This window comes from Imperialibacter sp. EC-SDR9 (assembly GCF_902498805.1).
In the GTDB taxonomy this organism is placed as follows: domain Bacteria; phylum Bacteroidota; class Bacteroidia; order Cytophagales; family Cyclobacteriaceae; genus Imperialibacter.
Genome location: NZ_LR701597.1, coordinates 1 through 57,671 on the forward strand (window position 1 = coordinate 1; position 57,671 = coordinate 57,671).

The following is a 57,671-nucleotide window of genomic DNA, read 5'->3' on the forward strand; positions in this document are numbered from 1 at the left end:
CTAAAGTGGCACTGGCTCTTATTGAAAGAACACCTCACAAAAAGTCTAAGAGACAGAGAAGGTTTAAAGCAGGATTTGATCCAGTGTTCAGAGAAAAAGTCCTCAATCTTTAAATGCGTTTGCCCTGGGTAGGTGAGGATAGAGGCAATAATTTTTGGCAACACCAGATAGGAGGTGGCGTTGATGCCCATCACTTCAAGGGCGTCAATTTGTTCCGTGATCCTCATAGTGCCCAGCTCACCGGCAATATTGGAACCAACTTTCCCGGCAAATACAATGGCCATGATGGTAGGGGCCAGTTCGAGGAGAGTCATGTCACGCACTACCATTGATACAATGTAAAGGGGAACAAGCGGACTCACCAGGTTGTAGGCTGTTTGCAGGGTGGTAACAGCCCCCATAAAAGTGGCAATAATAGCAAATAGGGGAAGGGAGTTATAGCCGATCAGAATGGCCTCATCCACAACCCTCTTGGCGTAAGTCTTAAACGACTCCATGCGGGTAAACTGCTGCCCCAAAAAGATCATGAATTTGCCTATGCTTTCCATTTGCTCAAATTTGTTCCAAGAAAAAACATCCCCACCGTTAAAGAAAGTTTCGGACAGGAAAAAAGAAGATTAAACTAACTTTCGGGGATATTGGTTACCCTTCGGGTAGCGCAATTCCACAATTTTAAATAGAATCTGGCACTTAGTTGCTTGAAAGTCAGGTTAAACGATAGTAAAATGAATAAATTAATTGTTGTCACCGGGGGTACGAAAGGCATAGGCAGGGGTATTGTTGAGGCGTTTGTTCAGCATGGGTTTGATGTAGTCACCTGTGCAAGGTCAGAAGACCAGCTTGCGTCGTTGAAAACGGCGGTAGGCGAGATGGCGCCTAAAGCTGTAGTGCACACTTTTAAAGCAGACCTAAGCAAAAGAGCTGAAGTTGATGCCTTTCTACAATTTGTTAAAAAAACAGGCAGGCCAGTAGACGTGCTCGTCAACAACACGGGTGTGTTTATCCCCGGGCAGGTGCATACTGAAGAGGAGGGCGCATTGGAAACAATGATTGATACCAATTTGTACAGTGCCTATCATCTTTCGAGAGGAATTATTCCCGGAATGAAAGAGGCTGGCAAAGGCCATATCTTCAATATTTGTTCGATTGCCAGCATTGTTGCTTATGCCAATGGGGGCAGTTATGCCATCAGTAAGTTTGCCATGTACGGCATGAGCAAGGTGCTGCGGGAAGAAATGAAGCCTTTTGGGATCAGGGTGAGCTCAGTGCTGCCCGGAGCGACTTTCACCGCCAGCTGGGAAAAAGCCAACATACCTGAAGAACGTTTTATTCCGTTAGAAGACGTAGCTACTATGGTTTGGGCAGCGTATAGTCTGTCACCCAGATCCGTGGTGGAGGATATTTTGATAAGACCTCAGCTGGGAGATATTTAAGGCTTTTTCAGGATGGGGTTATAGGTGTCGGCACGGCACCTAGCCACAATGCAAGAGCCGTCAGACACCGGTTGTTTTTCGGAGCGCTCTTTCCCAATCTCCACACGCACACAGGGCGTCTGACAGCCCCATCGCTTAAGCCCGCTAGCCGTACCGACGCCTTGCTTCAGTCTCCCGTCTTCGAACTTCCTTCAAACCCTTCCTGCTCTCCTTCAAGCACTCCCCGGCGTCTGACAGCCCCGACGCTACTGGCCGCTAGCTGTACCGACGCCTCTCCCGACTCCGGTCTTCCGTCTTCAAACCTCCCGGGCCACTCTTTCCTCGTCCACTTCCAAACACTTAAACACTTTATTAGTTAACTTTGCGGAATCTATTATACCATTAGTTTATGCACACTGCGGACGCAGCCCTTCTGTCTAAAATCAACTTCTGCAACAGTCTCACTTCTTATTCGAGACGGAAAACCATTGAGGTAACCATTGGAGATACCCCCATGGGCGCCCATCACCCGATCAGGGTGCAGTCGATGACTACTATCGATACCATGGATACAATGGGGTCGGTTGAGCAGTCTATCAGAATGATTGAGGCAGGATGTGAATACGTCCGCATCACGGCTCCCAGCGTGAAGGAAGCTCAGAACCTGGAGGCCATCAAAAAAGAGCTAGTCAAAAGAGGGTATAACACACCGTTGGTAGCTGATATTCACTTTACCCCCAATGCAGCTGAGCTTGCCGCAAGAATCGTGGAAAAGGTGAGGGTGAATCCAGGCAACTATGCCGATAAAAAGAAATTTGAGGTTTTTGAGTACACTGATGATGCCTACCAGCAGGAATTAGAACGCATCAGGGAGAAGTTTATTCCGCTGGTAAAGATCTGCAAGGAGTATGGCACTGCCATGCGCATTGGCACCAATCATGGTTCACTTTCCGATCGCATCATGAGCCGCTATGGCGACACGCCGCTCGGCATGGTGGAGTCGGCCCTGGAGTTTCTGCGGATTGCTGAAGAGCTGAACTACTACAACATTGTGCTGTCCATGAAGTCGAGCAATACACAGGTGATGGTGCAAGCCTACCGCCTTTTGGTGAAGATGCTGGACGACGAGGGATTCAAGCCCTATCCGCTACATTTGGGTGTGACTGAGGCTGGTGAGGCCGAGGATGGTAGAATCAAATCGGCTGTGGGCATCGGCACATTGCTGGAGGACGGTTTGGGTGATACAGTCAGGGTTTCGTTAACCGAAGAGCCGGAGCTGGAGCTGCCAGTGGCGAGCGCTTTGGTTGAAAGATATGATCACCGGGCTGGGCACAAGACCATTGTTCCGGTTGAAAATCCGCCTTACAGCCCCTTTGAATACACGAAACGCCATTCTCAGGAAGTCTCCAATATTGGCGGCGACAACGTGCCAAGGGTAATTACGGACATCAGCAGACTGCAAAACCCGGAGTATCCTGACTTAAAGGTAGCAGGTCATTTCTACCTACCCGAGCCCGACAAATGGAGAATGAACGACTACGGCACTGACTATGTCTATTCAGGAAGTACGCCAGTGCCGTTTATGTTGCCCAATGGCCTGAGAGAGATCATGGACTACGCCGTTTGGGTCAATCATACCGATCAGAAAAACACTTATCCGCTGATTGATATCAGCGATTTAAACATTGCCAAATTACACCCAGAGCTCAATTTTGTTCAGGTCTCGGATGAGGAAGCTCTTGATATCGACTGGAAAACGCTGGCCGCTAGAAAGGACATTGTACTCATTATCAAGACAAATAATGCACATGCCTACCCGGCTCTGCGTCGGATGTTCTTTGTGCTGGAAGACGCAGCAGTGAAGCTGCCAGTCATCATCAGGAGAGATTTTGAGCCCATTTCTAACGACAAGCTGATGCTATTTGCCTCCACCGATGTGGGTGGGCTGCTTATCGATGGCTACGGCGACGGCATTATGTTGGGTTGGGCCAATCAAATGTTGGAAGGGAACGACGCTGTCAAGCCGCAGATTAAGTTGTACAACGACACCTCATTCGGCATTTTGCAGGCGGCTCGCACCAGAATGTCGAAGACGGAATACATTTCATGCCCTTCTTGTGGCAGAACGCTGTTTGACCTACAGGAAACCACCGCCATGATTCGCAAGCGCACCGATCACTTAAAAGGCGTGAAGATTGGTATCATGGGCTGCATTGTCAATGGCCCGGGTGAAATGGCCGATGCCGATTATGGCTATGTGGGCTCAGGTAAAGGTAAAATCACCCTGTATAAAGGCAAGGAGGTAGTGAAAAGGTCAGTCGCCTCAGCAAAGGCAGTTGACGAATTAATAGAAATCATCAGGGAAGACGGTAGATGGACGGAACCCGAAAAAGTGGAGGCATAACCAGTATGGCAAATTCAGAGAATCAGGAAAAGAAAGAAAGCACCAACTACTTCGACTTTAGCGAAGTGTTTAAATACTACTTCCGTAAAAAGGATCCCAATAACAAGCCAAACTTCAACCTAAGGATGATGCATGGGATCAACAAAATTTCGATCCTTTTGTTTTTGATGGCGCTAATTATCTGGACCATTCGCCGCTTGATGTAATGAATATAGAAGAGTACAGAGACTATTGTATTCGCAAACCGGGCGTCACCGAGGGCTTTCCTTTTGATAGCAATACGCTCGTGTTTAAAGTAATGGGCAAGATGTTTGCCCTCGCCGATGTGGAACTTTTCAGAAGTATCAATCTCAAATGCGATCCCGACAGGGCCATTCAGCTAAGAGAAAGTTACGAAGGAATTAAGCCCGGCTACCATATGAATAAGCAGCACTGGAACACCGTGGACACCGATGGGTCGGTAGGAGACAAACTCTTGTACGAATTGATCGATCACTCCTATACGTTGATTGTTGACAGCCTGCCAAAGAAATTGAAGGAGGAGCTTGCCAACTATGAGTAAATCGAAATACACTTTTCTAGCCATTTTCCTACTTTCGTATATAGCACTTTTGGGGTGCAACGAGGAAAATAAACAAAATACTGAAAGTATGGATCAGGTCGGCAATTTGAAGTTTTTGGCGCTTGGTGATTCCTACACCATAGGTGAAAGCGTTGCTGAGAGCGAGAGGTGGCCTGTTCAGCTGGCTGTAGCACTGAGCCAAAGTGGTGTCTCCGTGGCACCTCCGGAAATTATCGCCACAACAGGCTGGACTACCGATGAGCTGCAAAAAGGTATTGAAAATGCCTCCCCGACGCCCCCATATGACCTTGTGTCGCTGCTGATTGGCGTGAATAACCAATACAGAGGTCGCTCGCTCGATGAATACAAGACACAATTTGAAGCGCTTTTGGTACAAGCAATCCACTTCGCAGGAGGAAAGGCCGAAAAGGTGTTCGTTGTTAGTATTCCGGATTATGGAGTCACTCCTTTCGCTGCTGACCGAAACCCGGAAAAGATAGGGAAGGAGATAGATGCCTTTAATAAAGCAGCTGAGGCTATTTCCAAAAAGTTTGGCGTGGCATTTGTGAACATCACTCCGGGGTCGAAAGAAGCAGCCAACGACCCTGAATTGGTGGCAAGCGATGGTTTGCATCCTTCAGGAAAGATGTATACTCAATGGGTATCCGAAATCTTCCCCATAGTTGAAGAGATGATCAAATAGAAAGAACCTTTTTCGCCTCCAATAATATTTTTATATTTGGCGTTTACTAGTAAACCAAATATCGCCGGCTAGCTTTTTATAATACAATTTTCAGTCTGACTGACTATCAACCCATCGGCATTTAATGAGATATCGCTCTGGCCTTTATTTTTTAATTGTAGTTATAACAATTGCCGGACTGATCTCCTGTAAAAGCAATCAAATTTGCCCTGCTTTTCAAAGTACCTTTATCCTTGACGACTCCTTGCGGATGCTTGCGTTCTCTCCATTTGGGCCTGATTCTATGCCTAAATATGGGCCCTGGGTGAAGAAGAATAAGAATGGTATTATCACCCGTGATCCCTATCTCGTTAAGAATTATAACCTGAAGACGGTGAAAATGGAGAACCAGTTCGTTCCTATTTCTGCTGATTCGGTTACGTTCGATGAAGATTTGTACCAGGATGAAATGGCCGCTGCAGATTCACTGGCACCTGCGTCAACCGACTCATCAGGTGTAGACAAGCCTGCGACAGCGCCTCCAACAAAGCCTGCACCGAAGAAGTATATCAGAAACTACGACCCGAAAGACCAGTTTAACGAAGAGCAAATATTCTACAACAAGCTGTTTGGCGAGGTGTTCGTGGCTCCCAAGGAGGTGCCAGCGGCAGAAGATTCTCTTCAGACTGATGGCGCAGCTACCCCGCAACTGGATTCCCTGGGCTATGAATCTCCTGTAGAAAAGAAAGGGCTTTTCCGAAAAAGGAACAAAAAGCCAAAGGACGAAGCTTTGGAGCCTGAGCTACCTCTGGACGCAGCCGATACCACTGGCACAGGATTTTAATTTCCCCAAACTCTTTTTCATTGCCTGGTGTTGTAAAGTTCTGGTGAAGTACTTTACCATTATTCTATCAATTAAGTAGATTAATAAACATCAATTATGGCAACACTAAGACTTGGCGATATAGCGCCGGATTTCAAAGCAGAAACGACAGAAGGGCCTATCAGCTTTCACGAATGGCTGGGCAATGGCTGGGGTATATTGTTCTCACACCCTGCCGATTTTACGCCGGTTTGTACTACCGAACTGGGAACAACAGCCAAGCTCAAAGGCGAATTTGAAAAGCGGAATGTGAAAGTGGTGGCGCTCAGTGTTGACCCACTGGATAGCCACAATAGCTGGATCAAGGATATCAACGAGACTCAAAATACGAATGTGAACTTTCCCATTATCGCTGACGGCGACAGGAAAGTGGCTGAGTTGTACGACATGATTCACCCCAATGCGAACGAGAAGCTTACAGTAAGGTCTGTGTTTATTATTGGCCCCGATAAGAAGGTGAAGCTGATGATTACTTATCCGGCCTCTACCGGCAGAAACTTCAACGAGCTATTGAGAGTGATCGACAGCCTGCAGTTAACAGCTAACTATTCGGTAGCCACTCCGGCTAACTGGGAAAATGGCCAGGAAGTGGTGATCGCACCGGCTATCAGCGATGAAGATGCAGACAAGAAGTTCCCCAAAGGATATAAGAAGGTAAAGCCGTACCTGAGGCTTACTCCCCAGCCTAATTTGTAGGTAGAAGGGGTTAATTTCACCTCGTTAGAAAGACCACGGAGGTACTCACCCTGTGGTCTTTCTTTTTGTGACCAACCTGAAAGTTCTGCCACTACTCCGGCTATTTCACCACCCGATTAATTTTCCAAACCTTCCTAACTTTGAGGCGTTTAAGTTGCAAGTTAAACCACCTGTCTATGCGTTTGAAAAAGAGGTTCTTTACCCAACCTATTGTTTTATTCTTTGTTGCCACATTACTCTCCGTTTCTTTACAAGCACAAAAACCAGCACGATACAATGGTGCTGAGCTAAAGCAAATGCTAAAGAAACTCAATGTGCTTGGGTCAGTGATGTATATCGCAGCACATCCTGATGACGAGAACACGCAGATGATCGCCTATATGGCCAATGAGAGATTGTATCAGACTGCTTATATGGCTTGCACACGAGGCGATGGAGGACAGAACTTAATCGGCCCGGAGATCAGGGAGCTGCTTGGGTTGATAAGAACTCAGGAGCTGCTTGCGGCGAGAAGGACAGATGGTGGCCAGCAGTTTTTTTCACGAGCCAATGATTTTGGGTACTCAAAAAACCCGGAGGAGACATTTCAAATTTGGGACAGGGAGAAAGTGCTTTCAGACATGATCTGGAACATCAGGAAATTTCGCCCCGACGTTTTGATCACCAGGTTTCCACCCGATGGACAGAGCCATGGCCATCATACTGCGTCAGCTATTCTGGCAGTCGAGGCTTTTAAAGCCGCCGCTGACCCAAAGCGATTTCCTGAACAACTAAAATACGTAACTACCTGGCAGCCAAAACGCATCCTATGGAACACTTCCCGATGGTTTTATACCAACCCTGGAGACTACGATTCGAAGGATTGGATTGGGGTGGATGTTGGGGCCTACAGCACCTTGCTGGGGAAGTCGTATACAGAACTATCTGCTGAAAGCAGGAGTATGCATAAGAGCCAGGGATTTGGTGCCACTGGTTCAAGAGGAACAAACGTTGAATACCTTCAGCATCTTGGAGGAGAGGCGGCCAAAGAGGATGTGATGGAGGGTGTGGAAACCACATGGAGGCGGGTAAAAGGTGGTGATAAAGTGGCGTTCCATACCGAAAATGCATTTATCAACTTTGATCCTGAAAACCCCACACTTATACTTCCTGACTTGATGCAGGCTTATCAGGCGTTGAATAGCATAAGTGATGTGTATTGGAGAGAGGTGAAACAGGAAGAAATAAAAACGCTAATCAAAGGCATTACAGGCCTTTTCCTGGAGGCAAAAGCAAACGAATACGCAGTTACTCCTGGCGACTCTGTAAAAGTGAATTTTGAGGTAATCAATCGGTCTCCTGCCACGCTCGTGCTCAGGGCGCTTGTTGTCAATGCCTTGAATGACCGTATATCGCTGGATCAGAAATTGGAAAACAACCAGGGATTTCAACTTGAGAAGAGCTTCGTTATTCCTGCTGGGACGGCCTATTCGCAGCCTTATTGGTTGCAAAAAGAAGGTACTATAGGAATGTATGCTGTGGATGACCAACTATTGAGAGGACTTCCGGAAAACCCGCCTGCTGTAATGGTCAACTATGTGGTGGCTGTTGACGGGCTGGAGCTGGACTTGGAAATGCCTTTGATCTTTAAACGAAACGACAGGGTGGATGGTGAGGTTTACAGGCCTTTTGTGGTGACACCCCCTGTATTTGCTGACATCAATGAAAAGGTTTATGTGTTTGCCGACAGTGAGCCAAGAACAGTACAAGTCACCGTGAAGTCTGGCAAGGCAAATATAGATGGGGCTGTGGCCCTAAGTTTACCAAAAGGATGGGAATCAAAACCAGCCAGCCAGCCATTTAGCCTGGCAGTGAAAGGAGCAAGTCAGGTTTTTGAATTTTCGGTAACGCCCCCGAAAAAGCAGGGAGCCGGCACAGTGACGGCTGTTGCTACAGTTGGAGGTAAAACTTACAGCAAGGGCCTGATTGAAATTAACTATGCACATATACCTGTACAAACGCTCTTCCCCGAATCATCGGCGCAGGTGGTGAGAATTGATCTTGAAAAGAAGGGGCAGCTTGTAGGCTATTTGATGGGCCCCGGCGATGAGATTCCGGCAAGCTTGAGGCAGATAGGGTACACTGTTGATGAGCTTACGGTAGAAGAAGTAGCATCGAAGGATTTACAAAAGTATGATGCCATCATATTGGGAGTAAGGGCCTTTAATACGATGGATAAGCTCAAGTATGAAAATGAGAAGCTATTCAAATACACAGAGAATGGTGGAACGGTGATTGTCCAATACCTGACTTCCGGTGGAATGGTGACTGATAAAATTGCCCCCTATCCGATTAAGATTGGCCGGGACAGGGTGACGGTGGAGGAAGCCCCGGTTAGATTTTTGGATGAAAAAAGTGAGGTGCTCAGCTATCCCAACAAGATCACAGAAAAAGACTTTGAGGGCTGGGTGCAGGAACGTGGTCTCTACTTCGCATCGGAGTGGGACGATCACTTTAAGCCAGTTTTGAGCAGCAACGACCCCGGAGAAGACCCCCTTTCCGGTGGGCTGCTTGTGGCACAATATGGCAAAGGCTACTACGTATACACAGGCTATTCATGGTTTAGGGAGCTCCCGGCAGGAGTTCCGGGTGCCTATCGCCTCTTTACCAACTTGATTTCATTAGGAAAAAAATAATCTACAACTACCGTGATTGAAAAAAGAGAACTTCGGGAGGATGAAATGGATGACGCACCCTTTTTGGGCTCATGGAAGGCCATTTACCTTTTTGTAATGGCATTTTTTGTGGTACTGATAGGGCTGTTTTACTGGTTCACTGTTAGCTATCAATCCTGACCCTAATTCCTACGCATGAGCAACATTGACCTGATTGTATTATTAAGTACCCTTGCGTTCATAGTAGGGTACGGCACGCTGAAATATAAGAGCCACACCAATATTGACGGCTATTTACTTGGAGACAAAAGTTTTAAATGGGGAACCATAGGGCTTTCCGTGATGGCCACGCAAGCCTCAGCCATCACCTTTATTTCAACACCCGGCCAGGCTTACGAAAGTGGTATGGGGTTCGTTCAAAACTACTTTGGACTCCCTCTCGCCCTCATCATCGTTTCGGCAGTATTCATTCCCATCTACTATAAGCTTAAGGTATTCACTGCTTATGAATTTTTAGAAAAGAGGTTTGATCTTAAAACGAGACTCCTCGGAGCCTTTCTTTTTCTATTGCAAAGAGGGCTGGCTGCGGGTATTACCATCTATGCGCCGGCTATTATCATCTCCACAGTGCTCCACTGGGATCTTTCCTATACCATTATGCTGGTTGGAGGACTCGTGGTCATATACACTGTGAGTGGTGGAAGTAAGGCAGTAAGCATCACACAAAAACAGCAAATGGCTGTGATCATGATCGGCATGTTTGTCGCCTTTGGCATACTCATCTATCTCATCACTGAGCATGTTAGCTTCAGTGACGCCTTAAGTCTCGCCGGTAGTCTAGGCAAGCTGGAGGTGGTGAACTTCTCTTTTGACAGTGAGGTTAGATACACCTTCTGGACGGGAATCACGGGAGGCTTGTTTTTGCAGATGTCTTATTTTGGCACTGACCAATCGCAGGTATCCCGCTACTTATCGGGCAAAAATGTGGCAGAAAGCCGGATGGGTCTGATGTTCAATGCCATCCTGAAAATTCCCATGCAGTTCTTTATCCTTTTTGTGGGAGTAATGGTGTTTGTGTTTTACCAGTATAATTTGCCTCCGGTTCATTTTAAGGTGTCGAATGTAGAAATGATCGAAGGGTCGGCAAAGGCTGATGAATATCTGGCGCTGGAGGCCAAACACAGGGAGGTATTTGATCAAAAGCTAGAGGCGATCACTGACCTGCAGACCGCAAGGATTGCAAACAATGAAACCGCAATAAAAAGTAATGAAGCTTTAGTTATTCAATATCAGGCAGAAACGGAGAAGACCAGGCAAGAGGTAAAGAACCTGCTTACGTCGGTAGATGCTTCGACGGAAACAAAAGACTCCGATTATATCTTTCTGTCGTTTATTCTCGAATATCTTCCTGTGGGCGTTATTGGGCTTCTACTTGCTGTTATATTTTCTGCAGCAATGTCGTCGACAGCTTCGGAACTCAATGCGCTTGCTTCCACCACCACCGTTGATTTCTATATGAGGCTGGTGAAAAAGGATGGAGCCGAAAAACATTTTGTCCATGCATCGAAGTTTTTCACCGCCTTCTGGGGACTGGTGGCCATTGGCTTTGCCCTTTTTGCCAATTTGGTGGAGAACCTCATTGAAGCTGTGAACATCCTTGGCTCTATATTCTACGGGAGCATCCTTGGCATATTCCTGGTTGCATTCTTCATCAAGGTCATCAAGGGGCCAGCCGTTTTTTGGGCAGCCGTCATTTCTCAGCTTGTCGTTATAGTGCTCTTTAAAACCACCGACATTGCATATTTGTGGTACAATGTCATCGGCTGTGTTGGTGTGATCGCTCTGGCCTTTGTCATCAATACAGCTATTAAGAAGGACTGATCGCATCAATAAAAAGCCCGTCAATCGATTGATTTATCGATTGACGGGCTTTTCAAACCGCTGAGAATTATTGGCTAGTCTTCTTTTTTAGCTTCCGATAGCGAGCCTTTTCTTGTCTTCACGTTGTCGAGCACCCAACTACCCACTTGCCTGCCCTGGGTAATGCCCTCTGTGATGGCTGGCATGTAGTGAATGCCTCCGTATAAACGGCTGATAGCAGCCTCCTCACTAGCGCCAAAGAACGAAGCGAAACTTCTTGGCTCCAGGCCGTATTCCATTTCGGTGGTATCCTGATAACTAAAATTTTCACCGTAGAGGTCAGTCAGCACTGAGGCTGCTGCGTTTGAAATAACGCTGTGGCCACTGGTGTATTCGGGGAATGGTGGGGTCTGTAGCAAAGGCACCCAGTCTTCATCCACAAATTGATTGATAACGGTTTCCGGTCGGATCAGGATGCTCCGCCATTTTTCATCCCAGCAGGCAATGAAGCCATCAAAGAGCCCAATGGTTACCATGGTATACGCCTCGCTCGTTTGCATGAAGTTGGAGTTGGCTTGCTTGGTGGCAATCGCCGTAATGCCGACCCAGTGTCCGCCAGGAGTTATTTTCTTAGTGGCAAACATAGCATGGCCCTTGTGGTGAGAAACGTAGGGGTTACAGTCCCAGAACTTGGCAATATCAGTTTGCTCCTCGGTGAGATTAACACCTGTTTCGTAGACCTCCATCAGCTCCTTATAGAACTGACTGGTCTTTGCCATGTCGTAAGGGGTAGGTGGTTTCGGTACAAATTGATTACATGAGTCAAGCACCAGAGTTCTGATTTTCATCCAATGAGGCTCGATACCCTCCATGTAGTCTGGCGGCGTTGGTTTCCAGTAGTCTGGATTATCCATCACGGTGTATTTGGGAAAAGACCGAGACTGTTTGTAGTTGTCCAGCGCCACCCAATCCATGACGTGCTTGGCCATTGCTTCGCCATACTCAATGGAGTTGTCAAAAACATCTGAGGGAATATCGGTTTCCTGTATTTTGTTGTAAAGCTTGTTTCTGAAAACGTCCATTTTATCCTCAGAGAATATCAGCGCTTTGCCAACGGTAAGAAAAGCATGTATAGAAGCCAGGTGCAGATCCATTTCTTTGGCAGGGTCTGGCTTCGGAGCTTCGCCCAGGCCGTTTAGTTGGCCAGCCAGCGACTGATAGTCAGGATATTGGTTGACAAGCACCTCGTAGGCAGCAATATTTGGATACACATAAATTCGGCTGGCAACCGGCGGGGAAAAAATATCGTGAACGATTATGTCAGTAAGTTTTTTGACCGACGCATGGTAGAGTTGGGGATCTTTCAATACCTCCTTGTATTCGCCCTTTGATGTATTACAGCCATTTAGGGTTAGACCCACAATAGCCACACAGCATGTTCCTAGTAAAAAACGTTTTAACATCACTTTCTCCTTTGTTCTTCTGGGTGCAAAATTAAAAAATATTCTCGACTGTATTGTTTAACATGTAAATGACGGGCTTATCGTTGTTTCTTGCAATGACGAAAAGCAGTTTTCCAGGAAAATGTAGCGTTTTGATGTCTTTTATCTCGCCGGCGACCTTTAAACCACTTTTTCTGGCGCTGACAGGGTTGAACTTTCCTTTTCCATCCCCTAAAAGCACAAGACCCTGGCTGGCATCGTAAGTTCCGAAATAAGGCGAACTGCTGAAGCTGTTTCCTCCAAGCAATATGTCAGTGTGTCCGTCACCATTGAGATCCGCTGTTTCGATAGCCGCCACGGGTGCAAATTGAGCCTGTGTCGGTAGTGGGTGAATTTTGAAACCCTGATTGTTGATGTTTTCAACCCAAACTGATTCAAAAGTGCTGGCCTGTAGGTGGAGGCTGTTGTTCAGTGCCGTTTCGCCAAAAATTTCCTCTACCGTTTTTCCCGCAAAGTCTGCATGTTTCACGAAATTCTTTTTCAGGGATGGAATTTGCCTGATCAACTCGTCTTTGGTATTCACGGTGAAAACCCCTTGTGGTGTAGAGTAGCAAAGAACCTGATCCAGAGAGCCATTCTCATCAAAATCGTTGCTATAGAGATGCATGGGGAACTCTAGCGTCGCTTTGTGACGTGTGTTTGTCCCAAGGTTACCCACTATAAAATCAGTGTCACCATCGTTGTCTACGTCAGTTAGTTTCAAAGCGCTCCACCAGCCATTAGAATGGGCCAGTCCTTCGAAATAGAGCCTGGTCAGCTGGCCCTTGTTGTTACCGTAAATGGCTATGGGCATCCACTCTCCAACGACGACGAGCTCGGGATAAGTATCGCCGTTCAGGTCGATCCACTGTGCATCGGTTACCATGCCCACTTCCCCCAACGCAGGAGCGATATCAGCGGTTGCATCGGTAAATTTGCCGGTGCCATCGTTGAGCAGCACATAGCTGAGCGGCAGCGCACCGTACTGCCCGGGTACCACCCGCCCGCCAATAAATAGATCCTGATCTCCATCCTGGTCAATGTCGGCAGCCGTGGCTACAGAACCGTGCTGATATGCATCGGGCAGTCCATTGCTCTGATCGGTAAACCCGCCAGCTCCGTTGTTTATTAAGAGCCTATCTTTTAGATTATTATTTCGTGGTGAGAATTCATTTCCACCTGAAACTATGTAGAGATCAGGAAGGCCGTCCCCATTGGCATCAAAAAAGAGGCAATTAGTTTCCTCCATTCTCATGTTGTCGACCTGGCGAGGCAGCAGTAAGGTTGAAAAGGTAGAGTCGCTGGCCGAAATGAAGAAAGAGCCTAACGCACCGGAGGCATTACCTATGTAGAAGTCGTCCCTTCCGTCGGCGTTGAAGTCCACTACTGCTACTTTAGGGCCTTCTTTGGAAACCAAATGAGGAATGAGAAATTCTCTATTGAAATCATTGAAATTGTTTTCTTTGTGAGTGAAGTCAATACCCAGGCCATCAGTTACGTCTATCAACAAGAGGCGTTCCTTTCGTTCAACGGTACGGTAAAATAACTTGGCTTCAGTTTCCTCAAGCTGAATCGACCTGTTGATTTCGACCTTTGTCAGAAGCTGCGTTTTGCCACCAGGCCAAACCACTCTCAGGGAGTCAAGTGTTTTGATCCCCCCAAGGCCAAAATGTACCCACGGACTCACGGAAGATTGAAACCCCCTGCTGACAAAATTTTCCTGATAAAAAACCTTACCATCTGCGTACGCAAACAGTTTGGCGCCTATCCCAAACGTGTTTTTCCCCTTACCCAGCGGAATTACCTTTAAGTAAGATTGTTTTGTTTTACTGGCCGACTCAGCCGTAGTGTTTCTGTACAATGCAGCGACTTCATTGATGTTGTTGACTATGAGGTCAAGGTCGCCGTCATTGTCAAGATCGGCGTAGGCAGCGCCGTTGGAGAGGGACGGAGCCGTCATTCCCCATTGGCTGCTTACATCAGAAAAAGTCAGGTCTTTGTTGTTTCGGAACAGGTAGTTGTGCACAGCTCCGTCAGGCATTTCATCCACCAGCTTTCGGTCACTCAAATTTGGATTATTGACGAGCCCGTCTCTCAAGTCTCTATTTGAAAGAAAATTGATGTAGTCCATATCGTTGGGCCTCCTTTTGATGCCGTTCGATATAAACAGGTCTTTGTAACCATCATTGTCGTAGTCGGCGAGCAGAGGAGACCAGCTCCAGTCAGTGGCGTGAATACCAGCAAGCTGGCCGACCTCAGAAAAGCTGGGGAGTCCATTGTCTTGGATGCCAGCGTTGAGCTGTAGGGCATTTCTGGTAAACTGTCGACCGTATCCAAATTTGAGTTTTAGACTATAAATTTCGTACGAGTCGTCGCCTGCCGATCGCTTGATAATTTCTTCGTCCTCGGGGAGCATGTCCAGCGAAATGATGTCGATAAGACCGTCGTTGTTGTAGTCTGCCAAATCATTTCCCATGGAGAATCGGCTGGTATGCCCAATTGTCTGCGCTATCGACTCAGTAAAGCTGACCAACCCAAGCGTGTCCATCCCATTATTGATATACAGGTAATCGTTTTCATTGAAGTCGTTGGAAACGTAAATATCGGGCCAGCCATCAGCGTTGACGTCGCTTATGCCTACCCCCAGGCCATAGCCGATATTGCTCGAATAGATGCCGGCCTGCTTGGTTACACTGGTAAATTTTCCGTTGTCATTTTTGAAAAGCCTGTCTCCGGCGTTTCCATCGTCGTATTTGCGTAGGGTGGCCCTGCCGTAGCTTCGTTCCGTGTGCACGGAATGGTTGAGCAGGTAGGCATCGAGATCGCCATCGAGGTCGTAGTCAAAAAAGGCGGCTTGTGTGCTGAATCCGCTGAAGTCCAAACCATACACTGAAGCCTTTTCGGAAAATGTAAGGTCTCCGTTGTTAATAAACAGTTGATTGGAGCCCTCGATACCTTTGTATTTGCCCAGTCTGCATTGATAAATGTCGAGAAAGCCGTCACCATTAATGTCAACCATTGTCACACCAGTCTTCCATGCGCCTGAGGCAGCCACACCGGCCTTGTCAGTAATGTCCTCAAACGTCCAGTCACCTTTATTGATGTAGAGCTTGTTGTCTTCCTGATTGGCAGAGAAATAGATATCCAGCAGCCCGTCGTTATTTACGTCACCTATGGCAACACCGCCCCCATTGTAGAAGTAGAGGTATTCGATGAGGTTGATTTCTTCGTCTTCTGTAAGGGTGTTGGAAAAGCCAATATTGGTTTGGTCAGACGAAGCCGATTCAAACAAATGAGTGGCCTTAGGCTGCCCATCGTCGCAGCCTGAGAATAGTAGGAGGCAAATGAAAGCCAGGCCTGGTAGCAGACCATATTTTGGATGACGCAGGTACAGCATCATTTGTTGATTTCGATTGTTTTCTGCGGAATAATAACCGAGGTTGGGTGGTAGACAAACATTTGCAGCGCATCATTGTTGTTGGCTACGAGGAGCATTTGCTGGCTTCCTACCTTCATGAAGGCCATTTCCCTTGCCTGCCCCTTTAATGAGAAGCCCGACTGTTGGGCTGAAACGTTTTTGAAGCCACCCTGTCCGTTGCCTTGAAGCATCACGCCATAACTTGCATCATACCGGCCAACCTCAGGTTTAGTATCATAAAGATTTCCCGCAAGAAGAAGATCCGTCACCCCGTCCTGGTTGAAATCGTTGGCTAGAATAGCATAGATCGGCGAAAACTGGGCTTCCTGAGGCAGTTTCACGATTTCAAAGCGTCCGTTCGATTTATTAATGAGGGCCACTGACTCCAGTATATTTGCAGTAAGCCTGGTGGCATTCGCTAATTCCTCTGAGGTGAAAATGTCTTCCATTTTCTGTCCTTTGAAGTTTTCGTATTTCAGGTATTTCTTTTTGAGACCCGGCAATTGCATCACCAGGTCATGCTTAAGCGCTACCGGGTAGGAGAAATCACCGTTATACTGAGTTAGAATTTGCTCCAACGACCCGTTTTGATCAAAATCACTTAGAAAGAGGTTGATGGGCTTTTGAGCAGAGGCTTTGAACCTGGAGTTCAGTCCGTGATTGCCCACGATGAAATCGGGAAGCTCATCACCATTGAGGTCGGCCATTTCAATGGCGTTCCACCAACCTTCAGTATTGGCAAAACCTGCTTCGATAGAGGTATTTGTAAACTTTCCGCCATCATTTCTGAAAAGGTTTATTGCCATCCATTCCCCAACAACCAACAAATCCTGATCACCATCTCCGTCAATGTCCGACCACACTGCGTCTGTGATCATTCCGATATTTTTAAGGCCAGGCGCTATGGTGCTGGTAACTTCCTCAAAATTTCCGTTACCATCGTTTTGCAGGAGATAACCATTGCCGGGCTCTCCATAGAAATAGGGCTTTGTTCTTATACCAACGAACAAGTCCATGTCACCGTCGCCATCATAATCAGCTACGTTCACAGTTGAGCTACTTTCAAACTTATTGGCTGGAAGTACCTGGGCAGTTCTTTCAAAGCTGCCACTGCCTTTGTTGATATAGAGACGATCAGATAGGGAAGGGGAGCTGTTTGTTACTTCACTACCTCCGCTGGCCACATACAGGTCATTCTTGCCGTCGCCATTGGCATCAAATATTGCACAATCCACATCTTCAGCACTTTTATCTTTTTCAAAAGTAAGCTTACTTTCCGACCCGAAGGTGCCATTGGGTCTCTGTATAAATAGTTCGCCGGCCATTTCCCTTGCTCCGCCAATAAACAAATCCTCTCTTCCGTCGCCATTCACGTCGCCTTTGCACATGCATGGTCCTTCTGTCGACAACATATGAAAGATCAGCCTGTCTCTATCGAAATCGACGAACAGATTCTCTTTGTGCTGATAGTCTATACTTGCCTTTACTTGATCTGCGGCAACGGCCTCAAACATTGTTTCTCTGGAATTTGAGCCAGTTTCCATTGGCTTTTTTTGCGAGGGCACTCCATCTTTCTCGCTAAGAGTCAGTGTCTGCCTGGTGGGTACATCCGTCAGTATGGTGACCGATCCACCAGGCCATTCCACAATCACCGAGTCGGCTTTGGCGGCCTTGCCCAATCCAATATTCGGGCGAAAGTCGACGGTAGACTGAAACCCTCTGATGGGCATTTGCTCGATATAGTGCCTATTTCCTCCAGCCACGACGGTGATTTTGGTACCCGTGGCAAATGTGTTGCTTCCAACACCTTCCAATTTGAATTTCAAAAAACCATTGTCAGGATTGAAATCTTCGTTTTTGTTTTCATAGAGGAAAATGGGCATGTTCACGTTATTGACCACGAGGTCAAGGTCACCGTCGTTGTCCAGGTCGCCATACGCCGACCCATTGGAGAAACTGGGCTGGCCCAATCCTAACTCTTTGGCTTTGTTGGTGAAAGAGTAATTCTCATTGTTCACGAAGCCGTAGTTAGGCACAGCCTGAGAAGGTATCAATTCCACCAGCTGCTTGTAGTCAACTCCTTCCGATGAAATGATACGCTGAATAGTACTCTCTTCGGTGACAAACTTGAGGAAGTCCTGATTGGTCAGGTCCTGATAAATGCCGTTGGCAACAAAAATATCCTTGTAGCCATTATTGTCGAAATCAAAAATAAGCGCCCCCCAACTCCAGTCAGTAGCCGACACATTGGCCAGTCGCCCAATCTCACTAAAAGTATCGTCTCCGTTATTTAACTGGAGCATATTTCTGTTGAATTGGTGCCAGTATCCGTTGTCGAGGTTAAGTTGGTATTTGTCCCAGTTTTCGAAGGTGGTAACCGTTTTGATCCGTTCCTCGGCTTCAGGCAGCATATCGGTAACAAAGATGTCTGAATAGCCATCGTTGTTAATATCGGCCAGGTCAGCACCCATCGACGCAGCACTAATGCTCCTCATTTCTGACTCAAGCACCTCTCTGAAGGTGCCATTTGCGTTGTTCAGGTACAAGTAGTCTCTTTCAAAGAAGTCGTTGGAGACGTAGATATCCAGCCAGCCGTCTTTGTTGATATCGCCAATAGTAACCCCCAGGCCAAATCCGATGACGCTGCCGTAAATGCCCGCCTCAATGCTTACGTCGTTATAGTGGCCGTTATCATTTCTAAATAGCTTGTCACCACCAACTTCATCTCTTACGGGTCGTTCGTTTTTGCGAAGGTTGAAACTGCCAATCGCTTGATAAGAGTTGTTGAGTAGGTAGAGATCAAGGTCGCCGTCGTTGTCGTAGTCGAAAAAGGCAGCATGCGTTGAAAACCCCTGATCCGCTATTCCATACTCTTCAGCACTTTCTTTGAAAACAGGAAGTCCTTCCGCATCAGGCCCCTGGTTGATAAACAGCTCATTTTGCTTGTTGTCGCCCTTTATATCGCCTGAGTTACAGACATAGATATCTATAAGGCCATCGCTATTAACATCAGCAAGACTTACTCCAGTGGACCACGCCTTAGTGCCCGCTACGCCCGCTGTTTCCGTTACATCTTTAAAGATGAAGTTTCCCTGATTGAGGTATAGCTTGTTGGGCAGCATATTGGCTGTCAGGTAGATGTCAATCAACCCATCATTGTTCATGTCCCCCAAGCCTACACCGCCTCCGTTGTAGTAGTTTCTGTAGGTATAAATGTTAAATTCTTTCGTGAAAGTAAGGTTGTTTTCAAAGGCAATACCGCTTTCGCTACTTTTCACTGTTCTGAAGAGGGTAGGTGCAGCATTGTCCAACTCCTGCTGACAGGCGATAGTAAACACCAATGCCGTAATAGGAACCACACGGGTAAGGAATAAACTCTTCGCTGTTTGGTACTTGGTCATTTTACCTTCTTTTAAAGGGAGTACTAATTCTCTTCCTGTTTTTCTAATTCAGTGACGACTTTCATATCAGAGAACACCGCCTGCACAAACTGATCGTCTCGAATAAACAAATTGATTCTTCGCCTTCCGTCTATTTTTGCATAAATCTTGCCTTGATTCGGGTGGTTAACCACCTGAAAACCGTCGCCGTACCAGACCTTAAACTGTTCATACATTTCCTCCAGCAGCACGTCCGACCAATACTGCTTGTTCCATGGGGCCCAGGCCTCATAGGTGAAGGTGACGGGCATCTCGTAGATCTTTTCGTCATGAAATGAAGGATAGAACCTCATTATCACAGGCGCTTTGAATTCATCTTTGAGTTCGTATTGCACACTTGTAGCACCTGTGCCATGGGCAAAAAGCTTTTTCTGATTCATTTCAGAACAATACTGAAAGAACTCTTTGCGATCCATGCCAAAATGGAAGCCCAGGAAAAGGCTGTCATAGTTTTCTTTCCTGGTTTTGCTGCCAACTGAAGAGTCGCATGAAAAAAACAACGTTGCACTCAAAAATGCACAGGTTACTATTACTCCAATTGATCTAAATTTCATTTTCATCATCTTAATAACTATAAAACTCCGGGACATCATTGTTTTTCCCCACTACTATCATTTTTTGTTTTCCCACTTTAATTTTTTGCGCCGACCTGATTTCTCCCCTGGTGTGTATGCCGGACTCGGCACCTTTCAATGAGGTCAGGGTTCCTTTTCCATCACCTTTAAGCATCAAGCCATAGCTGGCGTCATAAATCCCCGTCTCAGGCTTTGCCCTGTATTGATTGCCACCCAAAAATACATCCAAATGGCCGTCATTATCAAAATCCTCAACAAGCAGGCTGTACACCGGGGCGAATTGAGCCTCCAGCGGAAGCGGTTGCGAGCTAAACTGCCCATTGCCTTTGTTGAGAAGTAACTGAGAGGAGAGGTCATTGACTTGCAGAATGATGGAATTTGAAATTTGCTCAAAAGTAAATGCTTCATCCATGCCCTGGCCGACGTAGTTTTTGAATCGCAGGTATTTCTTTTTCAGTACGGGTATTTGCATCACCATGTCTGTTCTCATGACCAGCGGCAGCTCCTTACCGCCGTCATAGCGTGTAAGTATTTGCTCCTTAGAACCGTTTCTGTCAAAGTCATTGATATACATCGAAATTGGCTCAAGCTGACTTGCTTTGAACCTTGAGTTCAAGCCATGGTTGCCCACTACAAAGTCAACCAGACCGTCTTCATTAAAATCACCGGCCGCAATCACATGATACCACCCGCTGGAGCCAGCTAGGCCAGACCTATCAGAGACCTCAATGAATTTTCCATTTCTATTGAGAAATACCCTTATGGGCATCCAATTTCCAACGACTACTAAATCCACGGCTCCGTCGTTGTCCAGGTCGCTCCACAGCGCATCAGTGATCATGCCAATGCTGGTGAGGTCGGGCGCAAATTCAATCGTGACATTCTGGAATATGCCCTGGCCGTCATTGTTGAGCAGATACCCATTTTTTTGTTCTCCATAGAATCCGGGCGTCATTCGCACACCCACAAAAAGGTCGGCGTCGCCGTCGTTGTCATAATCCATCGCTCTTACCACCGATGTGCTTTCCAATTTAGCGCTGGTGGGCAGAATTTGCTGGCTCTTTACGAACCGGCCTTTTCCTTTGTTGATGTATAAGCGATCTACCAAAGCAAGGGAGATGTTTGGTACTTCGTTGCTGCCGCTGGTGACATACAAATCGGGTAAATTGTCTCCATTGGCATCGAAAAATGCACAGCCGGTATCCTCAGCTTCTTTGTCGCCATCAAAAAGCTGGCTCGATGTTTCCTGGAATTTGCCGTCTTTGGTTTGTCTGAATAACCTACCGCTTTGCCCTTTTGCACCTCCGATGTAGAAGTCGTCCAGACCATCACCATTGATGTCGGCTACACAGGTGCAAGGCCCTTCATTGGAAACCATATTGAATAGCAAGCGCTCCTTATCGAAATCGACAAACGAACTTTCAATATGCTTGAAGCTGACTCCTTGAGGTAAGACTTCCCTGGTGAATACAGTTGTGCGGGGGCCAATAGCTACCACATTTGGCTTTTTAATAGCGTCTGCCTGGGAGAATTCAACCGCTTTGTCTGTCGAGAGGTGTGTCGCAATAGATACTGTTTCGTTGGGCCATTCTACCACCAGCGAGTCGATCACATCGATTGTGCCGAGTCCGAAATGCAAACGATAGTCGACTGACGACATGAACCCCCGCATAGGCGAAAGCTCCTGATAGAACACCTGACCTTGGCTAAAAAGCGTCACTTTTGAGCCTACCGCAAAGTAGTTCTGTTGTTCGCCACGCAGCGAGACGGTCAGGCTGTGATTTTCCGGGTGCTGTTCTTTGGCGTTGTTTCTATACACAAAGGCAGGCATGTTCACATTATTGAGTACGAGGTCGAGATCCCCATCGTTGTCGAGGTCACCATAGGCAGAGCCATTGGAAAAGGAGGGGAGGGCTAATCCCCACTGGCTGGCAAAGTTTTCGAAATGCAGGTTGCCTGTGTTTTTGAAAGCATAGTTTGACACCTTGTTGGACGGAATAGAGTCAATTAGCTGCTTAATCACATTGCTTTTTTGTTGAAGGATACTCCTTACTACCTCCGGGTCTCCGATGAAGTTGACATAGTCCTGGTCGAGGAGGTCTTTGCCAATGCCATTAGCAACGAAGATGTCTTTTAGGCCATCATTGTCCATGTCAAAAATCAGGGCGCCCCAGCTCCAGTCGGTGGCATGTGTGCCTGTTAGCCTTGAAACTTCGGAGAAGCTCAACTTTCCATCTGGCCCGATTCCGTTGTTAAGCTGAAGAACATTTCGGCTAAATTGGTGGTAGTAGCCCTGTTCGACACCTACCTGATATTTATCCCACTTTTCGAACTGGGTGGTGGTTTTGAGCCTGGCGTCGTCTTCAGGGAGCATTTCAGTCACAAAAACTTCAGGTAGGCCATCGTTATTTATATCGGCCATGTCGGCACCCATTGAGCCCATACTAAGCTCTCTGATGTAGCTTTCGAGGTCTTCGGTAAAGGTGCCATCCTGGTTATTGATATAGAGATAGTCTTTTTCAAAGAAGTCGTTCGATACGTAAATGTCAGGCCAACTGTCTTTGTTGAGGTCGCCTATCGTTACGCCCAACCCAAAGCCGATGGCACTGGTGTAAATACCTGCTTGTTGGCTTACATTGGTGAATTTCCCGCCATCATTTCTGTAGAGTTTGTTTCCGCCATCGAGGTCAGGAATATTTCGCTGCCCTTTTCTAAGGTCGTACCCACCAACGGTGCGGATGCTGTTATTGAGAAGGTATAGATCGAGGTCACCATCTTTGTCGTAATCAAAAAATGCCGCATGCACCGAGAGTCCGACATCCGCTATCCCATAGGCCGCAGCCTGGTTGGTAAAATGCGGACCGTTTACGGTATCGCCGTCGTTGATCAGCAGCTCATTGCTTCGATTGGGACCTCCCGACGGCCCGGACTTGCAAAGGTAAATATCCAGCCAGCCGTCTCCGTTGATATCGACCAGGCTTACACCAGTAGTCCATACTTCCGAGCTTGCAATACCGGCTTTGTCCGAAATATCTTCAAACTTAAAGTTTCCTTTGTTCAGGTAGAGCTTATTGTCCACCAGATTGCCCGAGAAAAACACGTCGATGAGCCCGTCATTGTTGACATCACCCAGTCCTACACCGCCACCGTTGAAGAAATTTCTAAACGTGTAGGGGTTGAGTTCTTCCGTGTATATTAGTTCATTGTTAAATTCGATGCCTGTGGAACTGGCATCAAGAAGCGAAAATAGGGGAGTAGCCTGATTTGGCGATTCAGCTACCTGGTTGCAGGCATTTAACAATGCCGCAATCAAAATAAGATAAACAAATGTCGACCGAATTGATTTCACTTCCCCTCTGTCTGAAATAAGTTACAAATTAAGCAATTGGGTATTGCCATACATTGATTGGCGAAAGGAATGCTAAAAAACAGGACTCCTGAGCTACTTGCTCAGGAGTCCATATTTTTGGATGATTTCCAATTATGGAAACCGACCCAGTTGAATCAATTATATCCTGGATTCTGAACCAATTTGTCGTTCGAATCGATTTGTGGCTGAGGAATTGGGAAGATGATTTCATGAGTGTCCGCAGGATCAGCTGCTTTTGCCCACCACGCATCGTGCCATTTGCCAAAGCGGATCTGATCCTGACGACGAGTCATCTCCACATACATTTCTCTTCCTCTTTCGTCAAACAACATGTCGCTGGTTAAAGTAGTGAAAGGATCTACGCCAGCTCTTTCACGGATTTGGTTGACCAAAACCAATGCCTCGCCTGTATTTCCCATCCTGAACTTGGCTTCCGCCAAAGAAAGAATGATGTCTCCCAACCTGAAAATAACGAAGTCATTGCTCATGTTGTTAGTACCACCACGCTCAATTTCGTATTTGCCAATTCTGGCACCGCCTTGTCTCCATCCGTTGGGGAATAACTCATTTAAAGCAGGGGTGAAAGTAAGGTCTGGGCCATTAGGGTCAGCTGCATCCACTCCCGGATCTTGTGTTATTGTGCCGTCAGGATTATACTGTGGACCAACAAGGAAATTAGACAAACGCTCATCTTGAGTACCTTCAGAAGGCTCTAGCGCTAAACCTGCCCAAACATCTCCCTGAGGACCAGGGTTTTTCACCGGATCAATATAAGAATTGTAAAATTCTTCTACAGTTTGATAACCATTCCAGGGCTGCTGAGTCAAGCTGAAAGTAGTTTGGCTAGCAAGGTGAAGGGTCATCATTACCCAGTTAAACCCACCCGCAAACACCTTGTCATAAGGATACACATAGATGTTCTCTCCGGAATTCTGATTGTTAATGGCGAAGTTATCTGAATAAACTGGCTCCAGTGAATAAAGACCGCTATTGATGATCTGCTCCGCCGCATCAGCTGCTTTGGCCCATTGGGCTGTTCCAGTGTACACTTCTGCATTCAGGTACATCTTTGTTTTAATAGCAAGGGCAGCCCATTTGGTCATCCTTCCATAAGTTGCAGCTGTTTTCTCAGTCGGGAGCAGGCCAATTACTGCATCAAGTTCTGATTCAATGAAGTTGTATACTTCCTGTCTTGTTGCATTTGCTGGGGGCTCGGTGTCAGTAAAGTCTGTCACCAAAGGAATGTTACCAAAGGCATCCATTCCCCAATAATACCAAAGCGCTCTCACAGCTCTCAATTCCGCAATAAATGCGTCGGCTTGAGGTGTTCCCAGTTGCTCAAATGAGTAGATCAAACGGTTGGTAGTGTTAATACCACCATAAATCATACCCCACGCACTGTTGAACAGTCCGTTGTTGGCAGGGAAGTTGTGCTCATGAAGCTGAATGAGTACACCGCCATCGTACCAGTCACCACCTTTTTGGCTGATTGCAATTTCATCAGATGAAATCTCATTGATTGACCAAAGGTTGAAGTGGTTGCCCAGTCCGCCGAAGGCTGCATAGGCTTGTCCAAGTGCTGCTATGAACTCTTCTTCATTTTTGAAGAAGTTGTCGGCAGTAATATCGCTATATAACTCTTCTTCCAGGTCGGTACAAGACTGACTAAAAACTGTCAACCCCAGCCCAACTAAAAGAATACGTCTTAAGAATGATTTTTTCATTTTTTAATTCTTTAAAGTTTAGAATCCAAGATTGATGCCGAAAGTAAATACACGAGTGGTGAAGTATGTTACCCTTCTTTCAACACCGGGAGCCAAAGGATCATCATTGCCATCATTCGAGTCGTCAAACGAGTCAACAAATCTTACTTCAGGATCAATGCCTGTATAACCCGTCACAACAAATGGGTTTTGTGCTGATAAGTAAACCCTGAAGTTGCTAAAAGCACTTCCAGGGGCCAGGTTGACCCTGTAACCAACCGTAGCGTTGTCCAATTTGATAAAGTCCGCTTTCTCCACATGGCTGCTGTTCACTTTGGCATCTTTGATTTCTGGATCAAAGTACTTGGTGTTCACCACATTGTAGTTGTCTGTTGTAGTACCCTGAGTGTTTTCATAAAAACCTCTGTAGGAATTGTAAAGCTCATGGCCCACAGCACCTCTGAAGAATAAGTTTATATCAAAGTTTTTGTAGGTGAACGAGTTGTTGAATCCGAAAGTGAAATCTGGCAGGCCATTACCAACAACAGTTCTGTCGTCGTCGCAGTCACAAAATGTCCCGTCGCCGTCGATGTCTTTGAACTCTGGTGTTCCATTGTCAAGAATACCCACTTGAACAGGGCCCCAAAGTTGACCTAGCTTCTCACCTTCTTTTACTCGAACGAGGTTAGTAGCATTCTGTCCTGGAGAACCCATATTCGCTCTGTAAAGAACGCCACCACTACCAAAGCTCAAGTCTCCAGAAGTCAAACTAACCACCGTAGTGCTGAAGGTAGAAAAGTTGATGCCAGGTGTCCAGCTAAAATCTGAGGTGTTTACCGCCGCATAGTTGAATGCTGCTTCGAAGCCGATGTTCTCCAATTCACCAATGTTTACAAGCGTGCTACCGAACAAATTCGGCGGAACAGGCACTGTTACCTGCAAGATCAGGTCTTTTGTATTTCTCTTGTAGAAGTCCAATGTACCGGTCAATCTGCTATCAAGGGCAGCAAAATCTAAACCGAAGTCGATTTCATTTTTAGTTTCCCAGGCCAGATCAGGGTTGGCGTTGGATACCGGGCCGTAAGAAGGTACGTATGCACCGTCGATAAAGAAGTTGCCCTGACGCCCGAATCTCTGAAGCGACGCATAGGATGAGCCAGGCTGGTTACCTGTGATACCCCAGCTAGCTCTGAATTTCAAGCTGTTAACGCCAGGAAGATCGAACAGGTTCGACAATGTAACACCACCGCTCACGGCTGGGAACAAGCCCCACTTGTTGTTAGCACCGAACCTGGTAGAGCCTTCATAACGAGCACTGGCAGAAAGGAAGTAGGTACCCTGATAGTTCATATTGGCCCTGCCAAAAAACGCCACCAGCTTGTTGGAGTTCTTGTAACTTGAGATGGTACCAAGTCCATTGGCAAAATCAAGCGCAGCTCCCATGTTATTGTAGGTAAAAGCATCAGTCAGGAAGTTGCCACCTTGCATGAAGTTACCTTCGTTCTGGAAGTCCTGATAAGAATAACCACCCAATAGGGCGATGTTGGCATCACCAGCAGTGATATCGTAGTTAACTGTTGTTTCGAAAAGTTCGTTGAACCTATCGTTGCGTGAGATATCAGCCAGACCAGATCTACCAAATCCACCACCAAACTTGGCAGTTTTAGGAGAATAATTACCTCTCCAATCACTTTCCCACTGGCGGGAGTAGAACACGGCCGTTCTAAAGTTGCTTGTGAAATTGTATTCACCACGGATGCTCGTCAACAGGCGAGTGTCTTTGCCATCGTGAATATTCTGCTCAGCAATAGACAATGGGTTGTACCAATCGAAAATGTCTCTTTCAGCATACCCGGCAAAGTTACCTCCAGCGGTTGGGCTGGTTGTTGTATTGTCGTAGATAGGCATTGTTGGGTTGGTGATAATACCATAACGGAATGAGTTGGCGTCTCCGTAGGTTGCATCCTTGGAAGTGGAGGAAATGTTCACCGTGAAAACTGCCTTGTCATTCAATGCCTTTTGAGTAAGGTTCAATCTACCGTTGAGTTGCTGGAAACCGGAGTTGATACCAACACCTTCTGCATCACGCACGTTCAACGAGGCACGGTAGGTAGTGCTGCTTGTTCCTCCGCCAAGTGACAAGTTGTGCACTTGGGAATAGGCTGTTCTCGTAAGGATATCGAGCCAATCAGTGTCCGAGCCAAGGTCGATGGCACCAGGAATTTTCTTGTATTCAGCGGCATCCATTACTGGGATTGTTCTGGCAACGTTTTCCATGGCAATGGATCCGTTGTACTCAACTGACACTTTACCAGCCTTACCAGTTTTAGTAGTAATAAGAATCACGCCACTGGAACCCCTTGTTCCGTAGATTGCTGCAGCAGACCCGTCTTTCAATACATCGATAGAGGCAATGTCGTTAGGATCCACTGTGTTCAGCGAACCGCCAATTACACCGTCGATAACAACAAGTGGTTCCGCATTGGCACCCACTGTGGACACACCTCTAAGACGGATTTTAAAGCCTCCGTTGGGGTCACCACCAGGTCTTACCACGTTCAAACCAGCTACTTTACCCTGTAGAAGCTGAGCGGGGCTGTTTACTGTTCCCTTGTTAAAGTCTTCGGCTTTTACACTGGTAACTGAACTGGTGATCTCTTTTTTGTCCTGAGTACCGTAGCCCACCACTACCACTTCACTAAGTGACTGAACGTCAAGTTCAAGGGCAGCATCAATTACTGCTCTGGAACCCACGGCAATAACCTGGGGGGTGTAGCCAACAAAAGAAAAAGAAATAGAAGCATTTGCACCTACACTAATGGTGTAATTTCCATTAATGTCTGTGACTGTACCATTGGAGGTACCAGCCTCCAAAATGTTAACACCCGGCAAACCCTCTCCGGATTCCGCATCTGTTACCTTTCCACTGACTTGCCTGTCTTGTGCAAGCGCCTGACCAAAAGTCAGCGCTACAAGACAAACTACAGGGAAAACGTACTTCAGTAGTCGTTGTCTCATAAAAATGTAGTTTAATAGTTGTTTGGTAAAACTTGTTTAAAGTGATCTACTCGTCCGTTTCGGACTGCCGAAATATAGCTGCACATGTAAAAACATGAAGAGCAAATGTTGCGATAGTCCTTTTTAGACGGGTGAAAATCCTTACAATTTTCTTAAAAAAAATCAATTTAGCTAAAATATAAGGCTAAAAAGATTCAAACAAAAACGTTTTTGTTGTCATTGTAATAATGTAATCGTTTGCGAAAACGTTTTCGTAAAAACGCTGTCAAATCTTGGAAAAGTATAATTGGCAATAGAACTTGTACTTTGTTGAGTAATTCTCAAAGGTGGTTTTGATTCGTTTGGAAAAGCTCAATTTTCTAGCTTTCAAGCCCTCAATGGAGGGGAATTCGGACAGTGCGAGCAGCAGATATTTGAAAATGAGGGATCAAGCGGAAAACCTGGGGAGCAAGACGCTTAAATCACGCTGTACCATTTGGCGAACCATAAGCATTAAAGAAGCAAAACTGGTTGAATGCGTCTCGCCCGGCCGGGCTTCTCCAGTCGGATAGGCTTGGACCTTTTGCTTCTTTTACGTAATGACAAGATACTCTCGCAAAAAAAATCCCCAGAAATATTGCTTGATCCAAAATGAGGTACGCCATTGATTTGCGTAAGATTGTCTGCATATGACGCTGCCGATGGTTATCACAGGTTATGTGCTGGTGATTGGAAGGGTTGGATCGACCTCCTTCATCTACCTGGCGAATAGTTTAGGCGGACAAAGGAGGTGGAGATGTTGGCTGGCCAGTGTTACCAAATGTGTTCTATTCAACAATTAATATACCTCTCATGCTGGCAGCATGACCTGGGAAGGTACACACGTAGGTGTATCTGCCTGGGGTAGTTGGTGCTTCGAAGTAAATAACATCCTTTTCGCCCGGGCCTATCAGTTTGGTGTGATAAAGAACTTCTTCTGCGTCTGGAACATAGGCTTTATTTTGTCCCTCCAGACCAAGGTCTATGGCCAACTGAGCAATTTTGTCGGCAGCGCCCGGCTTTACAATAACCACGTTGTGGAGCATGTCGTCCGGGTTATTGAATTCCATTTTGATCTTACTTCCGGCCTTTACGGTTATTTCAGATTGATCAAACTTGAGGCCGGGAACAGGCTCCAACACAACGGTCTGGTCTGGCCCGTTAGTCCAGGAAGCCGGCATCTCAACTACCCGTTTGCTGCTTGTCACGTTGGCGGTGCCAGCCGTTGACGCCGTGTGTCCGGAATGATCGGCCGATTCGTCACTTCCCCTTACCCTGCCAGGCACATTGTTCATGGTGTAGTAGCCGGTATTGTGTAGCAGGGTTTCGCCTTTACTGTTTTTCACACCTGCGGGCTTCACTTCATATATATACCCGTCTCTTATCTGATCAATCACCAGCTTCACTCTTAGCTGGTCGGAGCTAACTTCCACACTGGTTATGTTTCTTTTTTGAAGATCGGTTACAGGGCTGCCATAGTTGTGATGGTACAGATACGTAAAATCCTGAACTGAGTAATTAGACGGATTGGAAGCTGTGGCGAGATCCACTTTCTCGGTGAATTCAATACTAAAACCGTCTTCCAACGCTCGAATAGTCTTCATCTCAAATGGAAGCTTTCCGGTGTACTGAAGTTTTTCCAGCCCGAAGTTGTCCTGTCCTGTTGATGACCAGCCCCTGCTCGTCATTCCTACATAAATGATATCTCTTTTCGGTGACCATTGCATTCGAAGAATACCAGATGAAAACCCTTCCCTAAAAGGAAAGCAAACGCCCTGATATTGGCCATTTACTTTCTCCTGATATATCCTCATGATTTTGCTATGCCCCTGGTCGCCAACAAGAAACTGATTTTTGAATGGCCCAAAATTGTCGTTGTCGATTAGCAGAATGTCCGAAGTAGAGATGCCCATCAGCGTGTGAGGAAACCAAACACTCGGAGCTTTCATCTCAGGAACAATCTGGGCATATTCATGCAGGGTGTAGCCAAGGGTATCTACGATGTCCTCCATTTTGAGGCTGATGGGGGAGCCTTTTTCCCCAGACCACTTGAGGCCTTCGGGGTGCCCAACAAAATCTCCGGACTCAATATGTGTCATTCTACCTGAGCCCACCCAGTCACCTTGATTTTCCGCATAGAAGATGTCTCCCTCTGCGTTGACGTTGAAGCCAGCCGGAGAACGCATACCCACAGCAATGGGAGTCATTTTTCCGTCAGGAGTAATTTTCACCATCCATCCATGCCATTTTGAAAGACTGGCACCACGACCAACCCAACCAAGGTTGAGCGTTACTATCATGTCGCCATTTGGCAAGATCAGAGGGCCATAAGAGTATTCATGGTAATTGGCAGCAAGCGGCCAGCTGTAAATAGTTTCGTATCTGTCGGCCTTTCCGTCTTTATTAATGTCAGACAACCTGGTTAATTCGCCTCTTTGAGCTGTGTAGAAAATACCGTCTCTGAAAGCCAGCCCCAAAGGCTCATGCAATCCCGTGGCATATTTTTTAAATATTGGATTGCTGCCGGACGGGTTTTCAATCAGCCATATGTCGCCTCGTCTGGTGCTAACACCTAGCTTCCCACCGTTATCAAAAGCCAGACCACCAACTTCCAGTACGATATCTGCTGGAATGGGGACTTTTGAGATGATAAAATGAGCGGCCTCCTTTTTTTGGATATCCGTTTGGGCTTGTACACTAACAGACAATCCAATAAACAGTATAAGAAGTATATGTGAAGTTGTGTTTTTAAATTTCATCTGTATAAATTTATTTTTAGAGGCCAGATCGGCCCGCCGAAGCGGGAATAGCTGAATCCGTTTGAAAGAGAAGATTTAGCTTCTAGATGGCATATTCATTTTTGTTCGGGTGTGTATTCCTTATGGCTATTTCATAATGTTGGATGCAAGTCAATTACCAAACGATAGAATAGGTGAGGGTCGATTTGTCTGAAGTCCCGGGCAGTTGAACTAAGAGCTCCTTGTCGAACCTGTTGACTACATTAATGTCAGCTTTTTCACCTACAATAATGTAATAGCTTCCGTCTACCCAGTACCAGCCATTTGACAATTGGTAGATACTTTTTCCAGAAGCAATTTGGAACCAATTGAGTCCGTTGGAGCCAGGATTTTCAAAGGTGATCTCTCTTGTAATACCTTGCAGGTCGTCAGAGGGCCGTGCTGTATCCTCAATTTTGAGCTCGTTCATTTCGTAGCGAATAACTGGGTAGCCGCCTTCGTTGATGTCGTAACCAAGCACCTTAAAACCTTCCTGGGCTTCTAAGGGCCACTTGTCGCCAGGTGCCACTAGTCGGGCTACCGGAACCTGGTCGGAAAAGTCGATGCTAAAGTTGAGCGGTTTCAAAAGCTGGGGCTCACCACGGCCTCGCCACATTTCACTAGCGTCGGCGTAAGCGCCTTTCCACCCCTTGATGAGGGCTCCATTTAGCAAGTCATACGAATAATTGATTTTTTTATTGGTGACTACAGATATTGGATGAGTTTTTCGGGTGTTTTTGTACTCAAGAAAACTTCTCACAAGCCGGGGCTCAGTAGCCGGCTCAACAACCATTGGCTCCGGCTTTCGTCCCGTGCCGCCATAAGGGTTAACTCCGAACGATTGCCGGGAAATTTCCGGGCCCTCGTAGTATATCATTAGCATGGAGCTCCACACATCCTGATAATACGAACTTTGAAAGGTGTGTGTCCCTTTCTCCAGCGTGATTAATCCTTTGACTGCACCAAAACCGGGCTCTCCGTCGTTGTGCACCACAACTTGCTCGTCAATGATTAAGTCCCCACCATCATCTATCAAGGTTTCAAAAAGGTAGTCACCAGAATTTGGAACCAAGAGATTGCCTTTGAAAATCACGCCATAGTGGTCGTTACCGTCAGCCAGACCGACAATAGATAGCTCATTTACTTTGCCGGTTTTAGCCGGGGTCATTGTGGTAAAGTCGGGGAGCTTGTCCCACGTGCCTTGATAAAGTGAGTATTCAAGGTCACTTAATGTAAGATTTTCAAGACCATAGGATTTGTACTTAATGTCCTTCAGAGCGACCGAGTTGTTTGCCGAAGTGAAGATAAATGAGCCAGAAGTCGACTCTTCGTTGTTGGGTGAGAAAATCGCCTCCTTCACTTCGACCCCGGATTGAATGAGAAATCCGTTTAAATACACTTCGGAGAATACGGCGTTTTTAGTTTTCTGCCCGTCACTGCCAAACCGAGGTGCTTTGAAGGTTATCCTCACGGTTTGCCACAGGCCGGGCATTTTCAAGGCATTGACAGTTGTACGCTGAGTACTGTCAATTCGTACTGGAATGCCTCCGCCAGACTTTTCGGTTTGTTGTCCGTTAGCAAACTCCGCCACGATGAGTGGGTATTGCTCCAGTAAAACTATTTTTAAATCTGCCCCCTCTGATAGAGCAAAGCTAAATTCCAGTTCTAAATCAGTATGCTTAATACCGCTGGAGATTTGTTCTGAGTCTTTGCCGCTTTTTATCAGGCTTCCGCTTCCTGCTTTTGCTTCGAAGCCACCTGGGACGGCCAGCACCTCGCCTGCAATAGCCCAGCCTTTGCCTATATCAGTGAACCCGGACAAGTCGGATAAAGAAATAAGCTTCATAGGAAGGGCATCAGGAACTTGAACTGATGCACTTTCTTCAGCTGAATGATCAGAGCAGGAGGTTAAGAAGAAGGCAGTTAGAACGGCTAGCGTAAAGTATCTCGATATTCTCATAAGTAGTAAGTATTAATCTAACTGAGGGTCGATTCAGTCAAATAGTCTTGCAAGTAAACAGAACTGAGCAAAATTTCCCGGGAATTAATGTTTGAATGGTGTTGGCCGTCAACCTTTGGGCGAAAATCGCAGGCATCTCTATCAAGCCAAATGGAAGCACTAAGTGCCTATTGGACCTAATAAAACAATATTGTAGTCAGACTTAATGGCAACCTCTCCATTTTTCACCTCACCTGTTTGGCCACTATAGTAGTCTTTTAATTGGGTTCCGTCGGGAAAAACTCCACCAACCGGAATTAGTTTTTCACCCTGCTCCGCATCAAGTGCAATTACAACCCGGTCTTCTAATACACCATCTTTGTAAATGCGTGAAAAAACATAAGGCATTTCACTGATTTGCTCATGCCTACCCACGCCAATCGCCACGTGATCTCTCTTGAAAGTGCCGAGTTTCCGCCAATGGTCTAGAATACTTTGTGCACTCTGGTCGCCAATACTCGCATTGTCAGAGATTTGTTCCCAGTTCATAAAAGATCTAAGTACAGCATCGCCTGAGGCCCCCTCGTATTGTAGAAGGCGCCCCGATTCGTCGCCATAATAAATTTGGGCGGCGCCAGGGGTGAGTAAGAGTTTGGTTCCCGCTTCTATGGTTCTTTCCCTGGTGGCATCGAATGGCTGGCCGTCGTCGTGTGAGCTTAAATAGTTCAGCGTACCATTGCCAATGACGCTCGTGTGGAGCAATGTATCGTATTTTTTGAAGATTGATTCATAGTCTTTTTGGGCATCGTACTTAAATTCGAAATTGATCAGGCTGTGGAACCCCTGGTCGAAATAGTCAACTTTTCTGTCACCGAAATCGTACCAGCGACCACCGCTGATACCGTAATTGTACACTTCCCCCACCATGTAAAACTCATTGTCGTCGAGCACCTCATTGGGGTGGGAGCGCTTCCAGTCATTAAAAGCGATTACCACTTCTTTGTACAACTCGCTCCAAACCGATTCTTCTACGTGCTTGGCAGTGTCCACCCTAAAGCCGTCGACGCCAAATTCCCGTACGTAGTCGGTCAACCACTTAATGATGTAATATCGAGGTGCCCTGGGATAGCCAGTTCGTTCGAAGAATTCATTGAGCTCGGCTAATTCTTGTTCGTAACGCCCTTCAGCTTTCCATTTCTCTACCAAATGGCCTGGAAGCTCCACTTTCTCATCGCTTCCGCTTAGTAAATCCGGTAGATTTTTCACAAGGGTGCACGACACGGTTGTTTCATAGTCCTGATAAACACATTGTGGTTCGGTTCTTACCCAGTCCGCCCAGGCTGGATCTGCTTCAGTAACCGGGCCGGTGTGGTTGAGTACCACGTCAAGAACCACCCTGATTCCTTTAGCATGGGCAGCCTTGACCAATGCTGCCAAATCTTCTTTCGTGCCGAAGTTGGGATCGAGCGTCGTCCAGTCTTTGGCCCAATAGCCATGGAAGCCGTAGTTGTTGCCAAAGCCTTCGTCAACTGATCCGTGTATTTGCTCGACAACAGGTGTAAACCAAAGTGCAGTTACCCCAAGGTCAGAGAAGTAGTTGTCTGATATTTTTGCATTGATACCTTTGATGTCGCCACCCATGAATCCCCGGAGGGGAGCCGTTTCACCGGTTCTGCCAAAATTGACATCGTTGGTTGTGTCGCCATTGTTGAACCGGTCTGTCAGCAGAAAATAGACAGTAGCGTTTCCCCAGAGAAAGGGGGCTTTTACCTCCTCAGGTGCCGACGCTTCCTTCTTTGGGGTTTGGCAAGAGAAGATTCCCGCCAGTAGAAAAATAAGAGTTATTCGTCTGGTCATAGGGGTTAATTTTTGCCAGTTAGCCGATAAATTTTAAAGGAATTCGGAGCTATTTCAAAGGACAATGCGTTGGGCGAGTCTTTCGATACGAGGTCATCTGAAGCCATGGAAATCATTTCGCCTTTGTCGAGGTAGCTAGTAAAGGTGATCGATTTTTTCTGATGCATATTAAAAGCCGTTAGCGCATCTGCCGGTATTTTTAGACGCACTTGCTCGTTTTCTTCCTTGTTGAAACTAACCGCTATCAGAAAGGCGCTTTTGTCGTTGTGGCGCAAAAATGTGAATATGTTGTTGCTGTGCCCTGTAAATTCAGCACTTCGGTTGAAATAGTGCAGATCGTAAAAGCCGCCTGATGCAATGATTGGTTCTTTTGAAGAAAAGGAGAGGATAAACTGATACAACTCTCGGAGCTCTTTTTCTTCAGCAGACAGGTTTCCACTATCAAACTTACCACCATTCATCCATGCCTGGTGTTTAGGCACTCCCCAATAATCGAAGATGGTTGTTCGGCCATCTTCTCCCGAAAATCCTTCACTGCCGGTAGCTGGCTCACCTACCTCCTGGCCAAAGTAAACCATGACTGGCCCCGTGTGCATGGTGGCCGTTAGTACCATGGCCGGTATAGCGTATTTTGCGTTGCCAGCAAAAAAAGGAGAGGCGATTCTTTGCTCGTCGTGGTTTTCAAGAAAGCGCAGCATGTGTTGGGCAATACCTTCCTGTCTTTGCCATACAGTGGTAATGTGGTCGGTGTTGGCCTTGCCTTCAATGATGTGCCGCAGCGTATCGTAAAGCTCTACCTTGTCGTACAGATAGTCAAAATGCCCCTTTTCGATGTAGTTTCTATATTCGTTGGGGTTGTAAATTTCTGCAATGAAAATGATGTCAGGGTTGATAGCCTGCACTTTGGGAATGACCCATTCCCAAAATTCTACCGGCACCATCTCTGCCATGTCGCACCGAAAACCATCTACCCCTTGTTCAGTCCAGTAGGTCAGAATCTCAAGCATTTTGTTCCAGGTGTCTGGAATAGGATCGAAATGTCTTTCTCTGAAATTGACGTAGTCAACCCCATAGTTAAGTTTTGTCGTTTCAAACCAGTCGTTGATGGATGGAGTAGGGGAGAAAACGTCATTCCCCGTGGCTTTTGCGGGCGACTCCATGTAGAACTGGTCTTTGGTAGGGTGCTCATGCCCGGGCAAGGGATCATACCCCGCCGGAATCTGAAATGGCTGGCCTGGAACGTAGTAGAAATTGTTAGATGCTTTAAATGCTACCGACACATCGTCGTCGGCACCAAATTCTTTTACACCTTCGGGTGCGGCATCGGAGGAGTATCCTCTGGCTACATGGTTCGGCACAAAGTCGATGAGCACTTTCAGCCCCTCTTTGTGCGTTCTGTCGACAAGCGCAAGGAACTCCTTCTTTCTATTTTTTGGGTTTACAGCAAGGTCTGGACTGATGTCGTAGTAGTCTTTGATGGCGTAAGGCGAGCCTGCTCTGCCCTTTACAACATCCACATCGTCAAGCGCAATGCCTATCGAGGTGTAGTCCGACATGCTGGCATGTTCCAGCACACCAGTATACCAGATATGTGTAGCGCCAAATTTCTTTAGTTCTTTGAGCGCTTTGGCATTGATGTCGGCCATCTTGCCAACTCCGTTTTCCTCAATGTTGCCATACCGCTTGTTGGCATTGACCTTGTTACCAAAAAGCCGTGTCATTATTTGGTAAACGATTATTTTATCTGATTTACCAGCCATAAAAGAGGAGTCTAGGGTGGAAGAAGATTGGTGACTTTCAGGGGTTGAGCATTGGATAAGAAAACACGAGACAACGACAGTTGCCGTCAGTTTAACTACTTCCAATAACCTGAAAGTCACCAAGGCAACTAAGCGTTACGATTGATGCAATTCAAGTCTTCGAACGATTGCTTCAGGCGAGCTACAAAAGTTTTTTCACCTTCTCTGAGCCAGGCTCTTGGGTCGTAGAACTTTTTGTTCGGCTTGTCAGAGCCTTCAGGATTGCCAATCTGCGACTGCAGGTAGCCTTCGTTTTTCTTGTAGTAGTCTTTCACACCGTCCCAATACGCCCACTGCATGTCGGTATCGATGTTCATTTTGATGGCTCCGTAAGAAATAGCTTCACGAATTTCAGCTCTGCTTGACCCGGATCCACCGTGGAACACGAAATTGACCGGCAATGGCCCTGTCCCATGCTTTTTGATGATAAATTCCTGGGAGTTTTTAAGAATCACGGGCATCAGCTTCACGTTGCCCGGCTTATATACGCCGTGAACATTACCGAAGGCAGCAGCTACTGTGAAGTTGTCAGAAATGGCTTTTAGCTGAGTGTAGGCGAAATCGACTTCTTCGGGCTGTGTGTAAAGCTTCGAGCTGTCAACGTCGGAGTTGTCGACACCATCTTCTTCTCCACCAGTCACACCCAATTCGATTTCAAGTGTCATACCCATTGCTGCCATTCTCTTGAAGTACTTGGTGCTTATTTCCATGTTCTCTTCAATCGACTCTTCTGATAGGTCGAGCATATGGCTGCTATACAAAGGCTTTTTGTGCGTTTCGTAAAATTTCTCACCAGCGTCGAGCAGTCCGTCAACCCATGGCAAAAGTTTTTTGGCACAATGGTCGGTGTGAAGAATGGTTGTAACACCGTATTTTTCTGCCATCAAGTGCACGTGCTGAGCGCCTGAAATACCGCCAGCAATAGCAGCGAACTGGTTGTCGTTGCTTAGGCTTTTGCCTGCAAAGAAAGAAGAGCCTCCGTTGGAGAACTGTATGATAACGGGTGAATTAACAGCCTTTGCTGTTTCAAGTACTGCATTCACCGTGTTTGTGTTGATCACATTGACCGCAGGAAGGGCGAAGTCGTTTTTGTTTGCATAGTCAAACACTTCCTTTACTTCGTCACCTGATATTACGCCTGGTCTGAATTTCATAGTATTATATTTTATTGAATTTGTTATTTACAGAGGGAAAAATCAAAATTATCCCTAAAAGACAAATAAGCAAAGAGGGAACTAAGTTTAGACTTGGTAAACAGCCTAAATCGGTTTTTAGTTGAAAAATTTATAACTTCTTAGCCAAGTTTGTAGAATTTGATGCCTACTTTTAATTTCGCTCTTCGCCTTGCGGATAAACCTTATTATAAATGAAGAACCCACCGGTAACCATTAAAGACATTGCAAGGGAGTTGAACATTTCTCCCTCTACAGTATCCAGGGCGTTAAAAGACCATCCGGACATAAGCAAGGAGACAAAAAAGGCCGTTAGCGAGTTGGCAGCAAAGCTGAATTACCAGCCTAATTTGATTGCCCTTAGCTTACGAAAGAGTAAGACCAACACTATTGGTGTTATCATCCCTGAGATAGTCCACTTCTTTTTTTCTACCATTATTAGTGGTATCGAGGATGTGGCTTACAAGGCCGGCTACAACGTAATTATTTCACAAACCAATGAGTCGTTCCTCCGTGAGGTTTCCGATACCAATGCGTTGGTTAATAGTAGGGTTGATGGCATTCTTGCTTCAGTGAGCAAGGAAACTGTTTCGTACGATCATTTCAGAAATCTTATTGATCGAGGGATTCCCCTTGTTTTTTTTGACCGGGTTTGTGAAGAGTTGAACACCAGTCGTGTGATTGTGGATGACTACGATGGTGCTTTTCAGGCCACCGAGCATTTGATCAGCATAGGCTGCAAAACGATCGTGCACCTTGAAGGACCAAAAAACCTTGATATCACAAAGAACAGGAGAGACGGATATCTGGCAGCCCTGAAAAAGAACAACCTGCCAATAAATGAAGACCTTATTATTCATTGTGAGCAGACAACCTTCGATGAAGGTAGTCGCCAAATAGCCACTCTTTTCGATAAAAAGTTGACGTTTGATGGCATATTTGCTAACAACGACATGGTGGGGATCGGTGCAATGATAGCGTTGCGTGACAAAGGTGTTTCTGTTCCAAAAGACGTGGCTATCGTTGGCTTTAGTGACTGGGAGATTTCTTCCCTTATGCAACCATCGCTGTCAACAGTATCTCAGCCTGGTTTTGAAATGGGTCAAAAGGCAGCGCAGCTGTTTATCGAGCAAAGTGAAGCAGATGAAGATGAGTTTGTGCCTCGCACCGAAGTGTTGAAAACAAAGCTGATCATTCGGAAGTCTTCGATGAGGTAGATTTTAAACAAGCGCACTACCATCCCGTTTGTTTATCTCCGGAGGCTTCAATTTGAGCTCAGAACATTATAACCGAATCCGATATGTTTGCATTTCGGATTTTTTTGATTTTACCTACTTGCTTAAACAACATGGAAAAACCCCGTCTTAGTTTTTGGCAGATTTGGAACATGAGTTTTGGGTTCCTGGGCATCCAATTTGGATTCGCCTTGCAAAATGCCAACGTGTCGAGAATCTTTGAAACACTCGGTGCCGAAATTGACAATATTCCCATTCTCTGGATCGCTGCGCCGGTATCGGGTTTGATCATACAGCCCATTATTGGCCACATGAGCGACAACACCTGGACCAGACTAGGTAGAAGACGACCTTATTTTCTGGCTGGCGCTATTATGGCTTCTCTGGCACTCATAATCATGCCCAACTCACCTACTCTGTGGATGGCAGCTGGCATGCTCTGGATCATGGATGCATCCATCAACGTTTCCATGGAGCCCTTTCGGGCGTTTGTTGGCGACATGCTTCCCCCTGACCAGCGGACGACCGGTTTCGCCACGCAAAGCTTCTTCATAGGTACCGGCGCTGTTGTTGCTTCCGCACTTCCCTATGTGCTTACTAACTGGTTTGGAATACCCAATACAGCTGCCGAGGGCATTATCCCATCTTCTGTTAAATACTCCTTCTACATCGGTGGAGCCATATTTATTTTGGCAATTATTTGGACTGTGCTGAAGACAAAGGAGTATTCGCCGGAAGAACTTGCTCAATTTGAAAATGATGTGATAGCCAGCTCGGATCAGTCAAAAGAAAAGATAACCAAAGTATCAATTTTTCTCAATGTGGGACTGATTTTGCTGGCACTGGGAATCGCTTTGACCCTGGCTTTGGCTTATGTAAATGCCGAGAAAGAAGTATACATATTGGCAATTGGGCTGATCGTTTTTGGCCTTGTAGAACTCATAGTGGGGTGGATGTCAAAATCAGGACTGAGCAATGGTTTGACCTCCATCATTACTGACCTGAACAACATGCCTGTTACTATGAAGCAGCTGGCTGTCGTGCAGTTCTTTTCCTGGTTTGCTCTTTTCGCTATGTGGATTTACAGCACAGCGGCCATCACTTCCCACGTTTACGGCACCACGGATGCAACGTCTCAGTTGTATAATGATGGAGCTGACTGGGTAGGGGTATTGTTTTCAGTTTACAATGGTGCGGCGGCCTTGCTGGCTTTTGGACTTATCTGGCTGGCTAGTAAAACCTCGAGAAAAATCACTCACACCATTTCCCTGGTGATAGGGGGAGTAAGTTTTATTTCAATTTCTTTTATAAAATCTCCTGAGTTACTGGTTATTCCTTTTTTGGGTATTGGCTTGGTTTGGGCTAGTATTTTGGCGATGCCTTATGCTATTCTTGCAGGCGCTATACCGGGCAGGAAAATGGGGGTCTACATGGGGATATTCAACTTCTTCATCGTTATCCCGCAAATATGTGCCGCCTCCCTGTTGGGTTTTTTGGTGAAACGGGTATTTGAAGGAGAAGCGATTTATGCACTTATTATCGGGGGAGTCTCATTTATTATTGCCGCTGTCATGGTGCTGCTTGTGAAAGACGAGAACTGATTTGTTTTGGCAATAGAAAGGGCTTCCGAGCAAACAACCTTGAAATATCCATGGCTAGATATTTTACAAAGAAAGGTGATACAATGAGGCTTGTCCATTTATATTTGCGGCTCTTGATCTCCATGTTTTAATTGCGTCGGGATAATTTAGATCTACCTAAAGGAAACATGCCAGCAAGGTGCGTCGATTCGTTTCATTTTACTTCGGGAGGCCGTTCCAGATATTTTGATTAGTATGATTAAAGTAAGGTTCAATATTGACTACAGAACGGTTTGGGGCCAACGCCTTTTCATTTGCGGCTCGGCGAAAAGCCTCGGCTCCTGGGATGAGGCCAGGGCTGTTCCTTTGGTGCCAACTGGAGGCGACCAGTGGTCGATAGCGGTTGAAATGGATGAAGCCGAGGGTAAATCCTTTGACTATAAATACTACCTGCTTGATGAGAGATTTGGCACTACGGAATGGGAATTTGGCAACAAGCGAAGACAGGCTGTGGACGCAAGTCGGCATAAGACTGTTGAGGTGCGGGACTACTGGAGGCCTTCGACTAATGATCAGAATCTATTGAACACTTCGCCCTTTATGCAGGCTTTTTTTAGGCAAAAGGGGGCACCAAAGAAGGAAGCGCTTGGAACTCAAGGCTTGTCTTACCGTCTGCAACTTAGGTTACCCAGGGTTGGGGAAGACTACCAGGTGGGAGTGATAGGAAACCACAAAGTGCTGGGCGAGTGGAAGGAAGGGAAGGTGGTGCTTATGAGTAATGCTCAGTTCCCGGTATGGGAATTGGATGTGTACTTTGCTTTGGAAGAGCTTCCCGTTGAGTATAAATATGTCCTTTACAATACGAAAACCAAACGAGTTGAAGAATGGGAGGGGGGTGAGAATCGCTACCTGCCACGAAGTGTTTCGGCGCAAGAAGGCGGGCTTACTATTCAGGCCGATGAGCACTTTCGGTTCCAGTCGGGCAACTGGCGGGGCGCCGGGGTGGCCATTCCCGTTTTTTCATTGCGGTCAGAGTCTGGCACGGGCGTAGGTGAGTTTGAAGACATCAAAAAGTTGGTCGATTGGTCTGTTAAAACGGGCAACAAACTTATCCAGGTACTTCCTGTTAACGACACCATAGCTTCTCACACCTGGGTAGACTCTTATCCATACGCCGGCATTTCAGTCTTTGCTCTTCACCCCATTTATGTCAATCTCCAGGCAATGGGAGCGCTCAGTGACGGCAAGAAGCAGAGGGAATTTGATAAAAAGAGAATAGCGCTGAACCGCCTCGATCATGTCGATCATGAGCAAGTGATGAATACCAAAGCTGAGTATTTTAAGCTTGCCTATGCTGAACACAAAGAGGTTGTTTTGAAAAGTAAGGAATTCAAAACGTTCTTTGCTCAAAATGGACACTGGTTGCTTCCTTATGCGGTATTCTCATGCCTGCGAGACAGGTTTGGCACGCCTGACTTTAGTCAATGGCCACAATATTCGGTCTATTCTGAAAAGGAAGTCGCCAAATTTGCTGACCCGAGGCAAAAGCACTATGATGATGTTGCCATCCACTACTTTATCCAGTTTCATCTCGACAAGCAGCTCAAGGAGGCCACTGCCTATGCCAGGCAGAAAGGCGTGGTGCTCAAAGGTGATATTCCTATCGGGATATTCCGAAATAGCGTGGATGCATGGATAGCACCCAGGCTCTACAACATGGACTCCCAGGCGGGCGCACCGCCGGATGATTTTTCTGTTACAGGGCAAAACTGGGGCTTTCCAACCTACAACTGGGAGGAGATGGCCAAAGATGACTATGCCTGGTGGAAAGAACGTTTAAAGAAAATGGCGGACTACTTTGATGTATTCCGTATCGATCACATCCTTGGCTTTTTTAGAATTTGGGAAATACCCATGCACGCAGTGGAAGGGCTTTTCGGGCACTTTAACCCCTGTTTGCCGTTCAGCGTTGACGAGTTGGGCAATTGGGGCTTGCAATTTAACAAAGAGCGGTACTGCGAGCCATATATAAGGGCTTATATGCTCTCAGAGATTTTCGGCACACATAGCGGCAAAGTAAAGGAGACTTATCTGGAGGAATTTGAAGAGGGTAAGTATCGTTTTAAGGAGCAATACAATACTCAACGGGCGCTTAGTGCTCGTATTGAAGAAATAAAGCAGAGCGGCAATGCTGATGATGAGCATTTGATTTGGTTGCGAAGTCAACTTTTCAGGCTGCATGCGGAAGTGCTTTTCCTGCCGACTGATGATGCAAGTATGTTCAACCCGAGAATTGGATTTCACAGTACCTATAGCTACAGAGATCTCGACGACCAAAGCAAAGAGGTGATGAACAGGCTGTATGTTCATTATTTCTACAAACGGCACAACGATTTTTGGAAAGACAGGGCCATGGAAAAGCTCCCTGCACTGAAGGCAGCTACTAATATGTTGATATGTGGCGAGGATTTGGGTATGGTTCCCGAAAGCGTTCCGGGCGTTATGGCTGAACTGCAAATTCTCAGTCTTGCTGTGCAGCGCATGCCCAATAACCCAGACTGGGAGTTTTGGCCTCCATCTCAAACCCCTTACTTGTCGGTTACTACTACCTCAAGTCATGATACATCTACTTTGAGAGGCTGGTGGGAAGAGGACAGGCAGGAGGTTCAAAGATTCTTCAATTCTATTTTGAAGCAGGCAGGCGAAGCTCCTATTCACTGCGAGCCATGGATCGCTTCGGAAATTATCCGGCAACATATGGAAGCACCCGCAATGTGGGCAATTTTCCCAATTCAGGACTTGCTTGCAACGGATGAAAGGCTCCGGAGAGCTTCTCCGGGCGAAGAAAGAATTAATGTACCTGCCAACTCTCAGCATTATTGGAAATACAGACTTCACCTTACACTTGAGGAACTGCTTAAGGAAGGTGATTTTAGCAATTATTTAAGAAAACTTGCTGACGAATCTGGAAGAATACGCCCATACTAGCATTTTAAGGCCAATACTCGTACCTTTTGTTCAAACTCTTTTTCTTAGCTTGTCAGATTGTTCTTTGGCTTTTTAGCATCAATGGTGTCTTTCCGGCATTCAAATTATTTCAAACTACCCAATTTGGCAAAAGGCAATAGTTGGGTTGGAATAACTTAAAAGAATTTGTTTCAGCAGAAAACACCAAGCAGGGTGGGGCGATGCGGTTTCATTAACTTGTTAAAAAAGGGAAATGTTCTGCCTACCCTTTTTTAACAAGTAAACTTTCAGCAATATGTATTATTTGCCGCCTCCGACCCAGCCACCCTGTCCACCATCGTCTGTTTTAATAATTCGCAACGATTGCTTTGGTTTTTTGGTAGATGAGGATGAAGTTGTTGAAGGCGAAGCAAAATAGAGGCCTAGAGAAAGAATCAAGAAGAAAATATACTGTGCCATAATCTCATTGGTTAAGTTAAGTGAATTACACGCCTCGAAGATGGTGGAATACCTACTATCCATTTACGACAGTTTGTAACATTTGCTAACTATAAAAAATTTAGTAGTTTACGGTATAAAGTCGGTGAAATTCCTCCTGAAGCTTAAAATTTGAAGTGTTCACTATGAATGAGATCAAAAAAATAGTCAGAATTGTAACAAACAGAGTCAAAAAAAATGTTTCTCTTATCGATGTTGTAAATAATGGAGACAACCCAGGTAAAGAGCAGCAACTGTTTAATAGCATACAAAGTGGTGTTTACACGACAGATGATGACGCTGCTTTTGGGATGTATGGCACAAATGGCACAGACCAACGCTATAGGATGCTTAAATCCAGATTGCGTACCAAGCTGAATAACCTTTTGTATTTTGCTGATTTTAATGACTCGAGGGGTAACATTAGCTTTCCTTTTGAGCAGGAATGCCACAGTCATATTTTCAGGGCCAAGATACTTTACAAGGAAGGAGAATATGAACTCGCTGAAAAAAGTATAAAAAAGGCACTGACCATCTCCAAGGAATCAGAGTTTACTGACCTGACACTGATCGGTCTGAAGATGTTGAGAATAATATATTCCGAGTCATTTCGCCCGAACCACCTAAGAAAAGCCATTGGACAGATAAAAAAATACGAAGTGATCAATCGACTAGAGGAGGAGTCGCTTGATATTTTTTATCTAAAATGGATGCAATTGGGCAAGTCTGTGCATTCGAGGAAAGTACACCTGGAGTCCACCATTAAGGCGGTGGAAGTTCTTAGGAAATTATGGGAGAAAGGAGGCTCGTACGCACTTTTTGAAAACTATTACAGGCTTCGGTTGTGGACAAATGAGCTTTTAGGCGACTACAGCAGTGTTGTTGCAATTACTGAGGAGGCTTATGATTTGGTGAATAAAGGTGCTGTAAATCCATTGAGGTTTGACATGCGTCACCACGTTTACACTCGCACCTATGCTTGTTTGAGGGCCAAGGACTACGATAAGGGCATTAAATATGCTGAGGAGGGGATGAACCACATATCAAGGTCTTCGAGGAACTGGTTCTCTCACATGGAGAACTACGTACTGCTGGCGCTTCACAATAAGAACTATCTTTTGGCCGATGAAGTGATTAGCCAGGTAACCAGAAACCCCTATGTGGACAAAATTAGCACTCAGTCGAAGGAAAGGTGGGAGCTATACAAGGGATATTTATATTTTATAATGCCTGATCGGAATGTGGAAGACGTTCTGAGCTTTAAGGATATCTATGAACGACTTCCTTTCTACAGTCAAGACAAACAGGGATTCATGGTAGCGATACTCATTTTAGAGTTTATGGACTTTCTTAAGAAAGACAGGCTTGATCTGGCATTGACCAAGTTGCCCAACTCTGAGCGCTACATTTACAGGTACTTAAACCAAAACCCGGAAAGTCAGAGGGAGAAACTATTTCTTAAACTTATCTCCATTATTGTGCAGTGTAGCTTCAATCCCGACATGGCAGCCAAAAAAGGCAAGCGGTATTTGGAGCGGCTCAAAATTACCCCTGAGCCGGGTGATGCTTTTGCTGAAGTTGAAATTGTTCCTTACGAGCAGCTTTGGGATATTTTAATGGGATTCATGACAAACGCACATGTGAAGCTAGACTTTGCCAAGAAATAGCCTGTTAGCCAAGTGCCTAAGAAAGTGGGGGCTAGCTGGACAACACGGGCTTTTAGCTGATTATTTGGGTGTCTAATTTTTCCTTTCTGTTACGTCAGGCACAGCGTATTTCGACACTTTGCTCCCAAGGTTCTTATAAAGCACCATCAAGGCAGAAAGAATAATCAGATTCTTGAAAATGTATTGTCCCACTATTGACAAGCTGAACGGATCTTGGTTAAAGGCGTACTTTGGAAGAATTATCAATGGGAGAAAGGTGCAGCACATGTGCCAGATGGTTATTAAGATGGTTGCTCTGGCTTTAAAATTGATAATCAGTGCCACTCCAATCATGGTTTCCATAATTGCGAGAACAATACATGCGGCATTCCCTGAGAGGACATCGAATGTGATGATACAGATGGTGTCTTCGGCGAGCTGTTCCGCAGGACTATACTGTGGAAAGAATTTTAGCAAGCCAAAAGCAGTGTATATAAGCCCAATGCTGATTCTCAAAAAATCAAAAGCGTACTTATCGAGCAATTGTATCCATTTTGTCTCAATTCTCTCTAATTGCACTAATACCCTTTTCATACATTGTCTAAAGCCAGATAATTGAATTTTTCCGACTTAAACTTAATGAAATAATCAAAAAGACCCATTTTTCGGGCTTATGACTTTCGTCAGGCCTGATGAGACGCCGAAATTTGCCGCTCACAACTATCAAAAGGCATAGGTATATTTTTAGTAGCTGCGGTGAAGGTGTTGAGATATTTTGTAACTAAAATCGAATATGGGAAGCAATCTTGAAGCGCTTACTTCTAAAAAACGCCTTGTATCACTTGATGCACTGAGAGGCTTTACCGTTGTGGCTATGATCATAGTGAATGTGCCTGGCTCTTGGAGCCATGTTTACTCACCATTGTTGCACAGCCCTTGGCACGGCGCTACACCAACGGACCTCGTTTTTCCTTTCTTTTTGTTTATCGTCGGTGTTTCTATTGCGCTGGCTTTTGAACGGCAGCTTGATCAGGGGAAGAGTAAAAAAGAGCTGGTGAAAAAAGTGATTGTGCGGGCTTTAAAAATATTCGCTCTTGGCATTTTTCTGTGGATGTTTCCAAAATTTGACTTATCAAACATTCGGATTCCCGGCGTGCTTCAACGTATCAGTATCGTTTTTCTAGCCTGCTCGCTGCTGTACCTTTACGGCGACTGGAGAGCTCAGGTAAAGTGGGCAGTCGGTCTCCTTGTTGGGTATTGGGCAATAATGACTTTTGTGCCCGTTCCTATCGATGAGGTGATTCAGCAAGCGCTCGGCACAGGAGAGACTTTGCGGAGTGGAGGTATGGTGCCAGTGGAAGGAATAAAGCAGATTGGCGAAGGGTTTATTGCAGGCAACTATGAACCAGGGACGAACATGGAGTCCTGGCTTGACCGCAGGCTGGTGCCTGGCAGGCTGTGGGAAAAAAACTGGGATCCTGAGGGCTTTCTAAGTACGTTTCCTGCGATAGGGACTGGCATTGCTGGCATGTTAGCCGGAAGGTTGCTGTTGAGTAAGCTGGATGCAGACAAAAAAGTAATTTGGTTGTTTTTCGCAGGATTTTCTGCCTTTGTGGCCGGTAATGTATTTGATTGGTTTTTCCCCATCAATAAGCACATCTGGACCAGCTCCTATGTCTTATATGCCGCTGGTTTGGCAGCCATGTCGCTAGCCTTTTTCGTCTGGCTGGTAGATGTTCAGGGCAAAGTGAGCTGGACAAAGCTCGGTGTCATATTTGGCTCCAACGCTGTGGTGGCCTACGTCCTTCATGGTGTGATCTTGAAATTGCTGGCATTGGCCAATATCCCATTAAGAAGCGGTTTTTTTGAGGGTCTGGTCGCAGTGGGGATTCCGGAAAAACTCTCTTCTCTCATTTGGGCACTGTTCTATTCGCTAATTATTTGCTTTATACCCGTCTATTTTCTCTACAAAAAGAAGATTTTCATTAAGCTTTAACACGCCAGTTCGCAACTGAGTATGGTGACTAGTTGCATGCGTTGTACGACCGGCGGAGCGGTAACTGCCAGTCACCTCTATCTAACACTCACACCGACACCCATTGAGAGTGTGTTGTATTTTTGAACTGTGTAGTCGGCATTAATAGTAATGATTGCCAGGTTTAGTTTGACACCCACTGTCGCTCGTGGGCTGAAATTACTGAACTTAAAATCAATGGGGTCGACCAGTGGCTGTAGCGAGCTTTCGATTTCATAGCTGCCGTCGAGCCTCACTCTTGTAAATGCTCCGTTCAATCCAACTCCACCATACAGTGTGATAATTTTTACGAAGTCTTTGCTGCCGAGCACTTGTAATGTAGCTCCCTTCACGCTTAATCTGGTCACGTTACCAGGAGTGTTAATATCGGGTGTAGTTTCGACAGAAATCCTGCTGAAACCAGCAAGAAGAGACAGTTCGAAAGGTGCAAATGCGAAGGCAGGCACGTGTTGCTTCATGTCATGAAGAATACCGAAACCGAGCATGCCTAGTTTCACTTCCGTATCACCGTTTTTATAGGTATAAGTTGGTATCGTTCTGATTTTCAAATCTGTTTCTTTGATCAAGCCTAATCCGGCTTGTATCATTGGGGCCGGAACCGCATTGAACCCGATAACCTCTTCCATTCCCAGACCTGTAGGGCTTGAAAACGTCACTTCACTTTCTTGCTGACCCTCATTGAAAACGATTTCCGGAATATCATCGGCATCTAGATTGGGGCCAAAAATTGTCGGCAGTTGATCTTTGCTTGGATCGGCAAGCGTCACGTTTGAGTAGTCGTTTGGATTAAACGTGAAAAAAGTGGCCTTTTCTGGCACATAAGCAACCGATAGCGACAGTGTAACATCAAACCCCAGGGGTTGGTGGGGTTTGGCGGTATTAGCCCAGTTGTTGGTAAGCCCATAGCCGAAACCCAAAAAAGCGGGCTCAAAGTAATTTTTCAACAACTCTTCTGCATCATCTACACCACCCTCGATGAAGACGTCCAAGCTTTGGGATTGGCTCAAGAATGGAGCATACACAAGAGTAAAAAATAGTATTAGCTTTTTCATAACCAAGTGGGTGATTAATACCTTACTCTTAAGGTAATGTTGTAGTAAAGTGTAAAAGTGAAGTTGAGATCGGAGGTGGGTACCTCAGCGAAATCAAATGTGAGCGTGTTGTCTACTTCCTTATAGGTTGTAAGGATTTGTTTAATCGTGCCGGCCTCAGCGTCATTCACGCCAGCAGGTTTTTCTGAGGTGTTTTGAAGTTTGCCTGTGATTGCTAAAACACTACGCTGTTGAGTGACTTCCGAGGCTACACTCAGACTTATTTCATCCAGTTCCACCTCTTCTTCAGCCGAAACATCGGTGATGGAATAAGTAACGGAATTGACGGTTACTGCGTCTGACTCAGCCAGGTCAGATAAAGCATCCTTGAAGGCGCTGACGTCGGACAGCCGAAAAGTCTGAGTAAACGCTGGAGGATTTATTTCGACGCCGGGATCATTTCCAGGGACAGCAACTCTAAAGATAATGGGAACATTCCGTGTAATATTGAAGCCAATTCCCGCATCGCCGCAGCTTGCAAACATTAGAAGCAAGAACGGGATTGATGACCAACAAAATCTTTTCATTACATTCTGATTAAAAGGACGGTACCTAAAAGTTAAAAAAAGGAAATAGTTAAACGAATATACTAAAATATTCGATTCTGTAATCTTGGGGTGGTTTTGACCAGATATATATTTTGCTCACTAGTCGTCCAGATTAGCCTGATACCAATCTTCTATCGAGTTAGCCGTTTTTTCTGTAACTACCTTCTGATCAAATTTTGACTGGAGGTTGCTGATTGCCCGTGTGACCATGGCATGAGAAATAGATTCTTCCTCCCTTATCCCAAGGCGTGCGACTAGTGTCTTTAGTTTGTCGCCTCCCATCTTCATGAAAATAGGGCTTTCAAGGTGAGATAGTGTCTGAATGTTGGTCTTTGAATGTTGCTCAATGTTGTTGATAAGGGTTGTGTACGGGCCTGATAAAGGATAAAGCTCGGCCACATACGCTTTATCCGATATCATTTTCTTATCAGCATCTTTCCAGTTTATTAGTTTTATCGACTCAGCCCCTGCCGCATTAAGAAGTGCTTGTAACTCCTTGCCTGTTTCTTCGAAGAAATAGAAAATAGCGGATGGAGATTGCATGGCATCGGCTATCAGCCATTTGTATAACTGCACTTTTGAGGTGAATACCACTATCGCTGGTAGTTCTTTGCTTTTCTCCCTTTTAAAAAAAGAAAACATCCTCTATAGGGTTTAAGGGTTGTAGTATTTGTGAATGATGTCTGCCACAAGTCCTGTCCACCCGGTTTGGTGACTGGCACCGAGACCTCTTCCATTGTCTCCATGAAAATACTCATAAAAGAGAATATAATCTTTGAAGTGCGGGTCTTTTTGAAACTTTTCGTTATTCCCGAACACAGGCCTGTTGCCATTTTCATCCCTTTGGAATGGCTTCATTAGCCTTTCTGCAAGGATCCCGGCCAGGTCTTTGATAGTGACATATTCCCCGCTTTCTACCGGGTATTCGACTTTAAAGTCATCGCCGTAGTAGAAATGAAACTTGTAAAGCGATTCAATGATCAGGTAGTTGACAGGAAACCAGATGGGGCCTCTCCAGTTGGAATTACCTCCAAAGAATGAAGAGTCGGACTCTCCGGGAAGGTACTCAACAATGAATTTTTCACCCTCCATTTCAAGTACGTACGGGTTTTCTTTGTGGTATTTCGACAAGGCTCTGACACCATAGTCGGACAAAAACTCATTGGGGTCAAGCATTCTTTCCAGGATCTTCTTCATCCTGAAGCCACGCAGAAGTGAGAGCAGCCTTCTTTCTCCCCGCCCGGGATCTTCCCATCGGGCTACCAGCGAAGCGAGCTTTGGGCGTTGCTTCATGAAAAAGTCCAGCCTTTCTCTGAATTCCGGCAACTTTTCGTAGGTTGACAACCTCAGCGTTTCTACTGCAAAAAGTGGAATCAGCCCCACCATTGAACGAACCTTCATTTGCTGAGGATCCTGACCTTTTACGTGCATCACATCATAGTAAAAATTGTCTTCGTCATCCCAGAGGTTCACCGTATCATCATCGGAGCTGTTCATAGCGCTGGCGATGTAAAGGAAGTGCTCAAAAAACTTGTTGGCCATGTCCTGATAGGCGGGATAAACTTCAGCCAGTTCCAGCGACATGCGAAGCATATTGAGGGCAAACATTGCCATCCAGCTTGTGGAATCAGCTTGTTCGAGCGAAGAGCCTTCCGAAAGTGGACGGTTGCGGTCGAACACTCCGATATTATCGAGCCCAAGGAAGCCTCCCTGAAAGATGTTTTTGCCGTCGGCATCTTTTCGGTTGACCCACCAGGTGAAGTTCAGCAACAAGCGGTTAAAGGCTTTTTGAAGGAAGTCAAAATCACCTTTCCCCTGCATTTTCCTGTCCATTTTAAATACTCTCAAAACGGCCCAGGCATGAACAGGCGGGTTTACATCATTGAAGTTCCACTCATAGGCGGGAATCTGCCCGTTTGGATGCATGTACTCATCTTTGAGCAACAGCAGGAGCTGATTTTTGGCGAAATCAGGATCGAGCCTCGCTATGGGTATGCAATGGAAAGCAAGATCCCATGCAGCATACCAGGGGTACTCCCAGGTGTCGGGCATGGAAATGACATCGGCACTGTCCATATGTTGCCAGTCGTGGTTTCTGCCATGACGGCGTTCCTGCGGTGGAGGTATTCTTCCGGGGTCACCGCCAAGCCACTCTCTAATATTATAGTAATAGAACTGTTTGCTCCACATCATACCGGCATAGGCCTGTCGCTGGATATTTCGCAAGTCTTTGTCAGCAACCTTATATTGAAGGGAGCGGTAAAACGAATCGCATTCTGCTTTTCGAAGGGCCATCACGGCATCAAAATCTCCGAATGGGTTATCCAGCTTTTTTCGACTTAGTCTCACCTGCACCCTCTTGCTGCTGTTGGCATCAATGCTAAAAGTGTAAATTCCACTTGCTTTGGAGCCTCTTTTCTCTTTGTTAACGGCTTCTTTTTTCCTATCAACGATGTAGTCGTTGATGCCATCTTTCAAAAATTTAGCCGTATTGGAAATGCCGTATAGCTTCGATCTGTTGGTTTCGTTGTCTGTGAAAGCCTGCTCTTCAATATCTTCATCAAAATAGACGTGGAAGTCGTCAAGTAAATGGTGGGACAAAAACATATGCTGCTTGTCAAATTCCTCCAGCGACGGGATGAATTTATCCTTGCCAGACGACCATGTATTGCGAAACCAAAACGTAGGTAGTACTGTGATTGGGGCTTTTTTATTGCTCCGGTTAACTATTTCAACCTCAAAAAGGAAGTCCTCAACATCGGCCTTGGCATAATGAAGGAATATGTCGAAATACTCGTCTTTGTCAAAAATACCAGTATCTATGATCTCGTACTCCGTTTCGAGCTTGCTCTTTTTCTGATTTTTCTCAAGCAGGCTTTTGTAGGGGAACTCTGCTTGAGGATACTTGTAAAGCATCTTCATGTAGGAGTGGGTAGGGGTGCTGTCCAGATAATAGTACAGCTCCTTCACGTCTTCACCATGATTTCCCTCGATACCAGACAGCCCGAACAGCCTTTCCTTTAGAATAGGATCCTTGTGATTCCAAAATGCCCATGCAAAGCAAATCCGCTGATCCTCGTTGCTGAAACCGCCAAGACCATCTTCCCCCCATCGGTAGGCTTTGCTTCTGGCGTGGTCGTGCGGTATGCTTTCCCAGGCCGAGCCGTATTTACTGTAGTCTTCACGAACCGTTCCCCATTGCCTCTCCGAAAGATAAGGGCCCCATGCTTTCCAGGGAGTCCCATTTCTGCACTCTTCAAGTCTTCTCTTTTCTACAGTCATACACTACACATTCAATTTCCAGGTGAATCCTAATGAAAGGCGGCACCGAATATACAATTTTGACTTTGAAATTGGCAGCGGAAACAGCGTTATGGATACTTTTATGGAGCGAAGGCGGTTTTCAATCGTTTGAAACCGGAAAAATTTTATCCTGCAAAATTACGTCAAGTCTGTAATGACAAAATGCTGTCCCCGAAATTCGTATTTGTCGCCTTTTTTCAGTCCGGCGATCGCATCATAGATAGGAGACTGTGTAGAAATGACAAAGATATCTTGCGAGTCAAAGGTAATTTTGCCTATGCTTCCGGCAATCAGAAAAATCTGCTTGTCAGTAACGACCAGCGCACCCTGGCCAATTTGACTAAACACCGCATTTGGATTGATTCGTTTGAGGCCTGCCAAAAGATCGCTACTTTCTGCCAGCTTGTTGTTGTACATGCTTCGCTCTTGCTGCATCTGCTCTCTGAACGAATCCTGGCTGTCCTCGGAGCTGCCACTTTCGCTCAGCGCACTTTCAATGGCCGCCTCGATGGCTTCTTTCAAGCTGGCTATTTGCTGTTCCTGGCGCTGAATGCATTGTTCCAGTACCTCCCTTTTGAACTTGGCTAAATCTGCTATTTTCGTCATGCTTATTGAAAAAAGAATCGCAAATGTAAATGAAAAAAAGTCAATAGTGCGAGAATAATATTCATGCAACCAGCAACCTTATTCCGTTGAATAACGACTATAGGGGAGTAACTGATAAAAATTACGCAAATAACTATTATGAAAACTGTATTGAGACATTGGAGTCTGATGACTTTTTTAGCTTTTGGCATCGCTGTTCAGGGATGCAGTATTGTAGATGGGCCCTGTGAGAAGGGTAAAGGTGATATTGTGCGAAGAGACGTGGACATAGAAGCGTTTACAGGAATAAACATGACAATGGCAGGTAATGTAACCATAGAAAGAGGGGAGGCGCTGAAAGTAGAGATTGAGGGGCAGCCCAACATTCTCGACCTCATCAGTACCGATGTTGAGGATGGTCAATGGACGATCTATCCCCGAAGCTGTGTTTCCAACCACAAAGACTTTTCGGTGTTTATCACTCTACCGGAGCTTGAAAACATTACCCTGACTGGTTCGGGTAGCATCACAACGCTGGACTCGTTCGACGATGACGTTAATGTTTTGTTGTCGGGCTCCGGCAAGATAACCTATGCAGGGCAGGGAGAGAAGGCAAATGTGGCACTAACAGGCTCTGGTAAAGTCACTTTTACAGGAGACTTTGCCAACATTACTGTTGCTCACTCTGGGTCAGGTAGTGTGCTGCTAAGCGGAGCAACTGATCTCCTGAAAGTGAATTGTTCAGGATCGGGTGGTATTGACGCTTATGAATTGGCAGCCGCAAAAGCGCAGGTAGTTAACTCGGGCAGCGGGTCATCCAAAGTGTACGTGACCGAGGAACTTGAAGCGGTTGTGTCCGGCAGTGGATCTATTTTTTACCGAGGCGATGCCGTTGTTGATGAGACCGACAATGGCTCAGGGTCGATTGTCAATGACAATTAAGAGAGAATGGGCGGTTCAATTAGTAGCACCGCCCGATTTTTGTTTTTAGCTATTCGGAGCTGGTGCCACAGTAAAACTGAACACAAGTTTTTCCCAGTGATAATTTACTGTGCCGTCGGATGAAACTTTGAATTCAAGCCTTTCTTTGAAGTCTTCTACCATGGACGGAGTGATGGTAACCCGAAGCGCATCTTCAGACTCTTTGTAGTCATAGGCGCCCCATTGCTCGGCCTCTTTGTTGAAAATAAGTGTCCAGTCAGTCTCTGTGGGGATACTGAACAGGCTGTATTGGCCAGCGGGCAGCGGCTCTCCATTTATCAGGACATCCTTGTCGACTGAAAACACAGTGGCTTCATTGGCTCCCGTTCTGTCCACCTTACCGTAAGGAACCAGTTCACCCCAAATGGTTCTGCCTTTTACGGCCGGGGCACTGTAGTCGATAGTTACGTTGACTCCACTCACGTTGGCAGTTGTTGATGCCGGAGGGCTCGGTCTTTGCGATTTGTCGTCTTCGGCATCATCTTCTGTTTCCACAACGGTTTCTGAATCCGAAAATTCGCTTTTAGAGGAAGAGGAACAACTTGCGAACGTTAGTCCGCAAAGTACAAGTAATCCAATAGCGCTCAACTTAGTCAAAAGGTTAGAATCTGGCGTTTTCATAAGATATTATTATAATTATTTCAAGTTCGTAAATAAACAAAATTCTTACTTCATTCTACCATGGGATGGGTTTAACGGCGTTATTAACTTATTCGTTGTAACGAGTGACTTTATTCGGGCTCGAAACGGCAACGCTGTCCTTTAATTGATAGCGCTGCTTCAACTAACTCTTTAAAAATGAACACTTTATTGTCCTGAAATCGTTCATTTTCATTTTGAGGTAATCGACCAATTAATTGATAGTCAGTAATTTAGTATACAGGTATGTTTTTTGATGTACAACTGACGCAAATGAAACATATTATATGGCAGTTATTGGTATAGAGATTCCCCGCACTTTAGAAGAGCAGGAGATCGAAGTTGAAGTAAGAATCAACGGAATCAAAAAACAGTATCACTACAGGGTCGAGATTTTTTATTGGGAAGAATGCGAATTTCCAACGAATGATCGGGTAGAATGTATCAAGCGCCTCATAAGCGGATACAACCCTGAATGGGATTTGGCCCACATCGGCATACCGACGGATGACTTCATTCCGATCACCTTCAAAAAGAAGAGGAGATAAACTATTGATTTTTATTTCTAAGAGCTTCTTCTTTGCTTTCTTTTTGAAGAGAGCAATATGAAAGACATTTGTCGGAAGTTTTTGGTAGCGGTGGTTTTGTTGGGGTTGGTATCGGAGGGCTATGCGCAGTGCACTGAGTGTGAATCAAAGTTGGCCTATGTGGCAGATTTCTGTTTCACGGACAGTAAGTTCACGGGCATTTGCGTTCAATTCTCGGAAACGCAACCAAACTTCCTCATTCAAAACGGAAAGAAGGGGAAGTACATCCCATCAGTCAATAAAGCCACAGAGGAGTACCTCATTTCTCTGGCTGCTGATTCTAAGTTAAAGCTATCTGCTTTGGAAATAATTTTTCTTCAGAAGGCACTATTGGCATGGGAAATAGAAAGAAGAAATTTTGGCTACACCTATAGAGATAGCGGCCTCGGGGTGAAGATGCTTGAAGAAGGCACCGGTGATTTGCCTAATGTCGGCGACAGAGTTACCGTCCACTATACAGGCTACCTTGAAGACGGGACAAAGTTCGACAGCTCGGTCGATAGGGGCAAGCCTTTTAGCTTTGTGCTTGGCGCTGGTCAGGTAATCAAAGGATGGGATGAAGGGATAGGGCTGCTAAAGAAGGGTTCAAAGGCTTACATCCGGGTGCCAGCCAACCTGGGTTACGGAAGTATCGCCCGTGGCCAGATACCTGCCAATGCCACTTTGGTTTTCGAGGTCGAACTCATCGAATAAGCCAGTTTCATTTCACCGTTTCCCGGGTCTAGGCGAGACCTTCGATATTTTTTTAATACAAAGTTGTAATCTTTTCGATCTACAAGAGTACTAATACAAAGCGTTCGATACTGTGATCAAAAACTGTACACTATTGGTCACTAAGTAGTAGAATGAAAATGTAACTATCTGTAAAATAGGTTTTTATATAATTGGCATCAACTTTGTATAACAACTAGTCATGCAACAGGCAAGAAACAAAATGAGCACTACATTAATTACCCTCGGGGTGATAGTGGCTCTGCTTGCTGTTTTGTTGACCCCTGGCTTCCTTGATCTTTCATCTCTGGTGATGTTTCAAAATGAGCTTCCTCAAGATCAGCCTTTGGTAAGCCAATCCACCCTTCAGGAAGTGGGCAGCCAGTCGGTTGAAGCTGTTTCTTCCTTCCTCAAAAAGGTAAGCCTTTCTCAGTAAATCCCATCTGCTTTTTTGGGCTGGATACCATAATCTTGTCAGCTTTAAAGATTGAGCCAGTAAGTCGCTTTGAAAATTAGTGAGCGGTTTCGTGAGTAAAATGTTTCTGGCAGGTAATTCTCTGTGTAAACGAGGAAAATGTCGGACACAGGTTTGAAGCGCCACTGGAGCCGTGCATTGACATTAATGTTATCGATCTGGTTATTGTATTGAAAGTAGGTGGTCAGAAAGAATGATTTGCTTAGCGTGACATCAAACTTTGGGCCGATCAGCAGCAGGTTGGCATCGTTGTAAGGATAGGGCAGCCGCAGCTTGTTGATATTGGTGACCAATGAAATAATCCCATAGGGTTGTATCCTATATCCAATTTCCGAATCTAGATTCACTCGTGTCCCATTGAAATATCCGCCAGACCTTGTATTGAGGCTATAGAACAGTTTTTTCCGTGCGTCAGAATCATAGTTGGCAATAACCGAGTAGTAACCGTACTCAGATCCTTCTGGCAGCTCAATGCCGCCTGTATTGGTCGGGTCGAAGGAGAAATACAAGAACACATAGTCATGCCTGAGCCGCATATTGAACAATGAGGTGTTTTTGAACTGTATCCGGTACATCAGGTTGATGTCCCTATCAGTGGTGCCATATGTACCGTTCCATATATTGTCGGTATCGAAGCCGGGCCCATGCCTGTTGACAATGGTTGAGTTCGGATAAAAGTTATACCAAATGCTTTGCGAAAAGCGGTTGTAGCCATTCCGGCGGGCGAAGCCAGTTTCGGGGTTGTAGTTGGCCCCAATAGATTGTGCTCTGGCAGAAATTTCCCAGCGCAGGATGTTGTATTCCAATTCTGAGGACAGTGCAAACGCATCGTCGAGGCTTTCATTGCTAAAAGACCTGTGGGCGAAGAATTTTCCGTTCCATTTGTTGTCGGCTGAAGCGAGGTTGTAGTCAATTCCCAAGACCCTATTGTAGGTGCGGATGCTATCGCTCCCGTCAGCCGCTTGCAAAGGCCCTGTTGGGTCTTTGTTCACGAAAATCATTCCCACGTTGGAGCGGGTAAACAGCTTGCGTTGAAAGCTGGCTACTGAGTAGTTGGTAGAGGGAAGGCTTAGTCTGTCGTCTTTGGCGGC

At 45.8% G+C, this 57,671-nt stretch carries 41 protein-coding genes (1 of these 41 running past the window's edge); 19 read left to right on the top strand and 22 right to left on the bottom strand.

The features are described from left to right. On the bottom strand, positions 1-548 hold a 548-nt coding region (locus GC130_RS19925), incomplete at its 3' end, for an ABC transporter permease (protein ID WP_193217923.1). 177 nt (positions 549-725) lie between these two features. On the opposite strand from GC130_RS19925, the gene GC130_RS19930 reads away from it, so the two are divergent. From GC130_RS19930 to GC130_RS19970, 10 genes are all read left to right on the top strand, one after another. Beyond that, positions 726-1,433 carry an SDR family oxidoreductase gene (locus tag GC130_RS19930; protein WP_152000113.1) on the top strand — a complete coding sequence of 236 codons (708 nt, stop codon included), beginning with the start codon at positions 726-728 and terminating at the stop codon, positions 1,431-1,433. A gap of 388 nt (positions 1,434-1,821) precedes the next feature. Further along, entirely contained in the window at positions 1,822-3,816 is a 1,995-nt protein-coding gene (gene ispG / locus GC130_RS19935) for a (E)-4-hydroxy-3-methylbut-2-enyl-diphosphate synthase (protein ID WP_152000114.1), read from the top strand. 5 nt (positions 3,817-3,821) lie between these two features. After that, complete coding sequence (locus tag GC130_RS19940; protein WP_152000115.1) at positions 3,822-4,022, top strand: DUF6728 family protein; 201 nt, start codon at positions 3,822-3,824, stop codon at positions 4,020-4,022. Further along, positions 4,022-4,378: an MmcQ/YjbR family DNA-binding protein gene (locus GC130_RS19945; protein ID WP_152000116.1), complete on the top strand. Its 357-nt coding sequence runs from the start codon at positions 4,022-4,024 to the stop codon at positions 4,376-4,378. Before GC130_RS19940 ends, GC130_RS19945 begins: the two co-directional genes overlap by 1 nt. Before the next feature lie 88 nt (positions 4,379-4,466). Further along, positions 4,467-5,081 carry an SGNH/GDSL hydrolase family protein gene (locus GC130_RS19950; protein WP_152000117.1) on the top strand — a complete coding sequence of 205 codons (615 nt, stop codon included), beginning with the start codon at positions 4,467-4,469 and terminating at the stop codon, positions 5,079-5,081. A gap of 304 nt (positions 5,082-5,385) precedes the next feature. Then, a complete protein-coding gene (locus tag GC130_RS19955; protein ID WP_152000118.1) occupies positions 5,386-5,904 on the top strand; it encodes a hypothetical protein in 519 nt (172 codons plus the stop codon). 96 nt (positions 5,905-6,000) lie between these two features. Then, a complete protein-coding gene (locus GC130_RS19960; RefSeq protein WP_152000119.1) occupies positions 6,001-6,639 on the top strand; it encodes a peroxiredoxin in 639 nt (212 codons plus the stop codon). A gap of 176 nt (positions 6,640-6,815) precedes the next feature. After that, positions 6,816-9,314 (top strand): PIG-L family deacetylase, encoded by a 2,499-nt coding sequence (locus GC130_RS19965; protein WP_226940557.1) that lies wholly within the window; start codon positions 6,816-6,818, stop codon positions 9,312-9,314. 12 nt (positions 9,315-9,326) lie between these two features. Further along, positions 9,327-9,473 carry a hypothetical protein gene (locus tag GC130_RS28665; protein WP_193217927.1) on the top strand — a complete coding sequence of 49 codons (147 nt, stop codon included), beginning with the start codon at positions 9,327-9,329 and terminating at the stop codon, positions 9,471-9,473. A gap of 15 nt (positions 9,474-9,488) precedes the next feature. After that, positions 9,489-11,174 (top strand): sodium:solute symporter, encoded by a 1,686-nt coding sequence (locus tag GC130_RS19970; protein WP_152000120.1) that lies wholly within the window; start codon positions 9,489-9,491, stop codon positions 11,172-11,174. Between the two features lie 74 nt (positions 11,175-11,248). Here GC130_RS19970 and GC130_RS19975 read toward each other — a convergent pair whose 3' ends face one another. The 12 genes from GC130_RS19975 to fbaA all read right to left on the bottom strand — a co-directional run bounded on the left by GC130_RS19975 (position 11,249) and on the right by fbaA (position 37,702). Beyond that, the gene (locus GC130_RS19975) at positions 11,249-12,520 is read right to left on the bottom strand and encodes a vanadium-dependent haloperoxidase (RefSeq protein WP_226940558.1); all 1,272 of its coding nucleotides are present in this window, start codon (positions 12,518-12,520) and stop codon (positions 11,249-11,251) included. Between the two features lie 127 nt (positions 12,521-12,647). Beyond that, positions 12,648-16,034, bottom strand: coding sequence for a VCBS repeat-containing protein (locus tag GC130_RS19980; protein WP_152000122.1), 3,387 nt, complete (start codon positions 16,032-16,034; stop codon positions 12,648-12,650). Next, entirely contained in the window at positions 16,031-19,453 is a 3,423-nt protein-coding gene (locus GC130_RS19985) for a VCBS repeat-containing protein (protein ID WP_152000123.1), read from the bottom strand. The genes GC130_RS19980 and GC130_RS19985 overlap by 4 nt, the downstream gene beginning before the upstream one ends. 23 nt (positions 19,454-19,476) lie before the next feature. Beyond that, entirely contained in the window at positions 19,477-20,046 is a 570-nt protein-coding gene (locus tag GC130_RS19990; RefSeq protein ID WP_152000124.1) for a hypothetical protein, read from the bottom strand. 10 nt (positions 20,047-20,056) lie between these two features. Further along, positions 20,057-23,416: a VCBS repeat-containing protein gene (locus GC130_RS19995; protein WP_152000125.1), complete on the bottom strand. Its 3,360-nt coding sequence runs from the start codon at positions 23,414-23,416 to the stop codon at positions 20,057-20,059. Between the two features lie 155 nt (positions 23,417-23,571). Continuing rightward, positions 23,572-25,161: a RagB/SusD family nutrient uptake outer membrane protein gene (locus GC130_RS20000; RefSeq protein ID WP_152000126.1), complete on the bottom strand. Its 1,590-nt coding sequence runs from the start codon at positions 25,159-25,161 to the stop codon at positions 23,572-23,574. Positions 25,162-25,179: 18 nt separating this feature from the next. Then, on the bottom strand, positions 25,180-28,158 hold the full coding sequence (locus GC130_RS20005) for a TonB-dependent receptor (RefSeq protein WP_152000127.1): 2,979 nt from the start codon (positions 28,156-28,158) through the stop codon (positions 25,180-25,182). Positions 28,159-28,964: 806 nt separating this feature from the next. Further along, on the bottom strand, positions 28,965-30,935 hold the full coding sequence (locus GC130_RS20010; RefSeq protein WP_152000128.1) for a plastocyanin/azurin family copper-binding protein: 1,971 nt from the start codon (positions 30,933-30,935) through the stop codon (positions 28,965-28,967). Between the two features lie 154 nt (positions 30,936-31,089). After that, the gene (locus GC130_RS20015; RefSeq protein WP_152000129.1) at positions 31,090-32,913 is read right to left on the bottom strand and encodes a family 16 glycoside hydrolase; all 1,824 of its coding nucleotides are present in this window, start codon (positions 32,911-32,913) and stop codon (positions 31,090-31,092) included. Positions 32,914-33,072: 159 nt separating this feature from the next. After that, positions 33,073-34,749: an alpha-amylase family glycosyl hydrolase gene (locus GC130_RS20020; protein ID WP_152000130.1), complete on the bottom strand. Its 1,677-nt coding sequence runs from the start codon at positions 34,747-34,749 to the stop codon at positions 33,073-33,075. A gap of 5 nt (positions 34,750-34,754) precedes the next feature. Further along, complete coding sequence (locus tag GC130_RS20025; RefSeq protein WP_226940559.1) at positions 34,755-36,470, bottom strand: alpha-amylase family protein; 1,716 nt, start codon at positions 36,468-36,470, stop codon at positions 34,755-34,757. A 167-nt stretch (positions 36,471-36,637) separates the two neighbouring features. Then, the gene (gene fbaA / locus GC130_RS20030; protein ID WP_152000132.1) at positions 36,638-37,702 is read right to left on the bottom strand and encodes a class II fructose-bisphosphate aldolase; all 1,065 of its coding nucleotides are present in this window, start codon (positions 37,700-37,702) and stop codon (positions 36,638-36,640) included. Positions 37,703-37,914: 212 nt separating this feature from the next. Here fbaA and GC130_RS20035 point away from each other — a divergent pair, with 212 nt between their 5' ends. From GC130_RS20035 to GC130_RS20045, 3 genes are all read left to right on the top strand, one after another. Further along, positions 37,915-38,937: a LacI family DNA-binding transcriptional regulator gene (locus GC130_RS20035; protein WP_152000133.1), complete on the top strand. Its 1,023-nt coding sequence runs from the start codon at positions 37,915-37,917 to the stop codon at positions 38,935-38,937. Between the two features lie 131 nt (positions 38,938-39,068). Then, positions 39,069-40,556 carry an MFS transporter gene (locus GC130_RS20040; protein ID WP_152000134.1) on the top strand — a complete coding sequence of 496 codons (1,488 nt, stop codon included), beginning with the start codon at positions 39,069-39,071 and terminating at the stop codon, positions 40,554-40,556. 234 nt (positions 40,557-40,790) lie between these two features. Next, entirely contained in the window at positions 40,791-43,523 is a 2,733-nt protein-coding gene (locus GC130_RS20045; RefSeq protein WP_152000135.1) for a 4-alpha-glucanotransferase, read from the top strand. A 279-nt stretch (positions 43,524-43,802) separates the two neighbouring features. On the opposite strand, the gene GC130_RS28670 is transcribed toward GC130_RS20045, so the two are convergent. Next, complete coding sequence (locus GC130_RS28670) at positions 43,803-44,024, bottom strand: hypothetical protein (protein WP_201568438.1); 222 nt, start codon at positions 44,022-44,024, stop codon at positions 43,803-43,805. A gap of 101 nt (positions 44,025-44,125) precedes the next feature. On the opposite strand from GC130_RS28670, the gene GC130_RS20050 reads away from it, so the two are divergent. Next, positions 44,126-45,646: a hypothetical protein gene (locus GC130_RS20050; RefSeq protein ID WP_152000136.1), complete on the top strand. Its 1,521-nt coding sequence runs from the start codon at positions 44,126-44,128 to the stop codon at positions 45,644-45,646. A 72-nt stretch (positions 45,647-45,718) separates the two neighbouring features. On the opposite strand, the gene GC130_RS20055 is transcribed toward GC130_RS20050, so the two are convergent. Next, on the bottom strand, positions 45,719-46,219 hold the full coding sequence (locus GC130_RS20055) for a DoxX family membrane protein (RefSeq protein ID WP_152000137.1): 501 nt from the start codon (positions 46,217-46,219) through the stop codon (positions 45,719-45,721). 199 nt (positions 46,220-46,418) lie between these two features. On the opposite strand from GC130_RS20055, the gene GC130_RS20060 reads away from it, so the two are divergent. After that, positions 46,419-47,621, top strand: a complete 1,203-nt coding sequence (locus GC130_RS20060) for an acyltransferase family protein (RefSeq protein WP_152000138.1) — start codon at positions 46,419-46,421, stop codon at positions 47,619-47,621. A gap of 77 nt (positions 47,622-47,698) precedes the next feature. Here GC130_RS20060 and GC130_RS20065 read toward each other — a convergent pair whose 3' ends face one another. The 5 genes from GC130_RS20065 to GC130_RS20085 form a co-directional block, all read right to left on the bottom strand. Beyond that, positions 47,699-48,712 (bottom strand): DUF6588 family protein, encoded by a 1,014-nt coding sequence (locus GC130_RS20065; RefSeq protein WP_152000139.1) that lies wholly within the window; start codon positions 48,710-48,712, stop codon positions 47,699-47,701. 14 nt (positions 48,713-48,726) lie between these two features. Beyond that, positions 48,727-49,278: a hypothetical protein gene (locus GC130_RS20070; protein WP_152000140.1), complete on the bottom strand. Its 552-nt coding sequence runs from the start codon at positions 49,276-49,278 to the stop codon at positions 48,727-48,729. Between the two features lie 120 nt (positions 49,279-49,398). Beyond that, positions 49,399-49,941: a hypothetical protein gene (locus tag GC130_RS20075; RefSeq protein WP_152000141.1), complete on the bottom strand. Its 543-nt coding sequence runs from the start codon at positions 49,939-49,941 to the stop codon at positions 49,399-49,401. A gap of 12 nt (positions 49,942-49,953) precedes the next feature. Further along, positions 49,954-52,581 (bottom strand): glucosidase, encoded by a 2,628-nt coding sequence (locus GC130_RS20080; protein WP_152000142.1) that lies wholly within the window; start codon positions 52,579-52,581, stop codon positions 49,954-49,956. A 159-nt stretch (positions 52,582-52,740) separates the two neighbouring features. Next, the gene (locus GC130_RS20085) at positions 52,741-53,208 is read right to left on the bottom strand and encodes a hypothetical protein (RefSeq protein WP_152000143.1); all 468 of its coding nucleotides are present in this window, start codon (positions 53,206-53,208) and stop codon (positions 52,741-52,743) included. Between the two features lie 138 nt (positions 53,209-53,346). Between GC130_RS20085 and GC130_RS20090 the strand changes: the two genes are divergently transcribed. Next, positions 53,347-54,129, top strand: a complete 783-nt coding sequence (locus tag GC130_RS20090) for a head GIN domain-containing protein (RefSeq protein WP_152000144.1) — start codon at positions 53,347-53,349, stop codon at positions 54,127-54,129. A 45-nt stretch (positions 54,130-54,174) separates the two neighbouring features. Here the strand turns inward: GC130_RS20090 and GC130_RS20095 are convergent, their stop codons facing one another. Further along, on the bottom strand, positions 54,175-54,789 hold the full coding sequence (locus GC130_RS20095; RefSeq protein WP_152000145.1) for a DUF2911 domain-containing protein: 615 nt from the start codon (positions 54,787-54,789) through the stop codon (positions 54,175-54,177). 305 nt (positions 54,790-55,094) lie between these two features. Here GC130_RS20095 and GC130_RS20100 point away from each other — a divergent pair, with 305 nt between their 5' ends. The 3 genes from GC130_RS20100 (at position 55,095) to GC130_RS20110 (ending at position 56,541) form a co-directional block, all read left to right on the top strand. Continuing rightward, positions 55,095-55,355 (top strand): hypothetical protein, encoded by a 261-nt coding sequence (locus tag GC130_RS20100; RefSeq protein WP_152000146.1) that lies wholly within the window; start codon positions 55,095-55,097, stop codon positions 55,353-55,355. A 57-nt stretch (positions 55,356-55,412) separates the two neighbouring features. Continuing rightward, positions 55,413-56,087, top strand: coding sequence for an FKBP-type peptidyl-prolyl cis-trans isomerase (locus tag GC130_RS28930; RefSeq protein ID WP_201568436.1), 675 nt, complete (start codon positions 55,413-55,415; stop codon positions 56,085-56,087). Between the two features lie 241 nt (positions 56,088-56,328). Further along, positions 56,329-56,541, top strand: a complete 213-nt coding sequence (locus tag GC130_RS20110) for a hypothetical protein (protein ID WP_152000147.1) — start codon at positions 56,329-56,331, stop codon at positions 56,539-56,541. 44 nt (positions 56,542-56,585) lie between these two features. Here the strand turns inward: GC130_RS20110 and GC130_RS20115 are convergent, their stop codons facing one another. Next, on the bottom strand, positions 56,586-57,671 hold the 3' end of the coding sequence (locus GC130_RS20115; RefSeq protein ID WP_152000148.1) for a DUF5916 domain-containing protein. The gene runs 1,140 nt beyond the window's last position; the window shows 1,086 of its 2,226 coding nt (coding positions 1,141-2,226); its start codon lies off the right edge, out of view — the gene reads right to left on this strand; it ends in the stop codon at positions 56,586-56,588.

Coding starts and splice junctions, on each gene's coding strand:
- GC130_RS19930 (WP_152000113.1), top strand. CDS start 726: ATGAATAAATTAATTGTTGTCACCGGGGGTACGAAAGGCATAGGCAGG.
- ispG (WP_152000114.1), top strand. CDS start 1,822: ATGCACACTGCGGACGCAGCCCTTCTGTCTAAAATCAACTTCTGCAAC.
- GC130_RS19940 (WP_152000115.1), top strand. CDS start 3,822: ATGGCAAATTCAGAGAATCAGGAAAAGAAAGAAAGCACCAACTACTTC.
- GC130_RS19945 (WP_152000116.1), top strand. CDS start 4,022: ATGAATATAGAAGAGTACAGAGACTATTGTATTCGCAAACCGGGCGTC.
- GC130_RS19950 (WP_152000117.1), top strand. CDS start 4,467: ATGGATCAGGTCGGCAATTTGAAGTTTTTGGCGCTTGGTGATTCCTAC.
- GC130_RS19960 (WP_152000119.1), top strand. CDS start 6,001: ATGGCAACACTAAGACTTGGCGATATAGCGCCGGATTTCAAAGCAGAA.
- GC130_RS19965 (WP_226940557.1), top strand. CDS start 6,816: ATGCGTTTGAAAAAGAGGTTCTTTACCCAACCTATTGTTTTATTCTTT.
- GC130_RS19970 (WP_152000120.1), top strand. CDS start 9,489: ATGAGCAACATTGACCTGATTGTATTATTAAGTACCCTTGCGTTCATA.
- GC130_RS19980 (WP_152000122.1), bottom strand. CDS start 16,034: ATGATGCTGTACCTGCGTCATCCAAAATATGGTCTGCTACCAGGCCTG.
- GC130_RS19985 (WP_152000123.1), bottom strand. CDS start 19,453: ATGACCAAGTACCAAACAGCGAAGAGTTTATTCCTTACCCGTGTGGTT.
- GC130_RS19990 (WP_152000124.1), bottom strand. CDS start 20,046: ATGAAATTTAGATCAATTGGAGTAATAGTAACCTGTGCATTTTTGAGT.
- GC130_RS20000 (WP_152000126.1), bottom strand. CDS start 25,161: ATGAAAAAATCATTCTTAAGACGTATTCTTTTAGTTGGGCTGGGGTTG.
- GC130_RS20005 (WP_152000127.1), bottom strand. CDS start 28,158: ATGAGACAACGACTACTGAAGTACGTTTTCCCTGTAGTTTGTCTTGTA.
- GC130_RS20010 (WP_152000128.1), bottom strand. CDS start 30,935: ATGAAATTTAAAAACACAACTTCACATATACTTCTTATACTGTTTATT.
- GC130_RS20015 (WP_152000129.1), bottom strand. CDS start 32,913: ATGAGAATATCGAGATACTTTACGCTAGCCGTTCTAACTGCCTTCTTC.
- GC130_RS20020 (WP_152000130.1), bottom strand. CDS start 34,749: ATGACCAGACGAATAACTCTTATTTTTCTACTGGCGGGAATCTTCTCT.
- GC130_RS20025 (WP_226940559.1), bottom strand. CDS start 36,470: ATGACACGGCTTTTTGGTAACAAGGTCAATGCCAACAAGCGGTATGGC.
- fbaA (WP_152000132.1), bottom strand. CDS start 37,702: ATGAAATTCAGACCAGGCGTAATATCAGGTGACGAAGTAAAGGAAGTG.
- GC130_RS20035 (WP_152000133.1), top strand. CDS start 37,915: ATGAAGAACCCACCGGTAACCATTAAAGACATTGCAAGGGAGTTGAAC.
- GC130_RS20040 (WP_152000134.1), top strand. CDS start 39,069: ATGGAAAAACCCCGTCTTAGTTTTTGGCAGATTTGGAACATGAGTTTT.
- GC130_RS20045 (WP_152000135.1), top strand. CDS start 40,791: ATGATTAAAGTAAGGTTCAATATTGACTACAGAACGGTTTGGGGCCAA.
- GC130_RS28670 (WP_201568438.1), bottom strand. CDS start 44,024: ATGGATAGTAGGTATTCCACCATCTTCGAGGCGTGTAATTCACTTAAC.
- GC130_RS20050 (WP_152000136.1), top strand. CDS start 44,126: ATGAATGAGATCAAAAAAATAGTCAGAATTGTAACAAACAGAGTCAAA.
- GC130_RS20055 (WP_152000137.1), bottom strand. CDS start 46,219: ATGAAAAGGGTATTAGTGCAATTAGAGAGAATTGAGACAAAATGGATA.
- GC130_RS20060 (WP_152000138.1), top strand. CDS start 46,419: ATGGGAAGCAATCTTGAAGCGCTTACTTCTAAAAAACGCCTTGTATCA.
- GC130_RS20065 (WP_152000139.1), bottom strand. CDS start 48,712: ATGAAAAAGCTAATACTATTTTTTACTCTTGTGTATGCTCCATTCTTG.
- GC130_RS20070 (WP_152000140.1), bottom strand. CDS start 49,278: ATGAAAAGATTTTGTTGGTCATCAATCCCGTTCTTGCTTCTAATGTTT.
- GC130_RS20075 (WP_152000141.1), bottom strand. CDS start 49,941: ATGTTTTCTTTTTTTAAAAGGGAGAAAAGCAAAGAACTACCAGCGATA.
- GC130_RS20080 (WP_152000142.1), bottom strand. CDS start 52,581: ATGACTGTAGAAAAGAGAAGACTTGAAGAGTGCAGAAATGGGACTCCC.
- GC130_RS20085 (WP_152000143.1), bottom strand. CDS start 53,208: ATGACGAAAATAGCAGATTTAGCCAAGTTCAAAAGGGAGGTACTGGAA.
- GC130_RS20090 (WP_152000144.1), top strand. CDS start 53,347: ATGAAAACTGTATTGAGACATTGGAGTCTGATGACTTTTTTAGCTTTT.
- GC130_RS20095 (WP_152000145.1), bottom strand. CDS start 54,789: ATGAAAACGCCAGATTCTAACCTTTTGACTAAGTTGAGCGCTATTGGA.
- GC130_RS20100 (WP_152000146.1), top strand. CDS start 55,095: ATGGCAGTTATTGGTATAGAGATTCCCCGCACTTTAGAAGAGCAGGAG.
- GC130_RS28930 (WP_201568436.1), top strand. CDS start 55,413: ATGAAAGACATTTGTCGGAAGTTTTTGGTAGCGGTGGTTTTGTTGGGG.
- GC130_RS20110 (WP_152000147.1), top strand. CDS start 56,329: ATGAGCACTACATTAATTACCCTCGGGGTGATAGTGGCTCTGCTTGCT.